Here is a 50,446-nt window from a genome sequence, read left to right as displayed (position 1 = left end):
ATCCATCTCGAACACAGAAGTTAAGCTCTAGAGCGCCGAAAGTAGTGGCCGGAACGCTGGCTGCGAGGATAGGACGATGCGATGCCGTACATAGATTATAAAAGACATCCAATCGGATGTCTTTTATTGTATTTCAAGCTTTGATTGTTTAAAATATAAGTTGTGATTATATTTTAATTCAAGCCTTATTTAGAAAGGTGGTTTCTATGGAAATGGAGCGCATTAACGACCACACAATTCGGATAATGGTGGAAAATGAAGATTTAGAAGACCGCGGTACTTCTGTTAAAGATTTGTTAAGCGATCGTACTAAAATTGAATCTTTTTTTTACAACATTCTGTCTGAAATTGATGTGGATAATGATTTCATGGATAATGATAAAGTTTCCTTTCAAATTTTACCTAACAAAAATGGTTTAGAGCTTTTTATTTCTCGTATGGATAGTGAGAATGGTATTTCTGATATTCTTGATTCAATTGTTGGGGCTAATGAGCTTCGCAATGATACTAAGGATGAGATTGATAGTCTTTCAGATGAACGACGTTCTGCCTTAATGGGCCAGGATTCATTTGAAAGTAAAGAAGATACTGATAATAAAGAGCGACCAGTCTTGGTTTATCGTTTTAGTGACTTTGAAGATTTAATCAAATTGGCTGTTTTAATGAAAAATGTTAAATTCATTAACACGTTATTTAGGTATCAAGAAGAACTTTATTTAACAGTTGATTTTAGTAGTTTAGACTGTGGAGACGATCAATATAATTTTATGTTGGGGAATTTTTATGAATTTGCTGAGCTAGCAAAGCTTAGTTATGATGCTTTGCTAGAACACGGCCAGGTTATTTATTCTAGGACTGCTTTAAAGCGGTTAGCAGAATTATTTAGTTAACATTACACGTGATTGATTATTGGGAATATTGATATGAATTTATTTTTAACATTATTTTTGCTTGTTTTCTTTTGGCTACTATTTGTTGGGCTTTCTTGGCTTTTTATGTTTTTATTGGCTAAGAGTCGCGGAATTGTTTTAAAGGGTGATGAATTTTATCAAAAAACAACTGGAAAACATGGCCAGCTAGTCGATTTACGTGATAGCGCACCGTATAAGCGTTCGCACATGCGGGGTGCTCGGAATATACCAACTTTAAACTTTACTCAGGGAAAGTCAGGTTTACGTAAGGACCGTGATATTTTTCTCTATGATGACAGTATTCGAGGAGCCATTCGGGTTGCTGGGATTTTAAAGAAGCAAGGTTTTTCTAAGAGTAAAATTTTCATTTTACGTGGAGGTTACCGTCAATATAAGGGACGATAGCGCACAAAAGGACCGCATATTGCGGTCCTTTTCTTTGAATCTTAGTAGCGTGATTGGTGAGCGGCAACACTACGCCGAACAGCTGCTTTAGATACCTTGTCATAGTTTTCTTCTGCTTCTTGTTCTGGTTTAACAACTAGCTGGCGATATCCCAATGCACTGCTTACAAGGGCAACGGCGGAAACGGCTAGTCCTGTTAATACACCAAATTTAAATGTTTTTTTCATTACTATCTCCTCTGTACTACGTATACACTGTATTATCGTTTATTTTTATTCTTTTGTAAATGTTTTTTAGAAAGAGAAGGATTTATGGTTGCCATTCCAATTTTAGTCATAGCTGGTCCAACTGCTTCAGGGAAAAGTTCTTTAGCTTTAAAAATTGCAGAAGAGTTCAACGGAGAAATTATTTCGGCTGATTCAATGCAAATTTATCGTGGATTGGATATTGGAACTGCTAAGCCAACTGTTGATGAACAGACCCAAATTCGCCATCATTTGATTAATATTGTAGATATTAATCAAAAATTTTCAGTTTACGACTATATAAAATTAGCAGATCAAGCAATTTTATCCGTGCATCAGCGTGGTAAGCTACCAATTGTTGTGGGCGGAACAGGTTTTTATGTTAAGGCACTTTTAGGGTTACAGCCTTTGGAATATGATGAAAGTGACTTGGATGAAGTGGCTGAACTGGAAAAATTAACAACAGCAGCATTGCAAGATTTACTAATTGATTCTACTTTGGTAACTGATATAAGCAATCGTCAACGTTTAATTAGAGGTGTTCAAAAGCAGCGTCATGGTAAGAAAACCAGGATTGCTAGACCAAGTTACGATGCGCATACAATTGCTTTAGCATGGCCACGTGAAATCTTGTATGAACGTATAAATCAGCGAGTATTGCTGATGCTTGATCAAGGATTGGTAGATGAGGCTCAAATGTTGTATAAGGCTGGTGGTATTGCCTTACAAGCTGGGCGCGGAATTGGGTATAAAGAATTCTATCCACATTTTGATGGCCAAATAACACTGAAAGAAACTGTTGAACAAATTCAGCAAGATTCTCGCCGATATGCCAAACGACAGTTAACCTATTGGCGTCATCAAATTGATGGGTTAGAATGGGTTGACGCACAAGTGGCTTACGATCATGTAAAAACTTATCTTGCTAATCAGTAACATTTGAAATAAGGAGTTGAAATGGCAGTTGACTATTTAACAGCACTAAAAGATTTACGTGATGGAAAAATTGAAGAACTTAAAATTACACCCAGTGATTTTGCGGCCTTTCAAAAAGGGTGGTCACAATTTCCTTATCAAAATACGGTACGAGGAATTGCTCATAAGGGTGGACAGATCACTTACATTCGTTCAAAATAAGATGTGTAGCGCTGAAAAATATGCTACAATGATCTACGAGTAAAATAATAATTAGTGGTGGCCCTTGTGGATCTACCACGAAATGAGAGGCAAAATCGTGGTTTTTTCATTTGGACAACAAAATGTTGGTATCGACCTAGGAACAGCCAATACATATGTCTACCTAGAAGGTAAAGGAATTGTATTACGTGAACCTTCTGTCGTAGCCCGAAATACTGAAACAAACGAAGTAATTGCGGTAGGTACTGAAGCTAAGGAAATGCTTGGGCGGACACCATCAAGTATTTCTGCAATTCGTCCGATGCGTGACGGCGTTATTGCCGATTATGATACAACGGTTGCAATGATTACTTATTATCTAAAAAAAGCGCTTGGTGGCCGTATGGGACATCCCTACGTTACTTTAGGAGTTCCCTCTGGAATTACTGCAGTTGAGCGTCGTGCGGTTATTGATGCCGCTCGTGTAGCTGGAGCTCGGGACGCCTATGTATTGGAAGAGCCCTTCGCTGCTGCTGTCGGAGCTGGTTTACCAGTTATGGATCCAACCGGATCAATGGTTGTTGATTTAGGTGGAGGAACGACTGACGTTGCTACCATTTCGCTTGGTGGTATTGTTTCAAGTCGTTCGACACGATTTGCTGGTGATAAGTTAGATGAATCAATCGCTAACTATATCCGTAATAAATACGAAGCTGCAATTGGTGAACCAACTGCTGAACGTCTAAAGATTGATATTGGTACGGTTTCGTTGGAAGAAGCCCGCGAAATTGAACCAGCAATGGTACGTGGACGTGATCTATTAACTGGTTTGCCAAAGACCTATGAGATTAGTGCTGAAGACGTTGCCATGGCAATTCAAGAGCCAATTAGCGAAATTGTTAATGCAATCCGTGAAACTTTGGAAGCGACCCAGCCTGAGATTGCCGCTGATATTATTGATCATGGCATGGTCTTAACTGGTGGTGGAGCATTGTTACGCGGTATGGATTCGATGATTCAAGAAATTACTAAAGTACCAGTATTGATTGCTAATGATCCACTTGATGCTGTTGCCAATGGTATTGGTGAGTCACTGAAGTCACTTGATGTATTACGTCAAAAATAATTATGTTTAACAGAAGCGTGGCGCTTGCGCTACGCTTTTATTTTTCACATCTGGGGAAGGAATAATAAGAATGCGTAAATTTTTTTCTTCAAAAACTGCAGTGACTATCATTATTGGTTTCTTTGTCATAGTGGGTTTGATTGCAGGATCGAATTGGTGGGCACGCCGTACGAATACTACACCTTTTTTTCAACGCTTTATGAATGATTTAGCTGGGGGAATTAGTCGTGTGATTTCTGTACCGACCAATGTCGTTGGGAAAAGTGCTGATAGTGCCGGAAACTTGCTTAACACATTTTCTGAAAATAAAAAATTAAAATCAGAAATTGATAGTTATGCCCAAGATAAAGTTCGTTTACAGACGGTTGAAAACGAGAATCGATCTTTAAAGAAACAGTTGAAGTTAAAAGAAACTTTGACTGATTATGATACTGTTTCAGCAGTAACCATCAGTCGCTCACCCACAACTTGGAAGTCACAGTTAGTTATTGATAAAGGCTCTCGAGCTGGTCTAAGAAAAGGAATGCCGGTATTGGCTGGTTCTGGTATTATTGGTCGAATTAGCGAAGTAAATACGGTTAATTCTAAAGTGGCTTTAATATCTGATACTAGTGAGGATGCCAATCGTTTTGCGATTACCATTAAGGGGAGTCACGGAGACGTCAATGGCATTATTTCTGATTTTGATTCGGAGCGGGGTCAGTTAGTCATGGGACAAATCACTTCTAGCAATGAAATTAAAAAGGGTGATACTGTTCAGACATCTGGACTGGGTGGTGTGATTCCAGCCGGCTTGTTTGTCGGTAAAGTTTCTGAAGTAACAACCGATGACTATGGTTTATCAAAGAAAGTATATATCGAACCAAGTGCTGATTTGGGTAATATCACAACGGTATTAGTGGCAGTTTCACATATGGAGACGAAGTAATGGCATTTTGGCAGTTGATTCGATTTCGAGTTATTTATCCGTTAGTTTTATTCCTTTTATTGTTCTTAGATGGTAATTTGATGTCTAGTTTAGGTGGCATTTTAAACCATTTTCCTTTTCATGTTTTACCGTTATTAACTCTGATTTGGCTGTTTTATGCAATTGAATTTGAAGTTACTAATCGTATTGCATTTTGGGTGTATGTTGTTTTGATTGGTTTGTTATTTGATATTTATTACACTGGAATTTTGGGTTCTTACACGATTGCCTTTTTGGCAGCCTGTGTAGTAATGGATCGTTTACGTCCCTATTTTGATGAACGATTGATGAGTGGCTTATTGTTATGCTTAATTGGTTTAATCATTTATCTATTAGTGACATATGCGGCCGGCTTTATTATTAACATTGCCGATGTTAGCTTAGGACGTTTTTTACTGTATGAATTAGTACCAACGGTGGTCTTAAATATTATAATTGCGGCCCTAGGTTACTATCCAGCTTGGTCTTTATTCCAACTTCTATCGTAATTCTTGACAATCTGAATAAAGCTTTGTATACTGAGAAAAAGATTTGAAAACGATGAGTAGAAGAGTAATTTACTACCCCATATCAGGGAGCTTACGGTAATTGTGAGTAAGTATGGGTAGTAAATGAACCACATCTACGAGTGCAAGATTGAATTTTAGTAGGTTTTGCCGGTGATGGCCGTTAACACATTCAGTTTTAAACTGATTGAGGCTGTATTAGTGATGATACAGCGGATAACGAGGTGGGACCGCGGAAACGCCCTCTAGGTGCTTATTAGCATTTAGAGGGCGTTTCTTTCGTTTTTAGATAATTAACAGTCATTAGCCGTGATATAAAGAGGGGGCAATATGAAATATTTGATGGAAATTTTACCGGGGATTTTGACCGGATTACAGTCGACCTTAGGGGTTTTCTTCATTACTCTGCTAGGCTCAATTCCTTTGGGAATTTTAGTTTCTCTAGGAATGAAATCTCCTTATTTTACAATTCGATGGCTCATTAATGGTTATATTTGGATTATGCGTGGTACGCCATTATTGCTACAATTGATTTTTATCTACTATGGTTTGAGCATGATTGGGATTAATTTTCCCCGTTTTGAAGCAGCCGTACTAGCCTTTGTTGTTAATTATGCCGCTTATTTAGCTGAAATATTTCGTGGAGGGTTGCAATCAATCCCCAAAGGACAATATGATGCGGCTAAAGTATTAGGTTTTAGCCGAAGCCAAACTTTCTTTAAAATTGTTTTGCCCCAGGTAATTAAAATTATTATGCCATCCTTTGGTAATGAAGTAATTAATTTGGTTAAAGATACTTCGTTAGTATATGTTATTGGTTTGGGTGATATTTTACGAGCGGGAAGCATTGCCGCCAGTCGAGATGTGACTTTGATTCCTTATCTAGTTGTAGGAATTCTTTATCTAATTATGACCGCAGCCGTTACTGTCTCACTCCGTCGTAGTGAGAAGCGCTTAAGTATTTGGAGGTAAATATGTTAGAAATTAAGGGATTAACCAAAAAATATGGCCAAAATGTTATTTTTAAAGACTTGGATCTCACGGTCAATAATGGAGAAGTGCTGAGTGTCATTGGACCTTCTGGAATCGGTAAAACTACGCTGATTAAAATTATGACGGGGTTAGAGACAGCTAATAGTGGACAGGTTTTCATTGATGGTGAGGAATTCGCCATTGGTGATGGTCGCTTAAATGCTAAAATTGGTATTATTTTTCAAGATTTTAACCTTTTTCCAAATTATACTGTCTTAGATAACATCACTTTAGCACCGGTTAATGTTAATAAATTATCTAAAAAAGCCGCTAAACAAGAAGCCATCAAGCTACTTGATACATTGGGGATGAAGGATAAAGAGAATTTATATCCCTATCAGCTATCTGGTGGGCAAAAGCAACGGGTTGCCATTGCTCGTGCCTTAGCAATGCATCCCAATATTATCGCTTATGATGAACCAACTAGTGGGTTAGATGAACATTCAACACGTCAAGTAGCCGCCGTAATTAAGCAGCTGAAGGGCAGCGGTGTTACCCAATTAGTCATTACCCACGATCAATACTTTGCAGAATTAATTTCTGACCGTATGTTTGATTTCGCCCAGGAGGTACAAAGATAATGGTTAGTCAACGAAAAAAAATTATTGTCAATAGTATAGTTGGATTAGTTGTATTGTTTGGTGTGATTTTTATTGGGCTTGGTTTGCATAATAAAAATCAAAACAAGGGACAAGTCGGAACTCATAATGATGAATGGCCACGAATTAAAAGTGAAAAAACGATTACGATTGGTTTAGATGATACTTTTGTGCCGATGGGTTTTCGTGATAATAGTGGGAAATTAGTTGGATTTGATATTGATTTGGCCACTCAAGTCTTTAAGGATTTGGGCGTTACCGTTAAGTGGCAACCCATTGATTGGTCCATGAAGGAAACAGAGCTGAATACTGGTAATATTGATGCAATTTGGAATGGTTATACTGCCACGCCAGAACGGGCTCAAAAAGTTGCCTTTTCGAATTCATACCACCGAGTTACTCAGGTAGTAGTGACGCTAAAGAAAAATAATATTAATAGTTTTGCCGATATGAGTGGTAAGATATTAGCTGATCAGAATTCATCAAGTGGTGATGCTGAGTTGAATGCCAAGCCTAATATTTTGAAAAAATATATTAAAGATAATAAGGCTGTCGGTTATGATACTTTTGATAAAGCGTTTAATGATTTGAATGCCGGTCGAATTGATGGCTTACTAGTTGATGAGGATTACGCTCGTTACTACATTAGTCATCAAGATAACGCTGATAATTACCAAATTGTTAAGGGTGATTTTTCAATGACTGATGATGTGGTTGGCTTCCGTAAAGGCGATGTTGGTCTACAAAAAGCAGTTAACGAACAGTTTAGTAAGTTACAAAAAAATGGCTGGATCAGTGATTTAGAAAAGAAATGGTTTGGTCAGTGAGAAGCGCTATAGGCGCTTTTTTCATTAAAAAAATTAAAGAGGAATGCTGAGTATTTTGAAAACCAAAAGCTATCAAATAAACCAACGAATTAAGTTGGTCGTTGTGTCCAATTGTCAATTTAAAACAGTTCAATTAGCCATTAATTTTGCCAGTACGGCTAGCAGCCCTCAAATAGTTAGTGAGCGGGCCTTATTATCTTATGTGCAGGCGGTCAGTTCTTCTAAATATATTAATCAACAAGCGGTTGCTCGCCAGTTAATTTCACTATCTGGTAGCCAATATCAAACTGATGTGCAGCTTTTTGGCAATCAACATCAGGTGCGTTTCCTATTACAGTGTCCTAATCCGCAATATATTAATCAAAATAGTGATTATCTTGAGGCCAATTTGGCTTTTATGAAGTCAATGATTTTTGAGCCACTCTTAGATTCAGTGAGCTCCTATAATGCTGATGTTGTTAGTCAAGAAAGACAAAGTCTACTCAATGAATTGGTATCACTAGCTGACGATAAAGTTGACTTTGCTCTAGCTCAATTACGACAATTAACCATTACAGTACCAGCGCTCCAATCGTCAGCCTTAGGTAAAGTTGAAGAAATTCAAACGGTTTCTTCTCAGCAGCTATATCAGTCACATCAACGGATGATCCACCATGATCAGGTAACAATTACGGTGCTAGGGGATGTAGACGCTGATCAATTATTTAAAACTTTTAGTCAATGGCCCTGGGGTGATGTTGAGTTAGCTACCCAAACCGACCACAGCCCATTTATGGACTTATCACAGCAAGAATTATTTATAAAAAATGAATCTAGACCTCAGATGGAACAAGCAGTGTTAACCAAGAATTACCTTTTGCCGATTAATCCTAGCAGTGATCAACGTTTTACGGCCATGGTATTAAATACGATGTTTGGCGGTGCGCCGATTTCTAAGCTGTTTATGAATATTCGTGAAAAGCATTCGCTTTGTTACAGTATTGTTAGTCGTTGGCAGTTAGATTGGCGATTATTGACTGTGATTGTTGGCTTAGGTGCTGATACAGTCGATCAGGTAAGCAATATGATTGAATTAGAACGACAAGCACTAGCTACCGGTGATTTTTCGGATCAACTATTAGCTGATGTGAAAGAAATGCTAATTAATGACTATCTTAGTCAATTGGATGTACCTATGAGTCTTTTGTCGATGATTTTACGACAGGAAATGACCCAATTGAAAATCACTCCTCAGGAATGGATAGCTAAAATTAAAGCTGTACAACGGGATGATATTCAATCTTTGGCGCAACAAATGCGAGCTATTTACCAATATAATTTATTACCTGAGGAGCTCTAATGATAAAAAATTATACCAATCTTAATGAGAAAGTCATTGAAGAGGTTTTACCGAATGGTTTAAAGCTGGTAATGATTCCTCGGGCCAACTATCATCAGTGCATCGCAGTTTTAAGTACTAGCTTTGGCTCCTTGGCTCAAAAGGTAAGCGTGGACGGACAAAATATTTTGGATATTCCAGCCGGAACGGCCCATTTTTTGGAACATAAACTTTTTGACAAGCCAGACGAGGATGCTTTTTATCGATTTAGTCAACTTGGCGCTGATGCTAATGCCTTTACAACTAATTTACAGACCAGTTATTATTTTGCCACTAGTCAAAATTTAGCTGCCTGCTTACAACATTTACTAGATTTTGTACAAATACCATATTTTGATCAAACTAAGGTGGTCAAAGAACGCGGTATTATCGAGCAAGAAATTCAAATGTACCAAGATGATCCAGAATGGCGTTTGTATATGACCTTGTTAGAGCAATTGTATCCGAAATCACCACTAGCAGCCGACATTGCGGGGAGTCCAGCTTCATTAAAGCGGATTACGGCCGACTTGTTATATCAAATCCATCATATTTTTTATCAACCTAAAAATTTAACTTTACAGGTAGTTGGGAAATTTGATCCGACAGCAATTTATAATTTAGTACAAGCTAATCAGGCTACTAAGGAACACCGAATGGTTGATTTTAAAACCTTAGAACCAATCTTAGAGCCTGGGCTATCACAAAATCTTCAAGTAGCAGCTAATGTTACTATTCCTAAAGCCGCTTGGGGAATTCGGTTCCCGGCTGGTGATTGGCAAGGGCTGGCCATGAGTCAACGAAGTTTAGTGGCCGATTTACTACTTGATATTTTATTTGGGGAACAAACTACCTGGTATCAGGATTTGTACAAAGAAGGCATCATTGATGATAATTTTGATTTCGAATACGTCCTAATGCCCCAGTACCAATATTTAACTTTTTTCAGTCAAACCCAATTTTATAGCCAATTAGAAAGAGCTTTACGGTTACGATTGAAAAATTATCATGATTATCTCTTAGATCAACAGCAAGAATTTATCAAATTACAAGCAGCAACGCTGGGAGAAGCAATTATCCGGTTGAATTCACTGGAACAAATTGCGCTTCGGGGGGATGATATCTTGTGTGGGGTCAATCTCTTTGATAAAATTGATATGTTAAAGGAAATAAAATTTAAGGATATACTTGATTTTGCAGACCAACTGTTTAATCAGTTTGAACTCAGTCGAGTAGTATTAAAAAAAGTAGGCGAATAATATTATGTCAGAGGTATTAACCGAAGCAATTAGTCAACAGTTAAAAGACGCCCGCCAACAGCAGGGCTTATCACTGGATGAATTAAATCAAAAAACTAAGATTCAAACCCGTTATTTAAAAGCACTTGAAGAAGGTGATACAGATACTCTTCCTAGCGCTTTTTATGTGCGGGCTTTTGCGCGGCGTTATGCTGAGGCAGTCGGACTTAATCCGGATGAATTATTAGGTGAAAGTGAAGAGAGTCCAATTGTTCCCAGTGATTTAAGTTATGCGCATCGTGATGATGATGGTGTTGTTCGAGCTGGTGTAGATCATAATGAGAGTGCTAAAACTCGTTTAATGGGATGGGTGCCCAAAATTTGGGTTGGCTTAGGAATTTTGGTAGGTCTACTTGTTGTCTGGTTAGTGATTACACAACTGGCTAGCAGTGGAAAACAGAGTAGTTCACAAAGTCAGGTTGAAGTATCATCATCTTCAGTATCAAAAGCTAGTTCCTCATCTTCTTCGTCATCATCTAAAAAGGATGAAATTCAATTGGGACAAGCACAAGCCAATGCCCAACAACTAACAACAACCTATAATATTGCCGGACAGCAAGCTAAAGCCCATAAGCTGGTAATTAAGGCTAGTGCTACAGGTACAATGGTTAAAGTTAATGATGCTACTAGTAAAATTTTGTTTAATGAGACTGTGGCTGCTAATACCGAGAAAACGATTGAAATTCCAGCTAACACTACAGCTGTTAACGTTCAGTTTGGCACGGTTGCTAATGGTACGGTGTCACTGGATGGTCAGGCAGTTGCTATTAATAATTTGCCTACGACGCCAGCGCCTACAACTTGGAATCTTCTATTGAATTTTAATAAGTGAGTGGTATTACAATGAATTTACCGAATCGATTAACTGTTTTTCGTATCTTTTTAATCCCCATATTCATGCTGGTATTATCGGTTCCGGCTACTAACAGCTGGGGAGTTCTAAATATTGGCTCGGGGCAGACTTTACCGTTGACTTGGATGGTTGCCGCAATTATTTTTGCCCTTGCTTCACTAACGGATTTTTTGGACGGACAGATTGCCCGTCGTAAAAATTTGGTTACTAATTTTGGTAAGTTTGCAGATCCGTTGGCAGATAAGTTATTAGTCATGACGGCCTTAATTTACCTTACGGCCTTTGGCGTAGTGGCGCCATGGATGACGGCTGTTATTGTGATTCGTGAGTTGGCAATTACTGGGTTGCGTACGCTGATTGTAGAAAATAACGGGAAGGTTTTGGCAGCCGCTTTACCAGGTAAAATTAAAACCTTTTCGCAAATGTTTGCCATTGTGTTTCTTTACCTGCATAACTGGCCGGTGGCAGGCGTGCCGGTTGGCGAAACCTTGTTGGTCATTGCAGTGATATTTACTATTTATTCAGGAATTGATTATTTTTGGCAAAATCGTCAGGTATTTTCCGACGGATTATAAAAGCGCATTGGCGCTTTTTTTCGTATAAAGAAATGAAAGGATAGAGAACGAACAAATGTTCGAATTATTCTTGATTTTCTATTATTAAACAGGTAAACTAATCGTAATTAATAAGGAGTTAACTTACATGGTTGCAAAGAAAAATGCTCAAAGTAAGCAAGATGGTCGCCGAGCGGCCTTAGATGATGCTTTGAAGCGGATTGAAAAGAATTTTGGAAAAGGATCGATTATGACTTTGGGTGATAATGTTACTACCCAAGTTGAGACCATTCCCTCTGGATCTGTTAAATTGGATATTGCTTTAGGGGTTGGTGGCTATCCTAAAGGACGGGTTATTGAAATCTATGGTCCAGAATCATCTGGAAAAACAACATTAGCCTTGCATGCTGTCGCTGAAATCCAAAAAGCCGGTGGTACCGCAGCCTATATTGATGCTGAAAATGCTTTAGATGTTAAGTATGCAGAGGCGTTAGGTGTTAAAAAAGAAGAGCTCCTTTTATCACAGCCTGATACTGGTGAGCAAGGACTGGAAATTACGGATGCCTTAGTTCAATCCGGTGCGGTTGATATGGTGGTTATTGATTCGGTCGCTGCCTTAGTACCTCGAGTTGAAATTGAAGGGGAAATGGGAGATGCGCATGTCGGGTTACAAGCTCGTTTGATGAGTCAGGCCTTACGTAAGCTAGCCGGAACCTTAAATCGAACGGGCACGATTGCTATTTTTATTAACCAAATCCGTGAAAAAGTTGGGGTTATGTTTGGAAACCCAGAAACTACTCCTGGTGGCCGAGCTTTGAAGTTCTATTCCACTGTTCGTTTGGAAGTTCGGCGCTCCACCCAAATTAAAGATGGTTCAGATGTTACTGGAAACTTGACCAAGGTCAAAGTGGTTAAAAATAAGGTAGCACCACCCTTTAAAGTGGCTGAAGTCGATATTATGTACGGAAAGGGAATTTCGCAAACCGGTGAAATTTTGGATCTAGCAGTTGACCAAGATATTGTTGACAAGGCTGGTGCCTGGTATGCCTATGAGGGAGAACGTATCGGGCAGGGACGTGAAAAAGCCAAAGAATATTTGGATGATCCCGAACATAGTGAGTTACGTGCTGAACTATATCGTAAAGTTCGACAAGCCTACGGCATTGGGGATAAAACCGATGAGGTTGTTCAAGAAGAACCTGTTGAGCCAGAAGCTAATCAAGAACTTAATTTGATCGATGATGATCAAGCAGATCAGCCAATTTCCTAATAAATAATTTACTAAAAAGAGGGCTAAATTAGTGCTCTTTTTTGTTACAATAGACTTGCTTGAGTGAGTCAGTTACTTGAGTGAGTCAGTTACTTGAGTGTGTTAGTTACACGTACAGCAATCACAGTGACAGTATGTTGTGGGGGATGGTTTCATGCCAAAAATGCACCGTGGAAGAACAATCTTTGCCGGGGTTTTAGTTGTATTAGCAATGCTAATTGGAACAGCTTACCTAACGCGAGATAAAACTTCCTCAAGTGTTTCAATTACAGCCGTTGGTTCAACAGCTCTTCAGCCCTTGGTTGAAGCAGCCGGAGAAGATTATGCCAGAGAGAATGCTGGTGTTTTTGTAAACGTTCAAGGAGGAGGAACAGGAACAGGTCTTAGCCAAGTTGCTCAAGGAGCAGTTGATTTAGGTAATTCTGACCTTTTTGCCGCAGAGAAAAAGGGAATTAAAGCTCAGGATTTAGTTGATCATCAAGTTGCTGTCGTCGGGATTACCCCTATTTTAAATAAAGGACTTAATATCCATGATTTAACTTCCAAGCAGTTACAAGATATTTTTACTGGAAAAGTGACTAATTGGAAAGAGTTAAACGGTCCAGACCAAGAAATTGTTGTGATTAATCGCGCTGCTGGTTCTGGTACGCGTGCGGCCTTTGAAAAATGGGGACTAGACGGGGCCAAGAGTTTAGAAGCACAAGAGCAAGATTCTTCGGGAATGGTTCGCTCAATTGTTGCTAGTACTCCGGGCGCAATTTCCTATGTAGCCTTTGCTTATGGTAATAGCAGTGTTACTAGTCCGGCGGTCAATGGTGTTGCTGCCAAAGATGAAAATGTTAAAAATGGTACTTATCCAATCTGGTCTTATGAACATATTTATACCAAAGGTAAGCCCAATCAGGCTGTACAAGGATTTCTTGATTATCTAATGTCTCATCAGGTTCAATCTAAATTAGTGCCAAAACTGGGTTATATTTCTATCCACGATATGGATATTAAACGTAGTATGGACGGACAGATAACAGCCAATTCCTAAGTCGGGTGGGAGAAGATTATGGATAGTATTACAGAAAAAATCAAGAGACAGTCTGAGTCAACTCGCAAGGATCGTTTCGGTCGTGCGTTGAGTTGGACTGCGCTAACTTTTATTGCCCTAGTGGTAGCTTTAATTTTTGCTTTTGTGTTAAGTCGTGGTTTAAATACTTTTATCGGTAATAAGGTATCAGTTACTGATTTCTTGTTCGGTACAACTTGGAACCCATCTGTGGTCAATCCCAAAACACATCAACCTTATGTTGGTGCCTTGCCGATGATTATGGGGTCTTTTCTGGTTACCTTTTTGTCAGCAATAGTGGCGACACCATTTGCGATTGGTACTGCTTTGTTTATGACTGAAATTGCCAAAAAGCGTGGGGCTAAAATTATGCAACCTATCGTGGAATTGCTAGTTGGTATCCCCTCGGTTGTGTATGGATTTATTGGTTTAACAGTCATTGTACCCTTTATGCGGGGAATTGTTGGCGGATCGGGCTTTGGTATTTTATCCGGAACGATTGTTCTATTTGTGATGATTTTACCCACAGTGACCTCAATGACCGTCGATACTTTGAAATCGGTACCACGCCACTATCGTGAATCTGCCTTGGCAATTGGCGCTACTCGGTGGCAGATGATCTATAAAGTAATTCTACGTGCCGCTACTCCAGGTATTTTAACTGCTGTGGTATTTGGCATGGCGCGAGCTTTTGGAGAAGCTTTGGCGGTTCAAATGGTTATCGGAAATGCGGCGTTAATGCCTACGGGATTGACTACACCGGCCTCAACTTTGACATCAGTGTTGACGATGGGGATTGGAAATACCGTGATGGGCTCTTTACAAAATAACGTGCTATGGACATTAGCTATGATTTTGTTACTTATGTCATTGGTCTTTAATTTGATTATCCGAATGATTGGTAGCAAAGGGGAGTTGAAATAATGAACGCTAAATTAGCTGATAAAATTGCTACTACGGTCATTTACATTATTGCCGGTATGGTGGCGTTGGTTTTATTCTCCATGCTAGGATTTATCTTGGTACAGGGATTGCCTCACCTTTCTTGGCACTTTTTAACTTCGCCAGCCCTCTCTTTTGAGGCTGGTGGGGGAATTGGCATTCAGTTGTTTAATTCCTTTTATCTATTAATTTTGGCCATGGTGATTAGTTTTCCGATTGCTTTGGGTGCTGCTATCTACCTAAACGAGTACGCAAAGAAATCAGTTTGGACCAATATTATTCGAACTGCAATTGAAATTTTAAGTTCACTACCTTCGGTTGTTGTTGGTCTGTTTGGATTCTTACTTTTCGTTGTCCAGTTTAAGTTTGGATTTTCAATCTTATCTGGGGCGATTGCCTTAAGTATTTTTAATTTACCACTGTTAACTCGGTCAATTGAAACTAGTTTGGCTCAAATTCCATACCTGCAACGGGAGGCTGGCGCTGCTTTAGGTTTGTCCCGCTGGGAAACAGTTTTACATGTTGTTTTACCAGCAGCCGTTCCTTCAATTGTGACTGGCGTTGTTTTGTCAGCTGGCCGAGTCTTTGGTGAAGCAGCCGCTTTGATTTTTACGGCGGGCCAGTCGGCACCAGCCTTGAACTTTATGGATTGGAATGCATTTAATATTTCTAGTCCATTAAGTCCGATGCGACCTGCCGAAACATTGGCTGTTCATATTTGGAAAATTAATTCGGAAGGAATTATGCCGGATTTGAATTTAGTTTCAGCCGGAGCATCAGCTGTTTTAATCATCGTTGTTCTTATTTTTAATTTTAGTGCCCGTAAAATTGGTATGAAGCTCTTTAAAAAGCTAACTAGCTCTTGAGGTAATACATGACAAATCCTAATATTGATTTAAAACCGTTAAGTGAGTTTATTGTTGACGAAGCACCGGAACGTTATATCTATGATATGAACTCCGGCAAGCATGAAGTCGCCATTGCCACCGAAGGGCTGCAGGTACGTTACGGTGATAAGTTGGCACTGAGTGAGGGCGATTTAAGTTTTGAGCGCTATAAAATTACTAGTTTGATTGGCGCCTCAGGTTCTGGAAAATCAACCTTTCTACGTTCATTAAATCGAATGAACGATGATGTTGCCACGGTTAGTGGTAAGATTATGTACCGCGGATTAGACATTAATTCAGCTGATATTGATGTCTACGAAATGCGCCGTCATATTGGGATGGTTTTCCAACGGCCGAATCCATTTGCTAAGTCGATTTATGACAATATTACTTTTGCTTTAACTCAACGTGGGCGTTATACCAAAGATCAGTTGGATGAAATTGTTGAGACTAGCTTGAAACAAGCGGCCTTGTGGGATCAGGTTAAAGATGAGTTAAATAAATCAGCCTTAGCTCTTTCGGGAGGACAAGCACAGCGTCTGGTAATTGCTCGTGCTTTAGCTTTGAAGCCCGATATTTTGCTGTTAGATGAACCTTCAAGTGCCTTAGATCCAATTTCATCTGCCCAAGTTGAAGATACGCTGTTAGAGTTGAAAAAAGATTACACAATTATTATTGTGACGCATAATATGCAGCAAGCGGCTCGAATTAGTGATTATACGGCTTTCTTTCATATGGGTCGCGCCATTGAATATGATTTAACTCGTAAGATCTTTACCCGTCCTAAAGTAGCGTTGACGAATGACTATATATCAGGTAATTTTGGATGAAAAATCAAAATAATATTTTAATAACGCGTGATGTACGGCTCTGGTATGGCCAAAAAGAAGCCTTGCATGGGATCGATTTAGACTTTCCACAAAAAGGAATCACAGCCTTAATTGGGCCGTCTGGTTCTGGTAAGTCGACCTACTTGCGGGCACTTAATCGGATGCATGATCTAGAAGATAATGTAACGGTAACTGGCTCTTTTACTCTTGATGGTAGTGATATTTATGCGCCAACCACCGATACGGTGGAGTTGCGTAAGAAAATTGGGATGGTTTTTCAACAACCTAATCCCTTTCCATTTTCAATTTACGATAATGTTGTCTTTGGTTTAAGATTAGCTGGTGTAAGGGATCGTCACACTTTGGACGAGGCCGTAGAGACGTCATTAAAGGCTGCTTCCATTTGGGAAGAAGTTAAAGATTCGCTTAATAAATCGGCTTTGGGGCTATCGGGCGGACAACAGCAACGAGTTTCCATTGCCCGTGTTTTGGCGACTTCGCCAGAATTATTACTATTAGATGAGCCAACTTCGGCCTTGGACCCGGTTTCTAGTCACAATATCGAAGAAACTTTGATGAATTTGCGTGACCAATATGCCATGATTATTGTGACCCATTCTATGTCACAGGCATCGCGAATCTCAGATCGAACAGCTTTCTTTTTGGATGGCGATTTAATTGAAGTTGATGATACACGTAAGATTTTCTTGGATCCAAGTCAAAAGCAGACCCAAGATTATATTAGTGGACGTTTTGGATAATCTAACAAAAGAGAGGTAATAGAATGCGACGTTTATTTGATGAAGAGTTAGCTGATTTAGATAGTTCTTTTACAGAAATGGGTGAAATTACCGCTAAGACAATCCAGACTGCGGTACAGTCCTTTATTAATCACGACCGTGAAGGAGCTCACAAAATTATTAATAATGATTTTAAGATTAATGAGCGCGAAGCTGCTATTGAAAAAAAGTCATTTGAGATGATTGCCCTTTACCAACCGGTTACAACTGACTTGCGTGAAATTGTTACTATCTTAAAAGCCGTTTCCGTTTTGGAACGGATGGGTGATCAAGCCCGAAACATTGCGACCTCAACAATTCGTGTGAAGGGTACTAAGCACATTAAAAAAGTTGAAGAGCAACTGGGTGAAATGGGTGAATTAGTCGCTCAAATGGTTTCTGAAGTGATGTCTTACTACATTCAAAATGAGGCCCTAGGGGCTGAAACAATCGCTGCTAAAAATCATGAATTATCGAATAATGCTGCCCAGGTTCGTACTGATTCAGTCAATGCTATGAAAGAAGATGCCCAATTAGTTGATTCAGCAGCCGATTACTTGGTTATTGCTGGTTATATTAAGCGAATTGGTGATTATACGACTGATATTGCTGAGTGGATTGTTTATAAGCGGACTGGAAAAATCATTGAATTAAATCCTGGTTATAACTACTTTATTTAGTTTGAAGGGCCCTTCGGGGCTTTTTTATTATGGTCTTGTTTTCGTGACTTGACCGAATTTGATATAATAGTAATATTAATGGGCCATAGCTAAAAAGTTTCGACCTGTTTATATCCGGAGGTAAGATGCGTTTTATTACTAATGTAATGATTAATATGGCAGTCTTTTTAGTCTGTTCGATGCTCTTTCCAGCTGGTTTTCAGCTAGCCGACATGCTGACAGCCTTAGTGGCTGCCATATTATTAGCTACTTTGAACATTATTCTTAAACCAATTTTATTTATTTTATCTTTACCAATTTTAGTGGTCACTTTGGGACTTTTTACAATCGTGATTAATACAATTTTGTTAGAGATAACAGCTCATCTATTAAATGGGTTTGCATTTACCAATTTTGGTTGGGCAATGTTAGTGGCAATTATTTTAGCCGGTGTTAATTTCATTTTTAATGACCGGAGTAAGTTAAAGATTGAGAGATATTAAAATGGCACAAAATTCAGTGACCGTTAGAGAATTAGTTAATAATACCCGTTTGAAGATTGTGGCGGGAAAAGAATATTTGGATCGACCAATTACGACTTCTGATATTAGCCGTCCAGGATTGGAAATGACTGGGTATTTTAATTATTATGCTCCTGAGCGAGTCCAGTTATTAGGGATTACAGAAACTTCATTTTCGACGCGGATGCAACATGATGAACTATTAATGGTTTATCGGAAGATGGCCAATGCGAAAACACCTGTTTTTGTGGTTTCAACTAACTTACCAATCAGTGATGAGCTAAAGCAAGCCGCTAGTGAAGCTCATATTCCGATTTTAACCACCTCGTTAACTTCTTCGCGAATTTTATCTAATATGACCTATTATCTAGGCGATCAGTTAGCTCCACGAGAAAGCGTGCACGGAGTATTAATTGATGTTCACGGAATGGGTGTTTTAATTACCGGAGATGCAGGAATCGGTAAAACGGAAGCAGCTTTGGAATTGATTCAGCAAGGAAAAGCCCGTTTGGTAGCCGATGACCGGGTTGATATTCATCAAGAAGATGAAGAACGCTTAATTGGCGAACCTAGCGAAGTTTTGCGAAATATGATGGAAGTTCGTGGGGTTGGTATCATTGACGTGCAACAGGTGTATGGAGCGGTTTCCGTACGTTCCCATGCTTCGATTATGATTAATATTCATTTATCGAATGGTCGCATTGGTGAAGAAAACTTTGATCGTCTCGGTAATGAAAATGATTCTCTAGAAATTTTAGGTGTCAAATTAAAGCGTATGGTTGTTCCTGTGACTCCTGGTCGTAACACAGCCAGTGTTATTGATGCAGCGGCGGTTAAGTTTAGGACTACTAATATGGGCTTTGATGCGTTAGAAACTTTGGAAAAGCGGATGACAGCTGAAATTAGTAAAAATGAAAAAATTGATGCAAAGGAAAAGCAAGAAAACAATGACTAAAATTGCTGTCTTAGGGGCTGGTTCATGGGGAAGTGCCCTAGCCAATCGAATTGCCAGTAATGGTTTTTCAACAGTCTTATGGTCGCATCGGGCTGAGCAAGTTGAAGAAATTAATCAGGCTCATACTAACGTGCACTATTTACCTGGTACCCAACTTCATCAAGATTTACTGGCAACGGTTGATTTGAAAGTTGCCGTTGACAACGCTGACATTATTTTAGTGGTTGTACCAACTAAGGGCATCCGTGAAGTCGCCCAAAAGTTAAATAAAATGTTATTAGATTTACAGCATTCCGCCATTGTCGTGCATGCTACCAAGGGATTAGAAGCAGGTAGTCACAAGCGGATTTCTGAAATGCTGCTTGAGGAAATGGAGGCAAAGACTTATACTGCTATTGCAGCTATATCTGGACCTTCCCACGCTGAAGACGTCGTCAAAGATGATTTAACGGCGGTTTCAGTGGCTAGCCCAGACCTCAAAGCTGCGCAAGCTATCCAAGCTGTATTAGCTAGCCCAACCTTTCGACCATATACCAATCAAGACCTATTAGGTTCAGAATTAGGTGGGGCCTTAAAAAATATTATTGCGATTGGCTCAGGAATGTTAGTTGGCCTTGGATATGGTGTAAATGCCCAAGCTGCCTTGTTAACCCGTGGTTTAGTAGAATTACGCCGAGTTGGTGTGGCTATGGGTGCTCAGGCGGAAACATTCTTGGGATTGGCAGGTATCGGTGACTTAATTGTGACTGGTATGTCGGCTAATTCACGGAATTACCGGGCCGGCTTTGCCTTAGGTCAAGGACAGTCTTTGCCAGAAGTAAAGGCCCAAATGGGCATGGTAATTGAAGGGGTGAACACAACTAAAGCTGTTTTCGAGTACGCCCAACAGTTTGACCTTGAAATACCAATTACCCAGGCCATTTATCAAGTGCTTTATCAGCAAGCTGATATTAGGGCTGAAATTGAAGCTTTAATGACTCGGCCGCTAAAAAGTGAAAATTAATATATAGGTGAGAAAGTAGGATACATTATGAAACCAGTGCGTAAAGCAATTATTCCAGCTGCCGGCTTGGGAACTCGTTTTTTACCAGCCACTAAGGCCTTAGCCAAGGAAATGCTACCAATCGTTGATACACCAACGATTGAATATATTGTTCGGGAGGCAATTGCTTCTGGAATTGAAGACATTGTCGTGGTTGATGGGAAATCTAAGCGCTCAATTGAGGATCATTTTGACTCCAATCCAGAATTGGAAGATAATTTAAGACAAAAAAATAAGTTAGAACTTCTAAAAGTAGTTGAAGAAACAACCGATATCAATATGTATTTCATTCGCCAGTCTCATCCTAAGGGACTAGGAGATGCGGTCTTAACTGCTAAGGACTTCATCGGGGACGAACCATTTGTGGTTTTGTTGGGTGATGATTTAATGCAAGACGAGGTGCCTTTGACTAAGCAATTGATTGACCGCTATAACCAAACCGGTGAATCGACATTAGCTGTTATGGAAGTGCCTCATTCTAAAGTTTCTGAATATGGGGTGATTGATCCAGCCACAAGGGTAACAGATGATGGCCTTTATCGGGTAAAAAGCTTTGTTGAAAAGCCCCGTCCCGAAGATGCACCTTCTGATTTGGCTATTATTGGTCGCTATCTCCTTACGCCGGAAATCTTTGAAGAACTTGAAAAGACTAAACCTGGTAAGGGAGGCGAAGTCCAGTTGACTGATGCTATTGATTCTCTTAACGATCGTCAGCACGTTTATGCTCACGAATTTAAGGGAGAGCGTTACGATATTGGTTCAAAAATTGGTTTCTTGGAAACTAATATTGAGTTTGGTTTAAAGCATCCACAAACTAAAGACCAGTTGCGAGCCTATATTAAGGAACTAGCAGCTAAATTGTAATTGATATCAAAGGGGAGGTAGTTCAAACCTCTTTTTTTGATAGGTGAGGTAAAATATGACTGAAATAAAACAATATGACTTAGTAATTATTGGTGCTGGCCCTGGTGGAATGACCGCTGCCACCTATGCCTCTCGTGCCGAGTTATCTGTGGCGATGATTGATCAAGGAATCTATGGGGGACAGATGAATAATACCGCTGAGGTAGAAAACTACCCTGGCTTTGATAGTATCATGGGGCCTGATTTAGCCGAAAAAATGTATGCCTCCTCAACACAATTTGGGGCTGAATATACTTTTGGCCGAGTGACTGGGATTGAATTGCTTGATCACAACCGTAAATTAGTCCGGACCGATATGGGTGACCTAGAGGCCAAAGCAGTTATCATTGCGACCGGATCAGAACACACGCATCTAGGCGTCCCTGGCGAAGAAGCCTATCAGGGTAAAGGGGTTAGTTACTGTGCGGTTTGTGACGGTGCCTTTTTTAAGGGCGAAGATGTCGCGGTGATTGGTGGTGGCGATTCGGCCGTGGAAGAGGGACTGTACTTGGCCAATTTGGCTCGTTCGGTTACAATTATTCACCGGCATGATCAATTAAAGGCTCAGCCTATTTTACAAGAACGTGCTAAGCAGAATGATAAAATCAAGTTTCTCTGGCATACTGAAGTACAGGCCATTGAGGGGGATGAACAGGAAGTTAAAAGTTTGTCCTTAATTAACAATCAAACTCAGGCTTTGAGTACCATGCCTTTTGCTGGAGTCTTTATTTATATTGGATTAAAGCCTAATACTCAGGCATTTCTTGACTTAGGGATTACTGATCAACACGGTTGGATTCCAACTGATGAGCAGATGGCGACTAAGATTCCTGGTATTTTTGCTATCGGGGATGTACGTCAAAAGACCCTGCGTCAAATTACCACAGCGGTTGGTGATGGTGGCATCGCCGGACAGGCCGCCTATGAATATGTTAGTCAATTAAATGATTAATTATAATAAAAAACAGCAGTTGCCATCTGGCAACTGCTGTTTTACTGAGGATTTATTTAACAATTTCGCAAAATTCTACGATAACGCCATCAGGACCTTGAACATTGAAAAACTTAATGCCCTTGTCCCAGAATGGTAGGTGTTGAACTTCTGAATCGATTAAATCAAAACCTTCTGCCTTAGCAGCCTTAAAAGCAGCATCAGCATCAGTAGTGTTCATTGAGATGTGGTTGATGGCACCGGCTTTACCAGCAACTTCATCAGCCTGCCAAGTCTCAATTACAAGGTGATTACGCTTCATGAAAATCACCTTACCCACTGGAAAATCACCAGTCTTTTCAAAGCCAAGTGATTGCCAAAAGGCTTCCGCCTGCTTTAAGTCCTTGGTAGGGATTCCAATGTGTTGAACATCGTCAAAATAATCTGTAAAAGCCATATTATCAATCATGTAGCCAACCTATTATTGACTACATACTCCTTTCAAATACTTAAATTAATTTTCAACGGAAATTGCTTGATGCTTTAACTTAGGGAAGATACTCTTATCTGCCCAACCAGTGATATTTCCCTGGAATAAGAAGGCAAAAATCGTACCAAGTCCATAGTTACTAAAGTCTGGGTAAACAATCAAAGCAACGATACCGATAATAGTTGGTGGAATGTAAGAAACCCACATGGCAATTCCGGCATTTCCGTTGAAATACTTAAAACGTAAGATCTGCATTAAATCATCAGCAGGATGGAGGACAATATTAACTCGCTGGTAGATAGAAATAGCAATCGCAATGAAGGCTACCCCTGTAAAGTTAAGGAGAACATATAAGATGTCCATACCCCAACCATGAGCCTCGGGTAAAATATTGGCAAATGCAGTGGCAAAGATACTAATCAAGGCTGAAAACGGCACCATGAACGCTAAGTTCCCCAGGAACCGTTTCCAATCTAGACGGTGCTCTAACACCATGTTTAAGATTGCAACCAACATACCAACTACAAAGAAGACAATTGATAGGGTACCAGGCTTACCACCTAGGAAGGAAACATTCCAACCGTTTTGCGCGGCAGTCCAGTAGGCTGATCCTAAGAAGGCAGGATGAATCTTTTGGCTAGTGACAATGGTTAAAACATTCCCCATTGAGTTAATAATTAGGGAAAAAGCAAAGAAGGCCAGGGAGGAACCCCACGACATGGTGCGGGCACTTTTCTTCATGATTAAGCCTCTTCGCCGCCAACCTTAACAACAGCCTTAGAAACAACACCAAGACGGCCATTTACAAAGTCATCAACTTGCTTGTAGTCTAATTCGTGAGACATCAAAGGCTTAACGTTAAGCTTACCAGATGAAAGCAAAGCCAATGAATCTTCAAAAGCGTTAGGGTTGATGAATGAACCTTGGATAGTAAGCTCCTTTTGGAAGACTTCATAAGTGTTCATTTCAAACTTGGCATCCGGACCACCAACACCAAACATCAATACTTGACCACCACGGGCAGCTGACTCGATTGCCATTTCTTGTGTTTGTGGCAAACCAACGGCTTCAATGACAACGTCATATTCACCAGTAGGAACTTGATCACCCTTAGCAGTGTTGAAAGTGTTCTTGGCACCAAATAATTCCTTGTTCATTGCCAACTTTTCATCAACGATACCAGCCAAATCAACTTGGTGAATACCGTAAGCTTGCAAGATTTGAACGAAAAGTTCACCCATGAATCCGTCACCAATTACCAAAGCCTTTTGGTATGGTGATGGCTTAAGCAACTTGATACCGTGAACGGCACATGAGATTGGTTCAACAATTGCAGCTGACTTCAAATCAACGTTGTCAGGGATTGGGTAAACGACTGAGGCTGGAGCAGTGAAGAATTCTTCAAAACCACCGTTACGTGTAACACCAACCGCTGAAAGGTTCTCACAAAGTTCAGGACGGGCAGTGTGGCAATACTTACACTCACCACAGTAGATGTTAGGGTCAACAGTGACACGGTCGCCAACCTTTACGTTAGTAACGGCTGAACCGATTTCCTTAACAACTCCTGAGTTTTCGTGACCCAACACGATTGGTGGAACAGCATCAGCTGAACCAGGCAAACCAGCGTATAGGGCGTGGTCAGTACCACAGATACCAGCAAAGGCAGTGTGAATCAATACCTCGTTGGGCTTTACTTCGGGCTTAGCAATATCTTGAACTTCAAGTTGCTTCTTACCAGTTAAAACAAGTGCTTCCATGAAGACTTCTCCTTTTCGAGTGCTTAATTTTTAAGATGCAAACTCTATGTTAAACCGGTAACAATGGTGTGTCAACTGCCATTTAAATTTTTTAAAAAATAAAAAAATACTTTGTTATTAAAATTACAGATGAGGTCTGTATTTACAATCGATTAGCGGATTTATAAGCCTTAAGTTTGATTAATGTTCAATAAGGTATAATGGACATTAAGGGTAATACTTTGTGATTTACATGTTAATAATAGTAAGAAAGGAGTTAAATATGCTTTTTGAAGACGAAATTATGGCCGACCCCTTAAACGCTGAATTTACTAAAAAGGGTTGGCGTCCCGTTTATTGGATTGATGAACAGGCGCGAATTTTAATTATTGGTCAAGCACCCGGACGTAAGGTTCAAGACACTGGGATTATGTGGAATGATGCCAGTGGGGATCGCTTACGGGAATGGTTAGGAGTTGATCGTGATACTTTTTATCATTCGGGTCTATTTGCCGTTTTACCAATGGATTGCTACTATCCTGGCAAGGCTAGTAGTGGGGATAAACCGCCGCGCAAGGAATTTGCTGAACAGTGGCATACCCGTATGTTAGCTAAAATGCCAGATATCAAACTAACAATTTTGATTGGTTCTTATGCACAACGTTATTATCTAGGACTTTCTCGTCAGGCTCGGATTACTGATGTTATCCAAAATTACCAAAGTTATTTGCCCAAATACCTACCAATTGTACATCCCTCACCACGCAATAATATTTGGTTAAAACGTAATCCTTGGTTTGAGCAAGAAGTGATCCCTGAATTACAAAAAAAGGTGCAAGCAGTTATGAAAGAAAGCTAAGTTTTTTAGTATGTTACTTTTTAATTGGTAAAATATTAATTAGAATAAAAATAACTAGGAGGAATAATAAATGGCGCAGGAGAGTAATCTGCAGAAATGGCAGGCAGCTAGTTTGCCAGTTGATTTAGCACAGGAATTGGCAGTTTATACGCCTGCTGAACAAGAGGATGCTTTTTATCAAGATTTAAACTTTGGAACTGCCGGTATGCGGGGATTGATGGGGCCTGGTAGTAACCGGATGAATATTTATACGGTTCGCCAAGTGACCGAAGCCCTAGCGCGCTTCATTGATGATCAGGGAGCTGAAGCTAAACAACGTGGGGTCGTCATTAGTTTTGATTCCCGTCATCATTCCCAAGAATTTGCCCAAGAAACAGCCCGCGTTTTATCACAACATGGAATTCATGTTTACTTGTTTAGTTCGTTGCGTCCGACTCCTGAACTTTCTTTTTCAGTACGTTATCTAAAGGCCTTTGCCGGTGTCATGATAACGGCTTCTCACAATCCTAAGGAATACAATGGTTACAAGGTTTATGGTGAAGATGGTGGTCAAATGGTGCCCGATGCTGTAGCGGCTGTGGTTGCTAAGCGGACTGAAATTCAAGATATTTTCACGATTACTACTGATGAAAAAGAAGCCAATGTGGATATTGTCGATGACCAACTTGATAATGCTTACTTAAAGGAAATGAAGACTGTTACGGTTGATCCAGCCCTAGTGGCTGCCGAAGGCGCACAGTTAAAGTTTGTTTATTCACCTTTGCACGGGACCGGCCAATACATTGGTGAAAAAGCGCTACAACAGGCTGGTTTTACCAACTATACGATTGTTAAAGAACAGGCCATTTTGGATGGCGATTTTCCAACTGTTAAAAAGCCCAATCCGGAAGATCCGGCTGCTTTAGCTTTGGCTATTGAATATGCCAAGAAAAATGGTGCTGATGCAGTGGTGGCCACTGATCCTGATGCCGATCGGATGGGTGCTGCCGTTCGTTTGGCAAATGGGGAGTATCAAGTATTAACTGGAAATCAAATTGCCGCTGTGTTGGTTAACTACCTATTAACTGCTAAGAAACAACGCCAAGAATTACCAGAAAATGGCGCCATTGTTACTTCAGTTGTTTCATCTCGTTTTGCCTCAACGGTTGCCCAAAGTTTTGGCGTTGCTACTGTAGATGTATTAACTGGTTTCAAATATATTGCCGAGATGATTGATCGCTTTGAAGCAACCGGTGAGCACCAATTCCAGTTTGGTTTTGAAGAAAGTTTTGGCTATTTGGTTAAGCCTTTTGCCCATGATAAGGATGCTATTCAGGCCTTGGTTTTGTTTGCTGAAGTAGCGGCTTATTATAAGTCTAAAAACCAAACCTTTGCCGATGGACTTCAAGAACTCTTTGAACGTTACGGTTATTTTGAAGAAAAGACTGTTAGTTATGAGTTCCCTGGTCAACATGGTCATGAAGAAATGGCCGCAATTATGAGTGCTTTCCGTCAGGAAGGGCCCCAGACCATTGGCGGGCAGCTAGTCCTAGCTACGCAAGATTTTGCTAGTCAAACTGAGTATGATCGTGATGGGGCTACTAAGACTTTGCCACAGCCTAAGGCTGATGTTTTGAAATATTGGTTGGCTGATGGTTCTTGGGTTGCTTTGCGTCCATCTGGTACCGAACCTAAGCTAAAGCTTTATGTAGGGGTTACCGACGATAGTGCAGCCGGTGCGCAAACCAAGTTAACGGCAATTGTTAATGATATGGAAGCTTCTTTAAAAAAGAATTAGACAGATTTCGTAATATTTGCTACAATAACAAACGGCTAAGAGCCGACAATTAACGGCAATCCGCTGTGCGTGGAGCCTACGGGCGAGTGTATGATTGGCGATCAGGAGAATGACATGCGTCAAAATAGTATTTTAGAAAATGTTACTTCAGCTCAGTTGCGTACTGATATTCCAGTATTCCGCGCTGGAGATTCTGTTCGAGTTCACGCTCGAATCGTCGAAGGAACTCGTGAACGTGTTCAGTTATTTGAAGGCGTTGTAATCAAGCGTAAGGGTGCTGGTATTCAAGCTACCTATACTGTTCGTAAGATTTCTTCAGGTGTTGGTGTGGAACGTACATTCCCACTTCACTCACCTCGAGTTGATAAGATTGAAGTAACGCGGTTCGGTCACGTTCGTCGTGCCAAGCTTTATTACTTGCGTGCCTTGCAAGGTAAGGCTGCTCGTATTAAAGAGCGCCGTCGCGATATTTAATAGTGAAGGGTCTCCACTTAGTGGGGACTTTTTATTTGTTAGAAGGAATAGTGATGGGTGAATTTTTAACTACTAGTGATTCACGTAAAATTTTGCATGTTGATCTGGATGCTTTCTATGCCCAAATTGAAATGCGCGATAATCCTCGTTTGAAAAAAATACCGTTAATTGTTGGCCGTGATCCACAACAATCCCATGGACATGGAGTGGTAGCTACAGCTAACTATTTGGCTCGTCAGCTGGGTGTACATTCAGCGATGAGTACGGTAGAAGCTAAGCGTTTAGCACCACAGGCAGTTTTTTTATCGCCTGATTTTGATAAATATCGCCAAAATTCACGTCAAATCCATGCCATTTTTCATGCCTATACCCATAAAGTTGAGACGGTTGCCCTGGATGAAGCTTACCTAGATTTAACGGACCATGCGCTAAGTGGTGCTACCCTAGCGGCTAAAATTCGACATGATATTTTAAAAGAAACTAAATTAACGAGTTCGATTGGTATTTCGTATAATAAGTTATTGGCCAAATTAGGTTCTGAATATAATAAACCGAATGGCGTCACGCTAATTGATCATCAAGATGCCCAGAGTTTTATGGATTGTTTGCCAATTGAAAATTTTCGTGGGGTTGGTAAGCAGACGTTAAGTAAGCTGTTAGCAATGAATATTCATAACGGCTTGGATCTGCGGCAATTATCACAGGATCAGTTACGGGCTAATTTTGGTAAAATGGGGGAACACCTCTATTGGCAAGCCCGAGGGGTCCATTTTGGTCAGGTTGATTGGCAGAGGCAACGCCAATCAATCGGTAAGGAAGAAACCTTTGACCGGCCCCTGCGTACTAGGGCTGAAGTCAGCATTGAATTTCAATCTTTAGCCAAACGAGTTGTTGACAATATGCAGGCTAAAAAAATGGTTGGTCGGACCTTAAATATTAAAATGCGGGCTGACTCTTACCAAACCATTACCCGGGCAATTACCTTATCAGAGCCTTGGCAACTGGATGTTAGTAATTTAGCCCGTAGGGCCCAAGAAATATTTGATAGTAGTTTTGAAAATGATTTTTCAATTCGCCTATTAGGGTTAACTTTCAGTAATTTACAAAGTAATTTATATGTTAATCTTTCGCTATTTGATGATTAATAAGTATCACAACGTCAATTATTAGTTATGTGTATAATGGAAGTGTTATTAGAGAATGAAGGGGTTTAGCATGGCAACCATTCAGGAAGAAATTTTAAATCAAATTAAGCGATATGATACGATTATCATTCATCGCCACCAACGGCCTGATCCCGATGCTTACGGATCACAACTAGGTTTGAAGGCCCTGTTGCAGGCTAGTTTTCCAGAAAAAAATATTTATGCAGTCGGCAAAGAGATTCCAGGATTATCCTGGATTAGTTCATCTGAGCAGTTTATGGATGATATTCCCGATGCTACTTATAATAAGGCTTTGGTGATTGTCTGTGATACTGCTAACGATCCTCGGGTTGATGATCAGCGCTGGCGTCAAGGCCTTGAAATTATCAAAATTGATCATCATCCCAATGATGAACCCTTTGGGGATTGGCAGTGGGTTGCTGATGAGAAGGCCGCTACTAGTATCATGATTTATGAGTGGTATGAAGCCCTGAAAGATCAAGGCTTGCAGATGACCGCTGAAGCCGCTCGATACCTTTACATTGGTATTATCGGCGATACTGGGCGTTTTTTGTATAGCTTGGATCAAGAAGTTTTCCGAGTTGTTTCAGAAATTTTTGCCTATCAATTTGATTACCAATCAATTTATTTGCATATGACTACGGTATCTGAAAGTGCTGCGAAACTTTCAGGATATGTGTTGCAGCATTTAAATATTTTGCCATCTGGTTTTGCTTACGTCGTCTTAACTCGGACGCTGATTCATCAGTTTGATCTCGGGGATGCGGGCACTTCCTTTATCGTGCCCCTACCGGCCAAGATTGATCGAGTCAAAGCCTGGGCCATTTTTGAAGAGCAAGATGAAGGTAACTACCGGGTGCGGATGCGTTCTCGGAGTGTGCCAATTAATAAGATTGCCCAAAATTTCGATGGTGGTGGACATCCGATGGCTTCCGGTGCCTGGGCTCAAGATCAAGAAGAGATTGATAAAATCATTAAAAGTGTTGACCAAGCTATTTTGGTTGACGAACAGACTCAGCAGGTAAAGGATAAACTGGATGACTGACCAAACAAACTATTTTGGTGAATTTAATTTAAAAAATGATGTAATTTCAGCTTTGACTAAGATTGGTTTTACCAAGCCTACCCCAGTTCAAGCTAAATTAATCCCTGATATTTTGCAGGGAAAAGATGTGGTCGGCCAATCTCAAACTGGCTCGGGTAAGACTCATACTTTTTTGATTCCTATTTTTAATGCGCTCAAGGCCGACGTCGAAGCTACCCAAGTGGTTGTTACCACGCCTTCCCGGGAATTAGCTGCTCAAATTACTCGGGCTGCTCGTCAAATGAGTGATGCCATGGGGTATGAAAAGGTTTCAATTGCTGAATATGTTGGTGGCACTGATAAGCAACGGCAGTTACGCCAGTTAAGCAAGCATCAAGCCCAAATCGTGATTGGTACGCCAGGACGAATCCGTGATTTAGTTGCTTTAAAAGCGCTACGATTGACTTCAGTCAGCACTTTAGTGGTTGATGAGGCTGACATGACCCTGGATATGGGCTTTTTAAACGACATTGATTATATTGCGGGTGCTATGCCGGAGCAGTTACAAACTTTGGTATTTAGTGCAACCATGCCAGAAAAGTTAAAGCCGTTTTTAAAAAAGTATTTGGATAATCCGCATTTTGAGGAAATTCCAACCACAACGGTCATTGCTGATACCATTGATAATTGGCTTTTGGCCACTAAATCAAAGTCTAAAGAGCTTGTCTTAGATCAACTTTTGGAGATCTTGAATCCTTATTTGGCGCTTATTTTTGCCAACACCAAGGAGCGAGCTAAGGAATTAAGTCAACACTTACGCGAACGAGGCTTGAAGGTCGCTGAAATTCACGGCGATATTAACCCACGTGAACGTCGGCGCGTCATGAAAGACATTCAACATCTAGACTATCAGTACGTGGTAGCCACTGATTTGGCGGCTCGAGGAATTGATATTGAAGGGGTTTCCCACGTTATTAACGATGGCATTCCTAACGAATTAGAATTCTTTGTCCACCGAGTTGGGCGAACCGGTCGAAATGGAATGAGTGGGATTGCCATTACCCTGTATAGTCCTGATGAAGATGCTGCGGTGGTCGAGTTGGAAAACTTAGGAATTACCTTCCAAGCTATGGAAATTCGCCAAGGCGAAATTTCACCCATTAAAGATCGACGGGCTCGCCATCAACGGGTGGCAACTACTAATAAGTTGAAGCCTGAGATGATTGGGATGGTTAAAAAGAAAAAGAAGATTGTTAAGCCGGGTTATAAGCGGCGAATTAAAAATACTTTGAAGCGTGAGCGACAGATGGAACGTCGTATTGAGCAACGACAAGAACGTCGGGCTGCTCATAAAAAATAAAAAAGTTCAAAACCGTTAGGTTTTGAACTTTTTTAATGAGTACTATTTGATTGGAAATCGGCTTCATTATCAAATTGGAAGGCCAATAATGAATTCGTGATTGATTCGGTCGCCACTTCTGAATGAGGCATACTAGTACTAGCAGTGTGGCTGGAACTAGCGGCCTGAGATTGAAAAGTGGGACTAGTTGAATTATTTAGAAAATTTTGATCAACGGGCTGTGTCTGTTGAATAGGGCTAGTAAAACTAGTTGATTCACTGGGAAGGTCTGCTTCAGCTTGTTGCTGGGCCTGATCGTTAGCCTTTTTCAAAAAGGTATCCCGCCGGGCGACTTCCTCGGAAGGGTTATCGACATTTAGAGGATGATCTAAGTCCGTTAAAATATTAATAACTACTCGACGTGAGTGATTTTTAATGACATAACTGCCTTCGGCAATGGCGCCAACTTGATTTTCTAATTGTTGTGCTAAAAATCCCGTTTCTAAATTAAAGTCAGCCTGACGATTAAGGTCTAAACGTTGGCGTACTAAGGGACCTTTGAGCAACCAAATTTGTTCAGTACTACTTTGGCGTGAAATATCTAGATCACCTAAACCAGCTGTTTGAAAAAATTGTTTCAGTTCTTCAATTGTATCCAGGGGAAACTGACGGGCCAATTCTTTACCTGCCCAGTAGGCAATGCCATGATAATCAGTTTGTAATAAATTGCTTAACAGGGCATCTCGTAAAAGGAGTGTTGCAAAGAAATTGACCGATTGGGGATGGCTGTTCATCTCGTCATAAGTATTGATATTCATAGTTGACCTCTCTAGAAATTTATTATAACAAAACTCCCTTCGATTAAGGGAAATGCTTGCAATATAAGACCAACTGTTCATAATAAAATATATGATAAATGATAGTCGACCAATTGGAATGATGGATTCTGGCGTAGGCGGTTTGACCGTTTTGTTGGCGGCCCAACAGGCTTTACCCCAGGAACGCTTTGTATACGTAGGTGATACCGCGCGGATGCCTTATGGTAGTAAACTTGCAAGTGATGTGGTGTCTTTTAGCCAAGAGATTGCGAATTTTCTAATTAACAATTATGATATCAAACTCTTAGTCATTGCTTGTAACACTGCATCAGCCTGTGCCTTACCAATTTTAGCTAAAGAATTAAATATTCCCATTATTGGGGTGATTGATGGCGGGGCTCGAGCAGCCGTGCAGCAGAGTAAAAATCAAAAAATTGGTTTAATTGCTACTCAAGGAACGGTCAATTCTGGTAAGTACCAAGCTGAAATCAAGCAATTAAATCCTGATTTAACCGTAATTGCCCAAGCAGAACCAGAATTTGTTACCTTAGTGGAAAGTGACCAGGCTAATAATCCGGCCTATCAAGCACTAATTGACCAACACTTAGCGATCTTTGTCCGTCAAGGTGTTGATACCCTAGTTTTGGGATGTACGCATTTTCCGTTACTAGGCCAAATGATTCAACAGGCAGTGGGCGATCAGGTTACCTTAATTGATCCAAGTTTTGAAACGGCCAATGACATTAAAAAATATCTTAGTCAACACAAAATGTTGGCCAGCCAAGACTTGATTTCAGAACCAAATCGCTATTTTACGACCGGAAATTGCGCCACCTTTACCCAGATTGCCAGTAAGTGGTTACAGCCCACTGAACCATTGGTGGTGGCCCATTTAGCAATTAAACACGATGCTGCTCAGGAATATTTGGAGGAAGTTGTATGTCCCGATTAATTATTGCCAGTAATAATGCCCATAAACTTAGTGAAATTGAAGCAGTCTTGCAAACACAAGCAATTGATTTACCAGTATTGGGCTTAAAAGATTTACCCCAACAACCTGAAGTAGTCGAAGATGGGGATAGTTTTTTGGCTAATGCTCGTAAAAAGGCCTTAACAATTGCTAGCCTTTATCCGACTGATTATGTTTTGGCCGATGATTCGGGCTTAGTTATTCCAGCCCTAAACGGAGAACCAGGCGTATATTCGGCCCGCTATGCTGGGGACCATGATGATGCGGCCAATAATAAAAAAGTTTTAACCAAACTCCAAGATGTACAAGGAGCTCAAAGAGCTGCCTATTTTACGACCGTAATGGTTTTAGTTGGGCCTAATCGGCCTGAGTTAGTGACTCAGGGACGGGTAGATGGCTTTATTACCCAACATCCACACGGACAAAATGGGTTTGGTTATGATCCAATTTTTTGGCTGGCTGATGCCAATGCGACTATGGCCGAAATTTCAGCTAGCCAAAAAAATGCAATTAGCCATCGGGGACGGGCCTTGGCTGAATTAGTTCAGGCTTTGCCAGCATGGCTGAAGGAGTAAAAAATGGGTAAAATTTTAATTGTTTCAGATGTACATGGCGATCGGTCGATTTTAGTTGATATCTTAAATCACTGGCGTAATCAAGTGGATGCAATTTTCTACAATGGAGACTCCGAGTTAGCCGCTGATGATTCAGTCTTTGATGGGGTATCAACGGTAATTGGTAATCGGGATAGTGATGTTAATTTTGTAGAGGCACGTTCTACTACGGTTGACGGGGTAACTTTTTTCCAAACCCATGGGCATTTATATAATGCCGGGGACTTTATTGGTTGGGCTAATTTAACGGATATGGATCAAGCGGCTAATGAAGCCCAGGCTCAGGTCGTGTTGTTTGGGCATACCCATCAAGCGGGGACCCAAGTCTATGATCACAAGTTATTTATTAATCCAGGATCAACGACCCTACCAATGGGAGAATATGCCAGCTTCGGTGGTAGTTATGCTGTTTTGTCAATTGAACCTCAGCAGTTAATCGTTGATTTTTATAACCGTCAGCACCAAGAATTGCCCGTGTTAAAAGCGGTTGTCAATCGTAACCAATTAAAGTAATTTTGAGCTAAACCTGCTTATCAGTAAGCGGGTTTTATTATTTAATTGGGATTGGGTACTTGTGTATAATGGAGTTGTTATGGAAGAAAATCAACCAGAATTTAATTATTGGGATACCCCGCAAAATGAAACCGATGAGCTTTTGCGTGAGGTAGCGGTAAATGCTAGTGAGCAAGAAGATGAATTTTCTTTGCGGCCGCGTCGGCTAAGTGAATATATTGGGCAAGAAGCCTTAAAAGACGAATTATCGGTCTATATTGCGGCGGCTAAACAGCGCCAGGAAGCCTTAGATCACGTGTTACTTTTTGGTCCGCCCGGATTAGGAAAAACGACCTTGGCCATGATTATTGCCAATGAAATGGGCGTTCATTTAAAAACGACCTCTGGCCCGGCTATTGAAAAATCAGGTGATCTTGTTGCCCTATTAAATGGGATTGAGCCCGGAGATGTTGTCTTCATCGATGAAATTCACCGCTTACCTACCAGTATTGAAGAAATGCTCTACTCAGCCATGGAAGATTTCTTTGTTGATATTATGGTCGGGCAGGGGCCAACTGCACGAGCCGTCCACTTTCCCTTACCACCTTTTACCCTAGTGGGGGCGACGACTCGACCCGGTATGTTATCTAAGCCGATGCGCGACCGATTTGGTATCATCAATTCTTTGCGCTATTATCAGCCAGAAGAATTACAAGAAATTGTCAAACGGACGGCCGATATTTTTGAAACTCCAATTACCCCAGAGGGAGCCTATGCCATTGCTTCTCGTTCCCGGGGAACACCGCGAATTGCCAATCGGTTGTTAAAGCGCGTGCGTGATTTTGCCCAGGTTGCTGGTAAACCGGCGATTGACGCAGCTATCGTGGAAATGGCCTTAACAAAACTGCGGGTTGATGAACGGGGATTAGATGAAATTGATCATAAATTGTTACAAACGATGATTGATTACTATGAAGGTGGTCCGGTTGGTTTAAATACCATTGCAGCTAACATCGGGGAAGAAGCCGAAACCTTGGAATCAATGGTGGAACCATATTTGCTACAAATTGGTTTTTTGCAACGGACTCCCCGCGGTCGTCAAGTGACTCCTGCAGCTTATCAACACCTAGGGATGTCGCAACCTGAACCAAAATAAACTAAAGGAATTTGTATGACTGAAAATAAAGTTTATCAACTATCGGATTTTGATTATCATTTACCCGAAGAACTAATTGCCCAAACACCGTTAAAACAACGAGATCAATCTCGTTTGTTGGTTCTTAATGCTAAAACTGGGGAATACCAAGATCGTCATTTTTATGATGTTTTAGACTATTTAAATCCAGGGGATGCCTTGGTAATGAATAATTCCCGGGTCTTGCCGGCTCGTTTGCATGGCGTCCGACCAGAAACCGGTGGTCATGCCGAAGTTTTGTTATTGCGACAAGATCATGGGGATGTTTGGGAAACCTTAGTTAAGCCGGCTAAGAAATCACCAATTGGTTCAACCATCGTTTTTGGTAATAATCCGGATCATCCTTTGATGACGGCCACCGTAGTTGGCGAACTAGAGCATGGCGGTCGCTATGTTGAATTTTCCTATGATGGGATTTTCATGGAATTGCTGGAGCAATTGGGTGAAATGCCCTTGCCACCATACATTAAAGAAAAATTAAGTGACCAAGAACGTTATCAAACCGTTTATTCCAAAGTTGAAGGATCAGCCGCAGCGCCAACTGCTGGTTTACACTGGACACCAGAGCTATTAGAAAAAGTTCGGGCCAAAGGCGTGCAAACGGTTGAATTGACCCTACATGTTGGTTTGGGGACCTTCCGGCCAGTCGAAGAAGAAAATATCGAAGATCACAAAATGCACTCTGAGTTTTACCAGCTAACGCAAGCGGCGGCCGATACTTTGAATGCTGTTCGAGCCCAAGGGGGTAAAATTGTGGCGACCGGAACCACGACGATTCGGACCTTGGAGACAATTGGAACCAAATTCAATGGGCAATTGCAGGCTGATTCTGGTTGGACAGACATCTTCATTAAGCCGGGCTATCAGTGGCAGGTCGTGGATGCTTTTATTACTAACTTCCACTTGCCCAAATCAACCTTAATTATGTTAGTGGCAGCCTTTACTGGTCGAGAAAATATTTTAGCTGCCTATGAACATGCGGTTCAGGCCGGCTATCGTTTCTTTAGTTTTGGCGATGCTATGTATGTGCATAAGTAAAAAAGGAGCTTCCTTGAGGTTCTTTTTTATTGTCCTAAATTCTTAAGCCGATTTAAGCCCGTGTTATAATGACAGCATGAAAGAATATCAAAGTAATGGGGTTATTGATACCCAAAATTTAGCCCAAAAAGTCGCTCAACTAACTTATCCAGGATTGATTATTACCCTAAACGGGGATTTGGGTGCTGGTAAAACGACCTTTACGAAGGCCTTAGCTCAGGAGTTGGGAGTAAAAGCCCGAGTAAAAAGTCCAACTTTTAATATTTTAAATATCTATCAGGGGCAGGATTTTCCAATTTATCATTTTGATGCTTATCGCTTAGAAGAAAGTGGCGCTTTAGATCAAGGTTTTGAAGACTATATTGGGACTGATGGCTTGACTTTGATTGAATGGCCGCAGTATATGGCCGATTTGTTACCCAACGATTACTTGAGTTTGAATTTTATCCGACAGGCGGGGGATAATCAACGGCTAATCCAAATTACGGGTCAGGGAACTGGCGCCAAGTTAGTGGAGCAGTTGGCATGACCAATCAGGATGATTATAGTTTAGTGACCTTAAATGCTCAATTAGCACCAGTTGCTAGCCAATTAATTAATCAGTTACAGCAAGAAAGTGATACTTTTACGATTGGCAGTGTCCGTGATGGTCAAAAGGAGCTGGCCGAACCCATCGATGATCGTCCGGCTAAAACATGGTTAATTTTAAAAGTTGACCAGCCGATTGGCGTAGCGTCGATTGAACAAGGTGAAATCGGCTTGGCCATTTTAAATAAAGAACAGGGGCAGGGAATTGGCCAAATGGTGATCCAAGCCTTAATTTCCTGGGCGCAACAAGTAAATTTAGCTTATTTATGGTTAGATGTGCAAGAACAAAATGCACCGGCTGTTCATATTTATCAAAAATTGGGCTTTGAATTTACCGGTGCCTCCCAACAATTAACCCTGCCCAACCAACGACAGGTTGTCATTTTACGAATGGAGTTACCCTTAAAATGAACTTTGTGGCAATTGATTTTGAAACGGCTAATCATGAACGTCATTCAGCGTTGTCTTTGGCTTTAGTAGTCGTACGTGATGATCAAATTGTTGATCAATTTTATAGTTTAATTAAACCAGCAACTTACATCAGTGCCCGGAATACCCAAATTCACGGCATCACCAAAGAAGATGTAATTGATGCCCCCGAATTTCCAGCGGTTTGGGCTAAAATTGCCCCTTTATTTACTGAGAATCATTTGGTAGTTGCGCATAATGCTAATTTTGATAGTAGCGTGTTAAAGGCAACTTTGGCTTATTATGGTATCGCTGAACCTCATTATCAGTTACTGGATACTGTTCAAACTAGTCGGCGATTGTTAAAGTTAGAAAATTATAAATTAAATACTGTTGCAAAAAGTTTAGCTATTCGTTTGGATCATCACCATAATGCCTTGGCCGATGCAATTGCGGCGGCTCAAATTTTAATTTATGAACACCAACAATTTGGTCCTGCTCTGTTAAAAGCGTTAGTCCGTAATAAATAAAAAAGAAATCAGCCAGTAGACTGATTTCTTTTTTATAGCTTAATTTCTAATTCAATCGGGGCGTGATCCTGACGAGCGCCAGTATTAATAACACCGGTTTTTTCAACCAAATCACTAATCCGATTACTGACGAGATAGTAGTCGATCCGCCAACCAGAATTATTGATTTTACTGGTTTTAGAGCGCTGCGCCCACCAAGTATAAAGACCAGTTTGATCAGGATGTTCCTGGCGCATGGTATCAGTGAAGCCGGCCGCTAATAATTCAGTAAACTTTTGCCGTTCTTCGTCGGTAAAGCCAGCCGAATGGTGGTTGCTACTAGGATGCTTTAGATCGATTTCTTCATGAGCAACATTTAAGTCACCGCTGAAAATAACTGGTTTGCTTTGATCTAGCTCACTAACATAGGCCCGAAAAGCATCATCCCAGGCTTGGCGATCCGGTAAGCGGTCTAAATTACTACCAGAATTGGGTGTGTAGACTGTTGCTAAGTAAAAATTCGGGTACTCTAGGGTAATTACCCGGCCTTCTTGGTCCATTTCACCGGGTGCCCCTAATTGGGGATAGCTAACATTTTCTGGTTTGTTTTTAGTTAAAAACATGGTACCGGAATAGCCCGAACGGGCGGTACTGGATGAAGTATAGATTTGATAATTAGGAAAAATTTCTTGGAGGGTTTTTTCTTGTTTAGGTGTTAAACCAGTCGCCTTGAGCTTGGTTTCTTGAATAGCCAGCACTTCTGGTTGGCTTTGGGCAATTTCATTTAAGACTGCCCAGGTCATTTCTCCGCGGGGGCTGCTGTGGGTAATTGCAGCGTTAATTGAATCAATATTCCATGAAATAAATTTCAAAAGAGACCTACTTTCTATTTATCTAATTGACTATACCGGCGCATAAATGGGCTGATTTGGCCACTAATTTGCGTTGGTAGGGTGACGTAATAATCTTGGGCAAGTTCTTGGGCAATGGCAGAATGAGCATAAGTAGCAGCCATTACGGCTGAAGCTAGCGGCTTAAATTGTGCCGCAAAGCCAGCAATCATGCCGGCTAGCGTATCACCCATCCCACCAGTGGCTTGATAGGGCCCCCCGACTGGGATTTGATAGACTTCATTTTCAGTATAAATCTGGGTGTGATTACTTTTGAGAACTAACAAAGGTTGGTTCGTATAATCTTGTAACGCCTGCCAATTTAAATCGGCTTGATTTTGATTGGCAATGGCGATATGACTTAGGCGTTCCCATTCCATCTGATGCGGGGTCAATACTAAGTGACAGTCCGGTAGTACTTGCGGGTGTTGTGCTAAAAGAGTTAGGGCGGATCCGTCGATAATTAAGATTTGGTGGGGCTCAATGCTGGTTAGTACCTTTTGAAGAAGTGCCAGTTGATCACCCAAACCAGAACCAATTAAGACTACATCACTGCTAACAATCAAAGCTTTTAAATCTTGTTGGTAGTCAGTGACCATGGCTTCGGGCGTGTGGCAGTGAATTGCCGTAAAATTACTGGGATCAGTGGCAACAGAAACTAAACCAGCCCCACTATGAACGGCCGCCATAGCGTTCATTATGACGGCGCCGCCGTAGTTAGGATTTCCGCCAATGATTAGGACACGGCCGAAATTTCCTTTGTAGCTGACGCTGGGTCGCTTAGTGATGACTTCTTTTAAAATTTGTTCGGTTAAAATCCGCATACCTAGCCTCCTCATTAAACATTTTACATGACTGACATGTATAATGAAGGGTAAGATTCTAGAAATTTTAGAAAGAGCTTAGAATCAACCAACATCAAATGTTTTCATACGGAGGTAGCAAATGACTGATTGGCAAAAAGAAGCACAAGTACGGCAAGATGACTATTTGAAAGATTTAGCCACTTTATTGGCCGTTAAATCTGTCCGTGATGACCAGCAGGCCACCAGCGAGGCACCTTTAGGACCGGGCCCAAAGCAAGCCCTAGACACCATGTTAGCAATCGCTGAACGCGATGGTTTCCGGACTAAAAATATTGATAATATTGTTGGTTACATTGAGATTGGACCCGAAGATAGCCAAGACTACGTGGCCTTGTTGTCGCATATTGATGTCATGCCAGCCGGTGAAGGTTGGGAGACCGATCCTTTCCAGGCTAAAATTACTGAAGATAAGGTGATTGCTCGAGGTGCTTCGGATGATAAGGGACCCGGTATGGCGGCCTATTATGGCTTTAAAATTATTCGTGACTTAGGACTTCCTTTGAAACATCGGGTGCGTTTGATTTTTGGTACGGATGAAGAAAATGATTGGACGGGTATGACCCGTTATTTTGAAGTTGAACCAGCGCCTTTGCTAGGATTTTCACCCGATGCGGAATATCCAATTATTAATGGTGAAAAAGGTAATGTTCAAATTGAAATTAAGAGTGTGGCCAGTAATGGCGGTAGCGTGACTTTAGAGCATTTTGAAGCCGGAATGCGTACAAATATGGTTCCCGGTGTGGCTCGGGCCAGCCTTAAATTAGCAAAACCGGCAATCATCAAAGATGATTTTAAAGCCTACCTAAATTACCATCCCAATGTGAAGGGTGAATTAAAGGTTGACGGACAGTCAGTTTATGTAACGCTTTGGGGTAAACAGGTCCATGGCGCTATGCCGGAAACTGGCGTTAACGCCGGCACATATTTGGCTAGTTTCTTGAAACAATATGACTTTGGTGGGGATGCTGCTGAGTTCTTAAATTACCTTGGGGGACCGGCCCACAATGATACACGTGGCGTTAAGTTTGGTGTTGACCATACCGATGAAGTCATGGGCGCTTTGTCAATGAATGTCGGTATCCAAAAGTTTGTTGCCCAGCAAGAGGCCTTTTTGAACTTTAATTTCCGTTATCCAAAGGGAATTGAACCAGAAGAAATTCTAACCAAGTTGACTCAGGCCACTGGCTCTTGGGCAGCGACTGTAACCATTGGGGGACATACCCAAGTGCCCCACTACGTAGCCCCTAGTGATCCTTTGGTTCAAACGTTGTTAAATATTTATCATGAACAGACTGGTTTACCTGCTTATGATCAAGTCATTGGTGGTGGAACCTATGGTCGCTTGATGAAACGTGGAGTCGCTTTTGGTGCTTTGTTCCCCGATTCACCAGATACCATGCATCAGGTCAATGAGTTTGCCTTGATTAGTGATTTGGTTCGCTCAATTAGTATTTATGCACAAGCTATTTTTGAAATTTCGGCTTTAGATTAAGGTCGAAAACTTGAGTTAATCCCGCTTTTAGTCTAAAATTGTAGGGAGTTAATTATTGGAGGATTTAATATGTCTAAGTGGACACCGGCAACGGATGCAAAGAATCGCGGTACATTAGAATTTACAGTACCTCAAGAAGAGGTAAAGCAGGGCTTGAAGGCCGCTTTTGAAAAGAATAAGGACAAGATTGCGGTTCCTGGTTTCCGTAAGGGAAAGGTGCCCATGGCGCTCTTTATCCAAAAGTTTGGTGAAGAAGCTCTTTACCAAGATGTTTTGGACCAAGTTTTGCCTGCTATTTATGAAGCAGCAGTCTTGGAAGCTGGCATTAACGTGGTAGGACGTCCAGGAATTGCTCCTGTATCAATGAACAAGGGTGAAGATTGGCAGTTAAAGGCTGAAGTAACAGTTGCTCCTGAAATCAAGTTGGGAGAATACTTGGGTCTTGAAGTACCTGCCCAAGACGAAACGGTTGACGACGCTGCCGTTGAACAAGAATTGAACCAAATGCGTGAGAACCAAGCTGAATTGGTCTTGCAAGATGCTGGCGTTAAGGCTGAAGAAGGCGACACTGTTGTGATTGACTTTGATGGTTCAGTAGACGGCGATCATTTTGATGGTGGTCAAGCCAAGGATTATTCTTTGGAATTAGGTTCAGGACAGTTCATTCCTGGCTTTGAAGAACAATTGGTTGGTCATGAAGCTGGTCAAGAAGTTGACGTTAAGGTTACCTTCCCTGAAGAATACCAAGCTAAGAACTTAGCTGGTAAGGAAGCATTGTTTGAAGTAACTATCCACGAAATTAAGCGTAAGTCATTGCCTGATTTGGATGATGAATTTGCTAAGGACGTTGATGAAGACGTTGAAACTTTGGCTGAGTTGAAGGAAAAGGTTCAAAAGCGTCTTGCTGACGAAAAGCAAGCAGCTGCTAAGGACGCCTTCGAAGACGCTGCCGTAAACGCCGTAGTTGATAATGCTGAAGTAATTGGCGATGAAATTCCTGAAGCAATGCTTCAAGAAGATATCGACAACCAAACTAACCAGTATTTGGGTCAGTTGCAACAACAAGGGATCTCACCAGAAATGTTCTTTAAGATTTCTGGTCAGACTAAGGAAGGCTTGAGCGCCCAGTTTAAGGAAGGTGCCGACCGCCGTGTTAAGACTGGTTTGGTATTGGATGCCGTTGTTAAGGCTGAAAACATTACACCATCTGATGAAGAAGTTAACGAAGAAGTTAAGAGCTTATCTGAACAGTACCATGTTGATGAAGCTCAAGTTCGGGCTGCTTTGTCAGACACACTTTTGAAGCATGATATCGCTATGCGTCAAGCAGTTGAAAAGATTGTTTCATCTGCTAAGGCTATTCAAAAGTAAAATCAAGAAAAAAAGCCTTCGGGCTTTTTTCTTTTACCCTGCTTGATAACTATTTTAAGATTGATAAAATAGAGGGTACTTTAGCTTATAAAAAAGGAAATAAATATGGCCAAAACACCAAATTATTCACCTGAGGTTCACTGCAGTTTTTGTGGCAAACCAGCTAGTGAAGTTAAAAAACTAGTTGCTGGCCCGGATGGATTGTATATCTGTAACGAATGTATTGATTTAGCTGAGCAAATTATTCAAGAAGAACTAGCTGCCGAACAAGGTGAGCACTTACTTGAATTACCAACGCCCCATCAAATCGTAGCTGAGTTAAATGGCTATGTGATTGGACAAGAAGATGCGAAAAAAACTTTGGCAGTCGCTGTTTATAATCATTACAAGCGGGTTAATGAAAATAATCTTAAAACGACTGAAGTTGAGCTACAAAAGTCCAACATCGCTCTTTTAGGACCTACCGGTTCGGGAAAAACCTATTTAGCTCAAAGCTTGGCCCGTATTCTGGATGTACCTTTTGCCATTGCTGATGCAACGACTTTGACAGAGGCCGGTTATGTGGGAGAAGATGTTGAAAATATCTTACTTAAGCTCCTACAGGCGGCCAACTTTGATGTTGAGCGGGCTCAGCAGGGAATTATTTATGTTGATGAAATCGACAAGATTGCTAAAAAATCAGAAAATGTTTCGATTACACGAGATGTTTCCGGTGAAGGGGTCCAACAAGCTCTGTTAAAGATGCTTGAGGGAACCATTGCCAGTGTGCCACCTCAAGGTGGCCGTAAGCACCCGCAACAAGAGCTGATTCAGGTTGATACGACCAATATTCTCTTTATTGTCGGTGGCGCCTTTGCTGGTTTGGAAACCATCATTAAAGAGCGTTTGGGGCAACGAGTAATTGGTTTTGGTTCTATCCAAGGAAATCGTAAAAATGACGAATTGGATGATAAGAACATCTTGAAACAAGTCGAACCCGAGGATTTGTCTAAGTTTGGCTTAATTCCAGAATTTATTGGTCGTTTACCAATTTTAACTGTCCTTGATGAGTTGACGGTTAAAGACTTAACCCACATTTTGACTCAACCCAAGAATGCCTTAGTGAAGCAGTATAAAGCCTTGTTGGGATTAGATGAGGTTGATTTGGAATTTGAGCCAGCCGCCCTACAGGCTATGGCTGATTTGGCGATTGAACGTAAAACCGGAGCCCGGGGCCTGCGTTCAATTATTGAAGCAGTGATGAAGGAAGTTATGTATGATATTCCTAGTCGCCCTGAAATTGCCAAGGTAATTATCACTAAGGAAAGTGTCTTGGACCAGAAAAGTCCTGAATTAGTCTTAAAGGAAAAGAAATAAGATGGAAGTCCACAATGTTGAAATCGTTATGAGTGCGGTTAGTCCTAGTCAGTATCCAACTGATGGACAGCCGGAATTTGCCTTGGTTGGCCGTTCCAATGTGGGGAAGTCTTCTTTGACCAATACCCTAATTAATCGTAAGGGCTTGGCCCGGACTTCATCTCAGCCTGGAAAAACCCAGACGTTGAATTTCTACCATGTTGAAGAGACTTTCTATTTTGTTGATGTGCCTGGTTATGGCTATGCCAAAGTATCTAAGAAAAAGCGTGAAGCCTTTGGTCAAATGATTGAAACTTACATCTCAACGCGTAAGCAGCTGCGTGGGGTAATTGCTTTAGTTGATGCTCGGCACGCTCCTAGCCAAGAAGACGTGATGATGTACCAATGGCTGGATTATTATAATATACCAATTTTAGTAGTTGCTACTAAATCAGATAAAATTGCTCGTGGTAAGTTTAATCAAGCTGAATCAATTATTAAAAAGGCTTTAGAATTTAATCCTGAAAATAGCACATTTCAATTCTTTTCTTCACAAACTAAGGCTGGTAAGGATGAAGTTTGGCAGTGGATTGAATCCCATATGTAATTAAATATATAAACTATACCATTGTTTATTTAGGATAAGTGAGTACAATAGAATCTAGGAGGTTGTTGAAATGTCAGAAAATACAGCAATTTTTGCCGGAGGATGTTTCTGGTGCATGGTCGAACCCTTTGATAGTCTACCTGGGATCATTAAGGTTCGTTCGGGTTACACTGGGGGACATGTACCCAATCCGACCTATGAACAAGTTTGCAGTCATACCACTGGGCATACTGAAGCGGTCAAAGTTTGGTTTGACCCTGAGATTATTTCCTACCGTCAATTGGTAGATTTGTATTGGCAAGTCGCTGATCCAACCGATGCGATGGGGCAGTTCCAAGACCGTGGCGATAACTATCGTCCTGTGATTTTTGTTAATAGTCCTCAGCAACGGGAAGTGGCGGAAGAATCAAAGCAAGACTTAGCCACTTCACAACGTTTCGATGACCCAATCGTAACAACTATTGAGGATGCTCAGCCGTTTTATGATGCTGAAGAGTATCACCAAGACTTCTATAAAAAAGATCCTTTACGTGAAGCAGCCATGATGGCACCGCGGGTTCGCTATCAGGAAAAGTATTGGGAGGATAAGCAATGACCAAATATTCTCAAGATGAACTTAAGCAACGACTGACGCCGGAACAATATGATGTGACGCAAAACGCCGCTACAGAACGACCTTTTACTGGTAAATATGACCAGTGGTGGGATGATGGTATTTTTGTCGATGTTGTCAGTGGAGAACCTTTATTTTCTTCAACCGATAAATATGACTCTGGTTGTGGTTGGCCCGCTTTTACTAAAGGAATTAATGATTTAGCTGAATCAACTGACCATTCCTTTGGGATGACTAGAACTGAGGTTCGCTCTAAAGAAGCCGGTTCTCATTTGGGGCATGTCTTTCCCGATGGTCCCGCAGAGCAAGGTGGTCTGCGTTATTGCATTAACTCAGCTAGTCTACGTTTCATTCCTAAAGCTGATTTGCAAAAAGAAGGTTATGGAAAGTATTTGACTTTATTTGAATAATAATCATGGTGGAAAAGTCCAACGGTCGTTGGGCTTTTTCAATTTGGTAAAAATGTTACAATAGGGACATTGAAAATCGTTAAATAAGATAAATCGTTGGATGAGGTTATGGTTGAAACGAGTAATTTAGTCAAGGATAATTTAACTGGTAACAGAATTGGCGTCTTTTTTGGTACTTTGGCGCCCATGCACATTGGACATCAGGCTGAAATTTATAAGGCGGCGGCCTTAAACGACGGTGTGGTAGTCATTGTGTCGGGCTATACCGGTGATCGGGGCGATAAAATTGGCCTACCGGTCGAAAAAAGATTTCGCTATGTGCGCGAAGCCTTTAATGATGAACCTAGTATTAAGGTTGATTACATCAATGAAGACCATATTCCGGTCATGCCGGGCGGCTGGACGGAATGGACGCGTCTTTTAACAGAAACTATCCAGCGTAACATCGTAAATCCGGATGCCCAGGTAACGTTGTACACCGGGGAACCCGAGTACCAAGCTAAATTACAAGAATTACTACCCGATAATGGCCGTTTTCAGGTTAGTTTAATGGATCGAACGATTTTACGAGTATCAGCCACGGCTATTCGTAAAGATCCGATGGCTAACTGGGACTATATTAATCGAGTTTTTCGACGGCACTTTGCCCATAAAATTACCATCATGGGGGCGCCTAATACGGGAAAATCAACGCTAGTTCGGCGCTTAGCCCGTACTAGTAATTCGCCTTTTTCAGATGAATATGCCCGACACTATCAAGAAGAATCCAATGTTTGTGACGATGAGTTGATTCTAAAAGATTATATTCGAATTATTCAAGGCCAATATGATGCCAATTCTAATGAAATTAATTCGCCAGCCAATAACGGCTTAACTTTTTTTGATACAGATGCCATGGTAACAATGGCTGAAGCCCATATTTTTTTACCAGCAGCCGATAATGAGCAGCTCAAGGCTTTGTTTGATAATACAATCAAAGAAGAGGAAATTGATTTAATTTTGGTGATTCCGCCTTTTGAACAAGAAGGAGTCGACAGGGCCTTACAGGAACGTTTTCATCAGGAATTGCTTAAAATTATTGAACAATATGGTTTTAGTGATAAATTAGTGATTTTAGATCGGCCTGGTAATCATGAAGATCGATATGGTTATTATGCCCGTTATTTACAAGCGTTAGATGCTATCCAAGATCGTTTGGGCATTAATTTAAAGCATATTTAAAAAGTAGGACCAACATTTTGTTGGTTTTTATTTTATCAATTAATACCAATTCAAAGGTAGAAAGGACGCAAATATGAATTCAAGCTATGCGCAGGTCATTGTGGATGTGCCCACACAGCAAACCAATCAACCCTATACTTATGCGATTCCAACCGATTTGCTTGATTTAGTGCAAGTGGGGATGCGTGTGAAAGTGCCCTTTGGGAAACGGGATTTAATGGGCTTTGTGGTGGATTTAACCGATCAAAAACCAGCGGATAATGTTCAAATTAAAGCCATTCAATCCGTCATGGATTTGGTACCCGTACTTAATGCAGAATTACTGGCCTTATCGGCACAACTAGCCCAAGATGTTTTTGCCTTTCGAATTTCAGTATTGAAAACGATTTTACCCAATGCCCTTAGTGCTACTTATCAATATTTAATTCAGCTTCAGCCGACCTTTAGGTTGAATGATGACAGCCAATTTTTACAAGCATTAGATCAGCAAGTTGTGCAATTAACTGATTTCACTTCACGGCAACGGCGTTTAATTTCAACCCTACATCAGCAAGGACAGCTAACGGTGGAAATGCTTATTCAAGATCGTCTAGGTGTTAAAACGCAACGAGCCTATCAAATTACGGCTGACGATGACTTGCTGGTTCAAGCCCAACAACAATTGCGAGCCAATGCTCATCAGCAAGCCCAACTCTTAGCTTTTGCTCGACAAAATTTAGGCCAAGTATTCACCCAAAAAGAGTTAGTAGAAATGACTGATTTGAGCTCAGCGACTTTACGGGCCGGCGTGAGTAAAGAATGGCTACAAGTCTTGGCGGTTGAAAAGCTACGCCGTCCGCTTGAAACTTTGAATCCGGATCGTGAAGCTAATTTAACCTTGAATGACCAACAAAAACAGGCCTTTGAACAAATAATAACTGCCCATCAAAGCCATACTTATCAACCGTTTTTATTAGAGGGAATTACTGGTTCGGGTAAAACCGAAGTTTATTTACAAGCAGCCCAGCAGGTCGTTCAAGATGGCCGGACGGTCTTATTTTTAGTGCCTGAAATCGCTTTAACCCCCCAGATGATTCGGCGGGTCAGTGCCCGCTTTGGGCCAAGTGTGGCCGTTTTGCACTCGGGCTTGAGTGAGGGTGAGCGTTACGATGAATGGCGGCGAATTCAACGTGGTGATGTAAAGGTGGTAGTCGGGGCTCGTTCAGCAGTTTTTGCTCCCTTGACTAATATTGGTCTCATCATTGTCGATGAAGAACATGAAGTCAGCTATCAACAACAGGATAATCCACGTTATAATGCCCGTCAGGTAGCGCTTTGGCGGGGAGAGTATCATCAGGCACCCGTTATTTTAGGATCCGCTACGCCATCATTAGAAAGTCGTGCCCGCGCCCAAAAAGGCCTTTATCAACTACTAATGCTAACGAAACGAGCTGGGGATGCGCATTTACCAACCGTTCAAGTGGTTGATATGCGGGAGAGTTTAGCAGGTAGTCAGGAAACTAATTTTTCACCCGAATTAAAGCAAAAAATAATTGAGCGCCTTCAGGCCCATCAGCAGGTAGTTTTGCTGCTGAATCGGCGCGGCTTTTCTAGCTTTGTGATGTGTCGTGACTGTGGTTACGTTCCTCGGGATCCCAACTGTAACCTAGCCATGACCTTGCATTTAGATAGCCATTGTTTGAAATGTCACTATTGTGGTTATCAAACGGCCATTCCGCATCGATGTCCTCAGTGTCAATCCAATCGCATTCGTTATTATGGTACGGGGACTGAAAAAGTAGCCATGGAGCTAGAAAAAATACTTCCCGAGGCCCGGGTAATTCGCCTAGATCAAGATACAACTCGAAAAAAGGGGAGTTTAGCCAAAGCCTTACAAGATTTTGGTCAGCAAAAGGCTGATATTTTGCTGGGAACGCAAATGGTGGCCAAGGGACTGGATTTTCCAAATGTTACTCTAGTAGGCGTTTTAAATGCTGATACGGCCTTAGGTTTACCTGATTTTCATGCTAGTGAGCGGACCTTTCAGTTATTAACCCAGGTTAGTGGTCGGGCTGGTCGGGGTCAAACGGCCGGAGAAGTGGTCGTTCAAACCTTTAATCCAGAGCATTATGCGATTACTTTTGCACAAAAACATGATTACGAAGGCTTTTATCGCTACGAAATGCGATTGCGTCAAATCGGACAATATCCGCCTTATTACTACACAATTCAAATTCAAACGAGTGATTTGGATGAAAATGTGGTGGCCGTGCATACGGCTCAAATTACCCGTTGGTTAAAAAGTCAACTCAATAGAGACGTGATTATTCTGGGTCCTTCGCCCCAGCCAATTGCTAAATTAAAAAAGCGTTACTATTTTCAAATCTTATTAAAGTTTAAAAAACCTCATGAAAATGATGAACTTTTACAAGACCTAATTCAGCGGGCGCAACAAATTAAGGGAAATTTTCAGGTCAACATTGTCCGGAATCCGCTGACATTTATGTAAAGGGAAAAGTTTGGTACAATAACAGTAATTACAGGGGCTCGAAGTCTTTCGAGCCCCTTTCGTTAGTGAGGATAATTATGACATATCGGGTAGTATTTATGGGCACCCCCCAGTTTGCAGTTCCAATTTTAGAAGCCTTGGTTGCTAGTGACCATTATGAGATTTTGGCGGTTGTTACTCAGCCAGATCGACCACAGGGACGTAAAAAGACCTTAACTGCTAGTCCGGTTAAGCAAGCTGCTTTAGAACATAATTTACTGGTTTTGCAACCAGAAAAAATTGGTCATTCCGAAGCGATGGATCAAATTATTGCCTGGCAGCCAGATTTTATTATTACTGCAGCTTTTGGACAATTTTTACCGACTAAATTGCTGGATTCAGTTAAAATTGCTGCGGTGAACACCCATGCCTCGCTCCTACCAAAATATCGAGGGGGCGCACCCGTTCACTATGCCATCATGAACGGTGAACAAGAAACTGGCGTTTCCATTATGTATATGGTCAAAGAAATGGATGCCGGCGATGTGATTGATGTCGTCCGGGTACCCATCCAAAATGATGATAACGTCGGTACCATGTTTGAAAAGCTTAGTCTGGCTGGTCGTGATTTGTTAATGGCGACTTTACCTAAGATTGCCAGCGGTCAAATTCAGCCAGTGGCCCAAGACCCAGCAGCGGTGACTTTTTCACCTAATATTAGTCATGAACAACAGCAGTTACACTTTAAAAATGAAACGGCCCAACAATTAGATTGGCATATTCGTGGTTTGTATCCAACGCATCCGGCCTATATGCAGGCTGGCGGACAACGTTTTAAGCTAGTAGCTGTTAAAGTGCTAAAGGAAGCAACTGATCAAGCGGCGGGTACCATTGTTGCCAAAGATAAAAAAACTTTGACGATTGCTGCTGCTAACCATACTCAATTGTCAATTTTGCGTTTACAACCGGCTGGTAAGCCAGCCATGGATATCAGTGCCTACTTAAATGGTGGCGGACGTGATTTAACAGTCGGACAAGCTTGGGTTGAGGATTAAAAATGTCAGTAAAAAAAGTTAACAGTAATAATCCACGTGTCCTAGCA

General features: G+C 41.1%; 57 protein-coding genes and 1 other annotated feature (1 of these 58 running past the window's edge). Of the genes, 50 read left to right on the top strand and 7 right to left on the bottom strand.

The features are described from left to right. Positions 1-206 precede the first annotated feature (206 nt). Together C7384_RS05365 and C7384_RS05360 are read left to right on the top strand one after the other, a co-directional pair. Positions 207-890: an adaptor protein MecA gene (locus C7384_RS05365; RefSeq protein WP_089938634.1), complete on the top strand. Its 684-nt coding sequence runs from the start codon at positions 207-209 to the stop codon at positions 888-890. A gap of 114 nt (positions 891-1,004) precedes the next feature. Then, positions 1,005-1,316 carry a rhodanese-like domain-containing protein gene (locus C7384_RS05360; RefSeq protein WP_420838709.1) on the top strand — a complete coding sequence of 104 codons (312 nt, stop codon included), beginning with the start codon at positions 1,005-1,007 and terminating at the stop codon, positions 1,314-1,316. A gap of 41 nt (positions 1,317-1,357) precedes the next feature. Here the strand turns inward: C7384_RS05360 and C7384_RS05355 are convergent, their stop codons facing one another. Beyond that, a complete protein-coding gene (locus C7384_RS05355; RefSeq protein ID WP_089938638.1) occupies positions 1,358-1,543 on the bottom strand; it encodes a DUF3042 family protein in 186 nt (61 codons plus the stop codon). An 84-nt stretch (positions 1,544-1,627) separates the two neighbouring features. Here C7384_RS05355 and miaA point away from each other — a divergent pair, with 84 nt between their 5' ends. From miaA to trxB, 24 genes are all read left to right on the top strand, one after another. Beyond that, complete coding sequence (miaA, locus tag C7384_RS05350; RefSeq protein ID WP_089938639.1) at positions 1,628-2,497, top strand: tRNA (adenosine(37)-N6)-dimethylallyltransferase MiaA; 870 nt, start codon at positions 1,628-1,630, stop codon at positions 2,495-2,497. 21 nt (positions 2,498-2,518) lie between these two features. Next, complete coding sequence (locus C7384_RS05345) at positions 2,519-2,698, top strand: hypothetical protein (protein WP_089938641.1); 180 nt, start codon at positions 2,519-2,521, stop codon at positions 2,696-2,698. Between the two features lie 97 nt (positions 2,699-2,795). Then, the gene (locus tag C7384_RS05340; protein WP_089938642.1) at positions 2,796-3,803 is read left to right on the top strand and encodes a rod shape-determining protein; all 1,008 of its coding nucleotides are present in this window, start codon (positions 2,796-2,798) and stop codon (positions 3,801-3,803) included. Between the two features lie 70 nt (positions 3,804-3,873). Continuing rightward, entirely contained in the window at positions 3,874-4,731 is an 858-nt protein-coding gene (gene mreC, locus C7384_RS05335; protein WP_089938644.1) for a rod shape-determining protein MreC, read from the top strand. Then, positions 4,731-5,258 (top strand): rod shape-determining protein MreD, encoded by a 528-nt coding sequence (mreD, locus tag C7384_RS05330; protein WP_089938646.1) that lies wholly within the window; start codon positions 4,731-4,733, stop codon positions 5,256-5,258. Before mreC ends, mreD begins: the two co-directional genes overlap by 1 nt. Before the next feature lie 43 nt (positions 5,259-5,301). After that, positions 5,302-5,525 (top strand) — a binding site (T-box leader). A gap of 81 nt (positions 5,526-5,606) precedes the next feature. Then, positions 5,607-6,248, top strand: coding sequence for an amino acid ABC transporter permease (locus tag C7384_RS05325; RefSeq protein ID WP_089938648.1), 642 nt, complete (start codon positions 5,607-5,609; stop codon positions 6,246-6,248). A gap of 2 nt (positions 6,249-6,250) precedes the next feature. Next, positions 6,251-6,889 carry an amino acid ABC transporter ATP-binding protein gene (locus tag C7384_RS05320; RefSeq protein WP_089938650.1) on the top strand — a complete coding sequence of 213 codons (639 nt, stop codon included), beginning with the start codon at positions 6,251-6,253 and terminating at the stop codon, positions 6,887-6,889. Next, positions 6,889-7,734: an amino acid ABC transporter substrate-binding protein gene (locus C7384_RS05315; protein ID WP_089938651.1), complete on the top strand. Its 846-nt coding sequence runs from the start codon at positions 6,889-6,891 to the stop codon at positions 7,732-7,734. Before C7384_RS05320 ends, C7384_RS05315 begins: the two co-directional genes overlap by 1 nt. 43 nt (positions 7,735-7,777) lie before the next feature. Continuing rightward, positions 7,778-9,073: an EF-P 5-aminopentanol modification-associated protein YfmF gene (gene yfmF / locus C7384_RS05310; protein ID WP_089938653.1), complete on the top strand. Its 1,296-nt coding sequence runs from the start codon at positions 7,778-7,780 to the stop codon at positions 9,071-9,073. Continuing rightward, positions 9,073-10,350, top strand: a complete 1,278-nt coding sequence (gene yfmH, locus C7384_RS05305; protein WP_089938655.1) for an EF-P 5-aminopentanol modification-associated protein YfmH — start codon at positions 9,073-9,075, stop codon at positions 10,348-10,350. Before yfmF ends, yfmH begins: the two co-directional genes overlap by 1 nt. A 4-nt stretch (positions 10,351-10,354) precedes the next feature. Continuing rightward, positions 10,355-11,221: a helix-turn-helix domain-containing protein gene (locus tag C7384_RS05300; RefSeq protein WP_089938657.1), complete on the top strand. Its 867-nt coding sequence runs from the start codon at positions 10,355-10,357 to the stop codon at positions 11,219-11,221. Between the two features lie 11 nt (positions 11,222-11,232). Beyond that, a complete protein-coding gene (gene pgsA, locus C7384_RS05295) occupies positions 11,233-11,817 on the top strand; it encodes a CDP-diacylglycerol--glycerol-3-phosphate 3-phosphatidyltransferase (RefSeq protein WP_089938659.1) in 585 nt (194 codons plus the stop codon). Positions 11,818-11,944: 127 nt separating this feature from the next. After that, positions 11,945-13,066: a recombinase RecA gene (recA, locus tag C7384_RS05290; RefSeq protein WP_089938661.1), complete on the top strand. Its 1,122-nt coding sequence runs from the start codon at positions 11,945-11,947 to the stop codon at positions 13,064-13,066. 154 nt (positions 13,067-13,220) lie between these two features. After that, entirely contained in the window at positions 13,221-14,105 is an 885-nt protein-coding gene (locus tag C7384_RS05285) for a phosphate ABC transporter substrate-binding protein PstS family protein (RefSeq protein ID WP_089938663.1), read from the top strand. An 18-nt stretch (positions 14,106-14,123) separates the two neighbouring features. After that, positions 14,124-15,047, top strand: coding sequence for a phosphate ABC transporter permease subunit PstC (gene pstC / locus C7384_RS05280; protein ID WP_089938665.1), 924 nt, complete (start codon positions 14,124-14,126; stop codon positions 15,045-15,047). Beyond that, positions 15,047-15,931: a phosphate ABC transporter permease PstA gene (gene pstA, locus C7384_RS05275; protein WP_089938667.1), complete on the top strand. Its 885-nt coding sequence runs from the start codon at positions 15,047-15,049 to the stop codon at positions 15,929-15,931. Before pstC ends, pstA begins: the two co-directional genes overlap by 1 nt. Positions 15,932-15,939: 8 nt before the next feature. Beyond that, positions 15,940-16,782, top strand: a complete 843-nt coding sequence (gene pstB / locus C7384_RS05270; protein WP_089938668.1) for a phosphate ABC transporter ATP-binding protein PstB — start codon at positions 15,940-15,942, stop codon at positions 16,780-16,782. After that, a complete protein-coding gene (gene pstB, locus C7384_RS05265) occupies positions 16,779-17,543 on the top strand; it encodes a phosphate ABC transporter ATP-binding protein PstB (RefSeq protein WP_089938670.1) in 765 nt (254 codons plus the stop codon). The genes pstB (C7384_RS05270) and pstB (C7384_RS05265) overlap by 4 nt, the downstream gene beginning before the upstream one ends. Positions 17,544-17,566: 23 nt before the next feature. Beyond that, the gene (gene phoU / locus C7384_RS05260; protein ID WP_089938672.1) at positions 17,567-18,241 is read left to right on the top strand and encodes a phosphate signaling complex protein PhoU; all 675 of its coding nucleotides are present in this window, start codon (positions 17,567-17,569) and stop codon (positions 18,239-18,241) included. 125 nt (positions 18,242-18,366) lie between these two features. Beyond that, positions 18,367-18,723: a phage holin family protein gene (locus C7384_RS05255; RefSeq protein WP_089938674.1), complete on the top strand. Its 357-nt coding sequence runs from the start codon at positions 18,367-18,369 to the stop codon at positions 18,721-18,723. A 1-nt stretch (position 18,724) separates the two neighbouring features. Then, positions 18,725-19,696 (top strand): HPr(Ser) kinase/phosphatase, encoded by a 972-nt coding sequence (hprK, locus tag C7384_RS05250; protein ID WP_089938677.1) that lies wholly within the window; start codon positions 18,725-18,727, stop codon positions 19,694-19,696. Then, on the top strand, positions 19,689-20,699 hold the full coding sequence (locus C7384_RS05245; RefSeq protein WP_089938679.1) for an NAD(P)H-dependent glycerol-3-phosphate dehydrogenase: 1,011 nt from the start codon (positions 19,689-19,691) through the stop codon (positions 20,697-20,699). The genes hprK and C7384_RS05245 overlap by 8 nt, the downstream gene beginning before the upstream one ends. 27 nt (positions 20,700-20,726) lie before the next feature. Continuing rightward, positions 20,727-21,602 carry a UTP--glucose-1-phosphate uridylyltransferase GalU gene (gene galU, locus C7384_RS05240; RefSeq protein ID WP_089938681.1) on the top strand — a complete coding sequence of 292 codons (876 nt, stop codon included), beginning with the start codon at positions 20,727-20,729 and terminating at the stop codon, positions 21,600-21,602. A 55-nt stretch (positions 21,603-21,657) separates the two neighbouring features. Continuing rightward, on the top strand, positions 21,658-22,593 hold the full coding sequence (trxB, locus tag C7384_RS05235; protein ID WP_089938683.1) for a thioredoxin-disulfide reductase: 936 nt from the start codon (positions 21,658-21,660) through the stop codon (positions 22,591-22,593). 52 nt (positions 22,594-22,645) lie between these two features. On the opposite strand, the gene C7384_RS05230 is transcribed toward trxB, so the two are convergent. Genes C7384_RS05230 through C7384_RS05220 form a run of 3 tightly spaced genes read right to left on the bottom strand, consistent with a single transcriptional unit; the run spans position 22,646 to position 24,822 of the window. Further along, on the bottom strand, positions 22,646-23,029 hold the full coding sequence (locus tag C7384_RS05230; protein ID WP_089938846.1) for a VOC family protein: 384 nt from the start codon (positions 23,027-23,029) through the stop codon (positions 22,646-22,648). 57 nt (positions 23,030-23,086) lie between these two features. Continuing rightward, a complete protein-coding gene (locus C7384_RS05225) occupies positions 23,087-23,803 on the bottom strand; it encodes a DUF6198 family protein (protein ID WP_089938686.1) in 717 nt (238 codons plus the stop codon). Positions 23,804-23,805: 2 nt separating this feature from the next. Beyond that, entirely contained in the window at positions 23,806-24,822 is a 1,017-nt protein-coding gene (locus C7384_RS05220; protein ID WP_089938688.1) for a zinc-dependent alcohol dehydrogenase family protein, read from the bottom strand. 262 nt (positions 24,823-25,084) lie between these two features. Here C7384_RS05220 and C7384_RS05215 point away from each other — a divergent pair, with 262 nt between their 5' ends. From C7384_RS05215 to C7384_RS05190, 6 genes are all read left to right on the top strand, one after another. After that, positions 25,085-25,660: a uracil-DNA glycosylase family protein gene (locus tag C7384_RS05215; RefSeq protein ID WP_089938689.1), complete on the top strand. Its 576-nt coding sequence runs from the start codon at positions 25,085-25,087 to the stop codon at positions 25,658-25,660. Between the two features lie 70 nt (positions 25,661-25,730). After that, positions 25,731-27,437 (top strand): phospho-sugar mutase, encoded by a 1,707-nt coding sequence (locus C7384_RS05210; protein WP_089938691.1) that lies wholly within the window; start codon positions 25,731-25,733, stop codon positions 27,435-27,437. A 114-nt stretch (positions 27,438-27,551) separates the two neighbouring features. Then, the gene (gene rplS, locus C7384_RS05205) at positions 27,552-27,911 is read left to right on the top strand and encodes a 50S ribosomal protein L19 (protein WP_089938692.1); all 360 of its coding nucleotides are present in this window, start codon (positions 27,552-27,554) and stop codon (positions 27,909-27,911) included. Positions 27,912-27,964: 53 nt separating this feature from the next. Then, positions 27,965-29,056: a DNA polymerase IV gene (gene dinB / locus C7384_RS05200; protein ID WP_089938694.1), complete on the top strand. Its 1,092-nt coding sequence runs from the start codon at positions 27,965-27,967 to the stop codon at positions 29,054-29,056. 70 nt (positions 29,057-29,126) lie between these two features. Then, a complete protein-coding gene (locus tag C7384_RS05195; RefSeq protein WP_089938696.1) occupies positions 29,127-30,122 on the top strand; it encodes a DHH family phosphoesterase in 996 nt (331 codons plus the stop codon). Next, the gene (locus C7384_RS05190) at positions 30,115-31,461 is read left to right on the top strand and encodes a DEAD/DEAH box helicase (RefSeq protein WP_089938698.1); all 1,347 of its coding nucleotides are present in this window, start codon (positions 30,115-30,117) and stop codon (positions 31,459-31,461) included. The genes C7384_RS05195 and C7384_RS05190 overlap by 8 nt, the downstream gene beginning before the upstream one ends. 32 nt (positions 31,462-31,493) lie before the next feature. Here the strand turns inward: C7384_RS05190 and C7384_RS05185 are convergent, their stop codons facing one another. Then, positions 31,494-32,258, bottom strand: coding sequence for a YslB family protein (locus tag C7384_RS05185; RefSeq protein ID WP_165806781.1), 765 nt, complete (start codon positions 32,256-32,258; stop codon positions 31,494-31,496). A gap of 91 nt (positions 32,259-32,349) precedes the next feature. Here C7384_RS05185 and murI point away from each other — a divergent pair, with 91 nt between their 5' ends. The 8 genes from murI to C7384_RS05145 all read left to right on the top strand — a co-directional run bounded on the left by murI (position 32,350) and on the right by C7384_RS05145 (position 38,093). Beyond that, complete coding sequence (murI, locus tag C7384_RS05180) at positions 32,350-33,210, top strand: glutamate racemase (RefSeq protein WP_243400719.1); 861 nt, start codon at positions 32,350-32,352, stop codon at positions 33,208-33,210. Further along, positions 33,198-33,803 (top strand): RdgB/HAM1 family non-canonical purine NTP pyrophosphatase, encoded by a 606-nt coding sequence (gene rdgB / locus C7384_RS05175; protein WP_089938702.1) that lies wholly within the window; start codon positions 33,198-33,200, stop codon positions 33,801-33,803. The genes murI and rdgB overlap by 13 nt, the downstream gene beginning before the upstream one ends. A gap of 3 nt (positions 33,804-33,806) precedes the next feature. Beyond that, complete coding sequence (locus C7384_RS05170; RefSeq protein ID WP_089938703.1) at positions 33,807-34,355, top strand: YfcE family phosphodiesterase; 549 nt, start codon at positions 33,807-33,809, stop codon at positions 34,353-34,355. 79 nt (positions 34,356-34,434) lie between these two features. Then, entirely contained in the window at positions 34,435-35,490 is a 1,056-nt protein-coding gene (gene ruvB / locus C7384_RS05165) for a Holliday junction branch migration DNA helicase RuvB (RefSeq protein WP_089938705.1), read from the top strand. Between the two features lie 15 nt (positions 35,491-35,505). Further along, positions 35,506-36,567, top strand: coding sequence for a tRNA preQ1(34) S-adenosylmethionine ribosyltransferase-isomerase QueA (gene queA, locus C7384_RS05160; protein ID WP_089938707.1), 1,062 nt, complete (start codon positions 35,506-35,508; stop codon positions 36,565-36,567). A 76-nt stretch (positions 36,568-36,643) separates the two neighbouring features. Next, positions 36,644-37,096, top strand: coding sequence for a tRNA (adenosine(37)-N6)-threonylcarbamoyltransferase complex ATPase subunit type 1 TsaE (gene tsaE, locus C7384_RS05155; protein ID WP_089938709.1), 453 nt, complete (start codon positions 36,644-36,646; stop codon positions 37,094-37,096). After that, a complete protein-coding gene (locus C7384_RS05150; protein ID WP_089938711.1) occupies positions 37,093-37,566 on the top strand; it encodes a GNAT family N-acetyltransferase in 474 nt (157 codons plus the stop codon). The genes tsaE and C7384_RS05150 overlap by 4 nt, the downstream gene beginning before the upstream one ends. Beyond that, entirely contained in the window at positions 37,563-38,093 is a 531-nt protein-coding gene (locus C7384_RS05145; RefSeq protein ID WP_089938713.1) for a 3'-5' exonuclease, read from the top strand. Before C7384_RS05150 ends, C7384_RS05145 begins: the two co-directional genes overlap by 4 nt. A 32-nt stretch (positions 38,094-38,125) precedes the next feature. Here the strand turns inward: C7384_RS05145 and C7384_RS05140 are convergent, their stop codons facing one another. Together C7384_RS05140 and C7384_RS05135 are read right to left on the bottom strand one after the other, a co-directional pair. Next, the gene (locus C7384_RS05140; protein ID WP_089938715.1) at positions 38,126-38,944 is read right to left on the bottom strand and encodes an exodeoxyribonuclease III; all 819 of its coding nucleotides are present in this window, start codon (positions 38,942-38,944) and stop codon (positions 38,126-38,128) included. 14 nt (positions 38,945-38,958) lie between these two features. Further along, positions 38,959-39,786: an NAD(P)H-hydrate dehydratase gene (locus tag C7384_RS05135; RefSeq protein WP_089938717.1), complete on the bottom strand. Its 828-nt coding sequence runs from the start codon at positions 39,784-39,786 to the stop codon at positions 38,959-38,961. A 121-nt stretch (positions 39,787-39,907) separates the two neighbouring features. On the opposite strand from C7384_RS05135, the gene pepV reads away from it, so the two are divergent. From pepV to rsmB, 10 genes are all read left to right on the top strand, one after another. Then, entirely contained in the window at positions 39,908-41,320 is a 1,413-nt protein-coding gene (gene pepV, locus C7384_RS05130) for a dipeptidase PepV (protein ID WP_089938719.1), read from the top strand. A 69-nt stretch (positions 41,321-41,389) separates the two neighbouring features. Continuing rightward, positions 41,390-42,691, top strand: coding sequence for a trigger factor (gene tig / locus C7384_RS05125; protein ID WP_089938721.1), 1,302 nt, complete (start codon positions 41,390-41,392; stop codon positions 42,689-42,691). Between the two features lie 105 nt (positions 42,692-42,796). Continuing rightward, on the top strand, positions 42,797-44,047 hold the full coding sequence (gene clpX / locus C7384_RS05120; protein WP_089938723.1) for an ATP-dependent Clp protease ATP-binding subunit ClpX: 1,251 nt from the start codon (positions 42,797-42,799) through the stop codon (positions 44,045-44,047). A gap of 1 nt (position 44,048) precedes the next feature. Then, on the top strand, positions 44,049-44,633 hold the full coding sequence (gene yihA / locus C7384_RS05115) for a ribosome biogenesis GTP-binding protein YihA/YsxC (protein ID WP_089938724.1): 585 nt from the start codon (positions 44,049-44,051) through the stop codon (positions 44,631-44,633). 70 nt (positions 44,634-44,703) lie between these two features. After that, positions 44,704-45,228 carry a peptide-methionine (S)-S-oxide reductase MsrA gene (gene msrA / locus C7384_RS05110; protein WP_089938726.1) on the top strand — a complete coding sequence of 175 codons (525 nt, stop codon included), beginning with the start codon at positions 44,704-44,706 and terminating at the stop codon, positions 45,226-45,228. Next, positions 45,225-45,656 carry a peptide-methionine (R)-S-oxide reductase MsrB gene (gene msrB / locus C7384_RS05105; protein ID WP_089938727.1) on the top strand — a complete coding sequence of 144 codons (432 nt, stop codon included), beginning with the start codon at positions 45,225-45,227 and terminating at the stop codon, positions 45,654-45,656. Before msrA ends, msrB begins: the two co-directional genes overlap by 4 nt. Positions 45,657-45,764: 108 nt before the next feature. After that, entirely contained in the window at positions 45,765-46,877 is a 1,113-nt protein-coding gene (locus C7384_RS05100) for an AAA family ATPase (protein ID WP_089938729.1), read from the top strand. Positions 46,878-46,950: 73 nt separating this feature from the next. After that, positions 46,951-49,365: a primosomal protein N' gene (gene priA, locus C7384_RS05095; RefSeq protein ID WP_089938731.1), complete on the top strand. Its 2,415-nt coding sequence runs from the start codon at positions 46,951-46,953 to the stop codon at positions 49,363-49,365. A 77-nt stretch (positions 49,366-49,442) separates the two neighbouring features. Continuing rightward, the gene (fmt, locus tag C7384_RS05090; RefSeq protein WP_089938733.1) at positions 49,443-50,399 is read left to right on the top strand and encodes a methionyl-tRNA formyltransferase; all 957 of its coding nucleotides are present in this window, start codon (positions 49,443-49,445) and stop codon (positions 50,397-50,399) included. A 2-nt stretch (positions 50,400-50,401) separates the two neighbouring features. Further along, positions 50,402-50,446 carry the 5' portion of a 16S rRNA (cytosine(967)-C(5))-methyltransferase RsmB gene (gene rsmB / locus C7384_RS05085; RefSeq protein WP_089938735.1) on the top strand. Its footprint extends 1,302 nt past the window's final position, so 45 of the gene's 1,347 nt are visible here — the first part of the coding sequence; its start codon is at positions 50,402-50,404; the stop codon falls past the right edge of the window.

Source organism: Convivina intestini, assembly GCF_003096575.1.
Lineage (GTDB): Bacteria > Bacillota > Bacilli > Lactobacillales > Lactobacillaceae > Convivina > Convivina intestini.
This window is presented reverse-complemented; position numbering and strand designations above follow the sequence as displayed.

Bases quoted from the DNA above. Each gene is read 5' to 3' on its own strand.
- C7384_RS05365 (WP_089938634.1), top strand. From the start codon at position 207: ATGGAAATGGAGCGCATTAACGACCACACAATTCGGATAATGGTGGAA.
- C7384_RS05355 (WP_089938638.1), bottom strand. From the start codon at position 1,543: ATGAAAAAAACATTTAAATTTGGTGTATTAACAGGACTAGCCGTTTCC.
- miaA (WP_089938639.1), top strand. From the start codon at position 1,628: ATGGTTGCCATTCCAATTTTAGTCATAGCTGGTCCAACTGCTTCAGGG.
- C7384_RS05345 (WP_089938641.1), top strand. From the start codon at position 2,519: ATGGCAGTTGACTATTTAACAGCACTAAAAGATTTACGTGATGGAAAA.
- mreC (WP_089938644.1), top strand. From the start codon at position 3,874: ATGCGTAAATTTTTTTCTTCAAAAACTGCAGTGACTATCATTATTGGT.
- mreD (WP_089938646.1), top strand. From the start codon at position 4,731: ATGGCATTTTGGCAGTTGATTCGATTTCGAGTTATTTATCCGTTAGTT.
- C7384_RS05325 (WP_089938648.1), top strand. From the start codon at position 5,607: ATGAAATATTTGATGGAAATTTTACCGGGGATTTTGACCGGATTACAG.
- C7384_RS05320 (WP_089938650.1), top strand. From the start codon at position 6,251: ATGTTAGAAATTAAGGGATTAACCAAAAAATATGGCCAAAATGTTATT.
- C7384_RS05315 (WP_089938651.1), top strand. From the start codon at position 6,889: ATGGTTAGTCAACGAAAAAAAATTATTGTCAATAGTATAGTTGGATTA.
- yfmF (WP_089938653.1), top strand. From the start codon at position 7,778: ATGCTGAGTATTTTGAAAACCAAAAGCTATCAAATAAACCAACGAATT.
- yfmH (WP_089938655.1), top strand. From the start codon at position 9,073: ATGATAAAAAATTATACCAATCTTAATGAGAAAGTCATTGAAGAGGTT.
- C7384_RS05300 (WP_089938657.1), top strand. From the start codon at position 10,355: ATGTCAGAGGTATTAACCGAAGCAATTAGTCAACAGTTAAAAGACGCC.
- pgsA (WP_089938659.1), top strand. From the start codon at position 11,233: ATGAATTTACCGAATCGATTAACTGTTTTTCGTATCTTTTTAATCCCC.
- recA (WP_089938661.1), top strand. From the start codon at position 11,945: ATGGTTGCAAAGAAAAATGCTCAAAGTAAGCAAGATGGTCGCCGAGCG.
- C7384_RS05285 (WP_089938663.1), top strand. From the start codon at position 13,221: ATGCCAAAAATGCACCGTGGAAGAACAATCTTTGCCGGGGTTTTAGTT.
- pstC (WP_089938665.1), top strand. From the start codon at position 14,124: ATGGATAGTATTACAGAAAAAATCAAGAGACAGTCTGAGTCAACTCGC.
- pstA (WP_089938667.1), top strand. From the start codon at position 15,047: ATGAACGCTAAATTAGCTGATAAAATTGCTACTACGGTCATTTACATT.
- pstB (WP_089938668.1), top strand. From the start codon at position 15,940: ATGACAAATCCTAATATTGATTTAAAACCGTTAAGTGAGTTTATTGTT.
- pstB (WP_089938670.1), top strand. From the start codon at position 16,779: ATGAAAAATCAAAATAATATTTTAATAACGCGTGATGTACGGCTCTGG.
- phoU (WP_089938672.1), top strand. From the start codon at position 17,567: ATGCGACGTTTATTTGATGAAGAGTTAGCTGATTTAGATAGTTCTTTT.
- C7384_RS05255 (WP_089938674.1), top strand. From the start codon at position 18,367: ATGCGTTTTATTACTAATGTAATGATTAATATGGCAGTCTTTTTAGTC.
- hprK (WP_089938677.1), top strand. From the start codon at position 18,725: ATGGCACAAAATTCAGTGACCGTTAGAGAATTAGTTAATAATACCCGT.
- C7384_RS05245 (WP_089938679.1), top strand. From the start codon at position 19,689: ATGACTAAAATTGCTGTCTTAGGGGCTGGTTCATGGGGAAGTGCCCTA.
- galU (WP_089938681.1), top strand. From the start codon at position 20,727: ATGAAACCAGTGCGTAAAGCAATTATTCCAGCTGCCGGCTTGGGAACT.
- trxB (WP_089938683.1), top strand. From the start codon at position 21,658: ATGACTGAAATAAAACAATATGACTTAGTAATTATTGGTGCTGGCCCT.
- C7384_RS05230 (WP_089938846.1), bottom strand. From the start codon at position 23,029: ATGGCTTTTACAGATTATTTTGACGATGTTCAACACATTGGAATCCCT.
- C7384_RS05225 (WP_089938686.1), bottom strand. From the start codon at position 23,803: ATGAAGAAAAGTGCCCGCACCATGTCGTGGGGTTCCTCCCTGGCCTTC.
- C7384_RS05220 (WP_089938688.1), bottom strand. From the start codon at position 24,822: ATGGAAGCACTTGTTTTAACTGGTAAGAAGCAACTTGAAGTTCAAGAT.
- C7384_RS05215 (WP_089938689.1), top strand. From the start codon at position 25,085: ATGCTTTTTGAAGACGAAATTATGGCCGACCCCTTAAACGCTGAATTT.
- C7384_RS05210 (WP_089938691.1), top strand. From the start codon at position 25,731: ATGGCGCAGGAGAGTAATCTGCAGAAATGGCAGGCAGCTAGTTTGCCA.
- rplS (WP_089938692.1), top strand. From the start codon at position 27,552: ATGCGTCAAAATAGTATTTTAGAAAATGTTACTTCAGCTCAGTTGCGT.
- dinB (WP_089938694.1), top strand. From the start codon at position 27,965: ATGGGTGAATTTTTAACTACTAGTGATTCACGTAAAATTTTGCATGTT.
- C7384_RS05195 (WP_089938696.1), top strand. From the start codon at position 29,127: ATGGCAACCATTCAGGAAGAAATTTTAAATCAAATTAAGCGATATGAT.
- C7384_RS05190 (WP_089938698.1), top strand. From the start codon at position 30,115: ATGACTGACCAAACAAACTATTTTGGTGAATTTAATTTAAAAAATGAT.
- C7384_RS05185 (WP_165806781.1), bottom strand. From the start codon at position 32,258: ATGAATATCAATACTTATGACGAGATGAACAGCCATCCCCAATCGGTC.
- murI (WP_243400719.1), top strand. From the start codon at position 32,350: ATGATAAATGATAGTCGACCAATTGGAATGATGGATTCTGGCGTAGGC.
- rdgB (WP_089938702.1), top strand. From the start codon at position 33,198: ATGTCCCGATTAATTATTGCCAGTAATAATGCCCATAAACTTAGTGAA.
- C7384_RS05170 (WP_089938703.1), top strand. From the start codon at position 33,807: ATGGGTAAAATTTTAATTGTTTCAGATGTACATGGCGATCGGTCGATT.
- ruvB (WP_089938705.1), top strand. From the start codon at position 34,435: ATGGAAGAAAATCAACCAGAATTTAATTATTGGGATACCCCGCAAAAT.
- queA (WP_089938707.1), top strand. From the start codon at position 35,506: ATGACTGAAAATAAAGTTTATCAACTATCGGATTTTGATTATCATTTA.
- tsaE (WP_089938709.1), top strand. From the start codon at position 36,644: ATGAAAGAATATCAAAGTAATGGGGTTATTGATACCCAAAATTTAGCC.
- C7384_RS05150 (WP_089938711.1), top strand. From the start codon at position 37,093: ATGACCAATCAGGATGATTATAGTTTAGTGACCTTAAATGCTCAATTA.
- C7384_RS05145 (WP_089938713.1), top strand. From the start codon at position 37,563: ATGAACTTTGTGGCAATTGATTTTGAAACGGCTAATCATGAACGTCAT.
- C7384_RS05135 (WP_089938717.1), bottom strand. From the start codon at position 39,786: ATGCGGATTTTAACCGAACAAATTTTAAAAGAAGTCATCACTAAGCGA.
- pepV (WP_089938719.1), top strand. From the start codon at position 39,908: ATGACTGATTGGCAAAAAGAAGCACAAGTACGGCAAGATGACTATTTG.
- tig (WP_089938721.1), top strand. From the start codon at position 41,390: ATGTCTAAGTGGACACCGGCAACGGATGCAAAGAATCGCGGTACATTA.
- clpX (WP_089938723.1), top strand. From the start codon at position 42,797: ATGGCCAAAACACCAAATTATTCACCTGAGGTTCACTGCAGTTTTTGT.
- yihA (WP_089938724.1), top strand. From the start codon at position 44,049: ATGGAAGTCCACAATGTTGAAATCGTTATGAGTGCGGTTAGTCCTAGT.
- msrA (WP_089938726.1), top strand. From the start codon at position 44,704: ATGTCAGAAAATACAGCAATTTTTGCCGGAGGATGTTTCTGGTGCATG.
- msrB (WP_089938727.1), top strand. From the start codon at position 45,225: ATGACCAAATATTCTCAAGATGAACTTAAGCAACGACTGACGCCGGAA.
- C7384_RS05100 (WP_089938729.1), top strand. From the start codon at position 45,765: ATGGTTGAAACGAGTAATTTAGTCAAGGATAATTTAACTGGTAACAGA.
- priA (WP_089938731.1), top strand. From the start codon at position 46,951: ATGAATTCAAGCTATGCGCAGGTCATTGTGGATGTGCCCACACAGCAA.
- fmt (WP_089938733.1), top strand. From the start codon at position 49,443: ATGACATATCGGGTAGTATTTATGGGCACCCCCCAGTTTGCAGTTCCA.